Source organism: Pseudomonas sp. H2_A10, assembly GCF_054680085.1.
On sequence record NZ_CP162821.1, the window covers coordinates 855,190 to 911,026 of the forward strand.

Genomic DNA, 55,837 nt, shown 5'->3' on the forward strand with positions numbered 1-55,837 from the left:
GCGTACTCGATGGCGGTGGAAACACCCCCGTTCATCTGGCCGTAGGGCGGCACCACATTGCCGACGTTACGGGTCACGAACAGGTCGCCAGGGGAGCTTTGGGTGATCAGCTCGGGCACGATGCGCGAGTCGGCGCAGGTGATGAACATCGCCCGTGGGCTCTGCGCCGTGGCGAGTTTCTTGAAGAGTTCTTCCTGCTGAGGGAAGACGTCGTGATGGAAATGCAAAAAGCCGTCAACAATGTGTTGCAGCGCTGCATCGGCAGTTTCCGCCACCTGAGGGGCTGAAGCCGACGCAGCCAACGGCTGTTTATCCTGGTCACTCATGATTCATCCTCTTGATTAATGCAGGGGGAGTGTTCAGGACAGTTCGACGCTCAGCCAGTGGAATAGTTGTAAAACTCCAAAGACCCGAATGCCGACTCATCAGTCACTCGCGGAACAAGGTAACCGTCGAAACTTAACTCAAACTGAATGAACCGCTCTAGATCGCGGGTTTCAGTGATATCAAAACGCGACCATCGCGACAGGAACGGTGCGTTCCCGCACAGCAGTCTACAACAATGCCATCTGCCTGCCCGGCGGGCAGAACGCCGTACAGTCCAGGTTGAAACCCTCCCGACGATTGAGCCCCAGGCGCTTGATCGCCTTGCTGAAGCGCTGCGCCAACAGATCGGCAAAGGGCCCTTCGCCACGCATGCGCACGCCGAAGCGGCTGTCGTATACCTCGCCACCGCGTACCTGCCGCACCAGGCTCATCACATGGGCCGCACGCTGCGGATAATGCGCCGCCAGCCACTCCTCGAACAGCGGCGCCACCTCCAGCGGCAGGCGCAGCATCATGTAGGCCGCGCTTTGCGCACCGGCGGCATGGGCTTCAGTCAGCAGGCTTTCCAGCTCGCTGTCGTTGATCATCGGAATCATCGGAGAGCACAGCACACCCACCGGGATACCCGCCTCGCGCATTACCCGGATCGCGCGCAACCTTGCCTTTGGCGCCGCCGTACGCGGCTCCAGGATGCGCTTGAGCTCATCATCCAGGCTGGTAAGGCTGATCATCACCGCCACCAGCCGTTGCCGCGCCAGCTCAGTGAGCAGGTCGAGGTCGCGCAGGATCAGCGAGCCCTTGGTGATGATGGTCACCGGGTGCCGGTAACGCAGCAGCACTTCGAGGGTTTGCCGGGTGATCCTGTATTCACGCTCGATAGGCTGGTACGGATCGGTGTTGGAACCCAGGTTGATCGGCGCGCATACGTAGCCCGGCTTGGACAGCTGCTGTTCCAGCACATCGGCGGCGTTGCTCTTGGCGATCAGTTTGGTTTCGAAATCCAGCCCTGGCGACATGTCCCAATAGGCATGGCTGGGCCGTGCATAACAGTAGATACAGCCATGCTCGCAACCGCGATAAGGGTTGATCGAACGGTCGAACGGCAAATCCGGCGAGTTGTTGCGGGTGATGATGGTCTTGGCCGTTTCGATGCGCACTTCGGTGCCCTGGGTGGGTGGCACTTCCTGGTACCAGCCGTCGTCCTCGGCCACGCTGACCGTGGGCGCAAAGCGATTGTGCAGGTTAGTGGCGGTGCCCCGGCCACGGGGCGGCAGCGGAGTAGACATAAAGCGCCTCGATACTGTTTTTATATACAGTATCGAGGCGCACGATTTCTGACCAGTGCCGTTTGGCGGTCAGTGCTTTTGTGTGACCTGGCCCAGGTCATCGCCCGAGGTAGTCTGCATGTCGTGCTTGCGCAGGTCGGCCACCTCGCTTGCGCTGACCGGCGCGCCTTTATTGCCCCAACTGCCACGGATAAAACTGACTACATCCGCTACTTCCTGGTCCGACAGACGCCAGGCGAACGCCGGCATGGTGAACGTGGACGGCGCCGTGTGGGTGGCAGGCAAGGTGCCGCCGTTCAACACGATGTTGATCAACGAGGTCGCATCCGCCGTCTGCAACACCGGGTTGCCCGCCAGCGCCGGGAATACGCGGGTGTAGCCATGGCCATCGGTGCGATGGCAAGCCGCGCAGTTGTCGATATACACCGACGCGCCCGGCTTGCTGTCGTCGCCCTTCCACAGGGCCTCGGCCACCTGTTTGTCGTACTGATGCGGTTGATCGTCGGGATCCACTGCCGGCAGGCTCTTGAGGTAACGGGCGACAGCGGTCAGGTCTTCTTCCGACATGTATTGCAAGCTGTGGACAACCACGTCACTCATGCCGCCAAACACCGCGCTGCGATCACTGCGACCGGTCTTGAGAAATTGCACCAACTGGTCTTCGTTCCAGCTGCCGAGGCCGTCCTTATGGTCGCCACGCAGGTTTTTGGCGATCCAGCCTTCCAGCGGCGCGCTGCCGGACAAGAATGCACTGCCGTCCGTGGCGCTCAGAGCTTTTTCCTGCATGGTCAGGGCGCGCGGTGTGTGGCACGCGCCGCAATGGCCCAGGCCTTCCACGAGGTAAGCGCCACGACTGATCACCGGGTCGACGTCCGCCGCCGCCGGTTTTTCCGCTACCTCAGGCGCAAACATCCAGCGCCACGCCGCCAATGGCCAACGCATGCTCAGGGGCCAAGGGATGTCACTGCTCTTGTTCTCCTGCGCAACCGGTTCCACGCCCTTCATGAAGTACGCATACAACGCCTGCATATCGCTGTCGCTGACACGCGCGTAAGACGGGTAGGGCATCGCCGGGTAAAGCGTACTACCGCTCTTGGCGACGCCATGGCGCACGGCCTTATCGAAGTCTTCGAAGCTGTAGTCGCCCAGGCCGCTCCTGTCCGGGGTGATGTTGGTGGAATAGATCACGCCGATCGGGGTTTCCATCGGCAGGCCACCGGCAAAGGGCTTGCCGCCCTTGGCGGTGTGGCAAGCCACGCAGTCACCCGCGCGGGCCAGGTATTCGCCCTGCTTGATCAGGTCGGCCTCGGCCGCGCTTACCGAACAGCTGCTGAACAGTGCCAAAGAGGCGATAACGAATGCTTTCATGGTCATCGCTCCTTATGCCTGAACCAGTGGGCCGGGGTTCTTCAGGTACTGCTCGCGAATCGCCCGCGCCGACCAGTAGGTCAGCGCCGCCACCAGGCCAGTAGGGTTATAGCCAAGGCCCTGTGGGAAAGCGGACGCACCTGGGACAAACACGTTGTGTACATCCCAGCTCTGCAGGTAGCGGTTCAACGCGCTGGTCTTCGGGTCGGTGCCCATGATCGCTCCGCCGTTGAGGTGGGTGGTCTGGTACGACGCGGTGTTGAAGTGCTCACCGACCTTTTTGCCGATCACGGCGATGGCCTTGGGGTTCATCGCTTGCGCAACCTTGCCCATCTTCTCGACCATGAAGCGGTTCATCTTGATGTCGTTTTCTTGCCAGTCGAACGTCATCCGCAACAACGGCAGGCCGTAGGCATCGCGGTAGACCGGGTCCAGATCCAGGTAATTACCCCGGTAGGATTGATGCGCACCGTGGGCATCCATCGACACCTGATGGGTGTAGTAATCGGCGGTGGCGCGCTTCCACGCACTGCCCCAGGCTGGGGTGCCCGGCGGGTTTGACGTACCGGCGATCGGTCGGCTGCCGGCCTGGTTGACCCACATCGGCGAGCCGCCCACGAAGCCATGGGGCCCGTGGTCGAAGTTATCCGCGTTGAAGTCATCGATGGCCACGCCATTGCCGCCGGCACCGATGAAATTGTTGGTGTGGGTGTCCTTGTCGAAGAACGCCTTGATGGTCGCCATATTCTGGTAAGCGAAGTTCCTACCCACCACGCCCTCATTGGTGATCGGGTCGTACGGCTTGCCGATGCCCGACAGCAGCATGAGGCGCACATTGTGGAACTGGAACGCGCCGAGGATCACCAAGTCAGCCGGTTGCTCGACTTCACGGCCCTGGGCGTCTACATAGGTCACGCCGGTGGCTTTTTTGCCGGTGCTGTCGAGGTTGACCTTGAGCACGTGGCTATTGGGCCGCAGTTCAAAATTGGGCACCTGGCGCAACGCCGGCAAAATGTTCACGTTCGGCGACGCCTTGGAATACATGTAGCACACGTAGCCACTGCAAAAACCGCAGAAGTTGCACGGCCCCATCTGCGCGCCGTAGGGGTTGGTGTACGGCCCTGAAGTATTGGCGGACGGCAGGTTGTAGGGTTTGTAGCCAACCTCGGCCGCCGCTTTCTGAAACAGCTGCGCGGAGACGGTGTTTTTCTGCGATGCCAGTGGAAACGGGTTGGAACGGTCCGGCGCGTAGGGGTTGCCGCCACGGCCTTCACCCACCAGTTGCCCTTTCACCGTCCAGGCCTGGCCGGAGGTGCCGAAGACCTTTTCTGCATAGTCGAAGAACGGCTCCAGCTCCTCATAACTGACACCGAAATCCTGGATGGTCATGTCCTTGGGAATAAAATTTTTCCCGTAGCGCTCTTCGTAATGGCTGCGCATGCGCAGCTCCATCGGATCGACACGAAAATGCACCCCGGACCAATGCAGGCCCGCGCCACCGACGCCATTGCCCGGTAAAAACGCGCCAAGCTGACGATTGGGCAGGGCAACGTCATTCACGCTATGGCGAATAGTCACGGTCTCTTTGGAAATGTCCTGGAAGAGTTTCTTGCGCACGCTGTAGGTCAATTCGTCGATGACCTGCGGGTAGTTGCCGTCAGGGTAGGTGTCCTGCATCGGCCCGCGCTCCAGCGCCAGCACGTTGAGGCCTGCTTCTGTCAGTTCCTTGGCCATGATCGCGCCGGTCCAGCCAAAACCGACGATCACCGCGTCTACTTTTTTCATGATGGTCGCCACGTTTATGCCCTCTCGCCGCGCATGGAAACGGCCGGGAAAGGGTATTGCTCGTTGCGCTCTACCCAATCCATAAAGTCGGCGCGGGCGCCGGGGAAGCCGATCATGGTCCAGCCGACCATGCCCTTGTTGCCACCGTGGATCGGGTCGCAAAAGAACCCTTCCTTGGTGTTTTGCAGCAACAGGTTGAAGAACATTTTCGGCGGCACCGCGTCAAAATGCGCGGTCAGTTCGTTGCCGCCCGCCTCCAGGCGACGCAACATATCGTCTCGGGTAGCGCTGTCTTGCTCAGCGAAAGCTTTACCGTTGAACGCTTTGGACCAAGCATCCGTAGCGGCAATGCCCAGGCGGTAGATCTCTTTGGGTACCAATTTGCTCTGCCAGCCCATCTCCGGCGCCGCGTCGGCGTTGAACGGGCCTTGCATGAACCACAACGCACCACTGGCATACGGCGTGTTCATCTGGCGGTCGATGTACTCCGGCGCGCCCGCTTCCAGCGCACCAGGGCCTTGGGCATCGGCCGGGATCAGGCGCTCGACGGCGGCGTTGATAAACGCCCATTCCTCGGCCGTGAAATAGGTCGGTTCGTAGGCCTTGTCACTCGCAGCAGGCTGGGCTGGCGCGGCCTGCGCAGGTTCAGGTGCCGCCATCAGCATGGAGCCGCCAAGGCCAGTGCTGGCAACCGTGACCACCGGGATCAAGGTCAAGGATTTGCGCAAAAAGTCACGCCGGGGGTTGTCTTGATCTTGATCAGACATGGGGGCACCTCATCATGGGGTCACGGGTTTATTCGGCCGTTTCTGGAGAACGGCTCGTCTATTTTTGGCAATCAATGGTTACAAAGGATAGCAGGCTAAGCATTGGGAAATGGTTTCAACGCGCAAAAAAGTGGGAGGGGGCTTGCTCCCGATGGCGGTGAGTCAGCCTATACCGAGGCTGGCTGACCTTGCGCCATCGGGGGCAAGCCCCCTCCCACATTGGCCTGCGTAAGGCCTTTAGTCTTTTTTAAGCTTCGGGTTCGGGAAGAATTGCACCGCCTGAACCTTAGGGTCGGCCGGCGCTTTCAGTGCCGAGGTATTGACCCGCGTACCCAGCTCCTTGGGCACCGACAACCCTTGGTCATTCAAGGTATCGGTATACCCGCAGGCCACACACTCGCGGTGCGGCACGCTGTCTTCGGTCCACATCTTCAGCTTGTCCGGTTCGCTGCACGCCGGGCATACCGCCCCGGCGATAAATTGCTTCTTGGTGATCACAGGCCCTTCGCTCATGCTGCCGCGTCCTCACTCAGGCCGCTATGGCGCAAGAGTGCGTCAATCGACGGCTCGCGTCCGCGGAAGTCGACGAACAGCACCATCGGCGCCTGGGAACCGCCGCGCGCCAGGATCGCTTCGCGAAAGGCGCGACCGGTGTCTGCATTGAGCACGCCGTCTTCCTCGAATTTGGAAAAGGCATCCGCCGAGAGTACTTCGGCCCACTTGTAGCTGTAGTACCCCGCCGCGTAACCACCGGCAAAGATGTGCGCAAAGCTGTTGGGGAAACGGTTGTAGGCCGGCGGACGCATCACCGACACCTCGTCACGCACGCCTTCGAGCACCTGCGCCACACTGCGGCCATCGCCATGGGTGGCGTGCATTTCAAAGTCGAACAGCGAAAACTCCAGCTGGCGCACCATCATCAGGCCGGACTGGAAATTCTTCGCCGCGAGCATTTTTTGCAGCAGGTCCTGAGGCAGAGGCTCACCGGTTTCATAGTGGCCGGAGATCAACGCCAGACCTTCCGGCTCCCAGCACCAGTTCTCCATGAACTGGCTCGGCAACTCCACCGCATCCCACGCCACGCCGTTGATGCCGGACACGCCGGCGTGTTCGACGCGGGTCAGCAGGTGATGCAGGCCGTGGCCGAATTCGTGGAACAGGGTGGTGACTTCGTCGTGGGTCAGCAGGGCAGGTTTGCCGCTGTCGGCCGGCGTGAAGTTGCACACCAGGTTGGCCACCGGGCTTTGCAGCACGCCGTCGACGGTGCGGCGACGGTCACGGGCGCCGTCCATCCAGGCGCCACCGCGCTTGTTGGCGCGGGCGTACAGATCGAAGAAGAAGCGCCCGACGTGCTCGCCATTTTCCTTGATTTCAAACAGACGAACATCCGGGTGCCAGGTGTCGAAGCCTTTTTGCTCGGCGATCTCGATGCCGTACAGGCGCTGCACAATGGCAAACAGGCCGCCCAGCACCTTGTCGATCGGGAAGTAGGCGCGCAACGCTTCCTGGGACACGCTGTAGCGCTGCTCACGCAGTTTTTCACCGTAAAAACCGCTGTCCCAGCTTTGCAGGTCGGCACAGCCTTGTTCAGCGGCGTAAGCCTTGAGCTGTTGCAGATCCTGAGCGGCAAACGGCTTGCTGCGCTTGGCCAGGTCACGTAGGAAACTCAGCACCTGATCGCTGGATTCGGCCATCTTGGTGGCCAGGCTCAGCTCGGCGAAGGAAGCGAAACCGAGCAGTTGGGCCAATTCCTGACGCAGGTCGAGGATCTGCTCCATCACAGGGCCGTTATCGTTCTGACCGGCATTCGGGCCTTGGTCCGACGCACGAGTGCAGTAGGCGGCGTAGATTTCTTCACGCAGGGCGCGGTCCTGGGCGTAGGTCATCACCGCGTAGTAGCTGGGGAATTCCAGGGTGATCAGCCAGCCATCGAGGCCCTTGGCCTGTGCAGCGGCGGCCATTTGCGCCTTGGCCGAGTCGGTCAGGCCGGCGAGGGTGGCTTCATCGGTGACGTGCTTGGTCCAGGCTTGGGTGGCGTCCAACAGTTGGTTGGAAAACTTGCTGCCCAGCTCGGAGAGTTTGCTCTGCACTTCGGCGTAGCGCTTTTGCTGCTCCGGCGGCAGGTCGATACCCGACAAGCGGAAATCACGCAGGGAGTGCTCAAGGATGGTTTTTTGCGCCACATCGAAACCGGCGGCTTCAGGGCTGTTGGCCAGGGCTTCGAAGGCCTGGAACAACTGGCGGTTCTGGCCCATCTCGGTGGAGTAGGCGCTCAATGCAGGCAGACACGCCTCGTAGGCTTCACGCAGTTCGGCACTGTTGCACACGGCGTTGAGGTGGCTGACCGGGCTCCAGGCGGCGCCCAGGCGGTCATTGAGTTCGTCCATGGCCAGCACCAGGTCGGCCCAGGTAGGATTTTTACCCTGGCGTTGCAGGATGCCTTCGATGGCCACGCGGTTTTCGGCGAGGATCTGTTCGATGGCCGGTTGGACGTGCTCGGCACGGATCGCCGAGAAGGGCGGCAGGTCGTAGGACTGCAGAAGAGGGTTGTTCGCGCTCACGGTTGGCACCTTGGCTGAAGAAACAGGTAAGACAAAGATGGGGCCATCTTAATTACAATCAACGCCCACCGCAGCTATCAGCAGAAGAGAGAGAGCCTATCGTGACCCTTCGCACCTATCAGAACCACACGCCAACCCTGGGCGCCGGGGCGTTTGTCGATGCTTCGGCGGTGGTGATCGGCGATGTCGAAATCGGCACCGACAGCTCCGTTTGGCCATTGACCGTGATTCGCGGCGACATGCACCGCATCCGCATCGGTGAGCGCACCAGCGTCCAGGACGGCTGCGTGCTGCACATTACTCACGCCGGGCCGTTCAATCCTGATGGTTTCCCCCTGCTGATCGGCGACGACGTGACCATCGCCCACAAGGTCATGCTGCATGGCTGCACCGTGGGCAACCGCATCCTGATCGGCATGGGCAGCATCGTGATGGACGGCGCGGTGGTGCAAGACGACGTGATCATTGGCGCCGGCAGCCTGGTGCCACCGGGCAAGAAACTCGACAGCGGCTTTTTGTATGTGGGCAGCCCGGTTAAACAAGTCCGCGCGCTGACTGACAAAGAGCGCGCCTTTTTCACCTACAGCGCCGCGAACTATGTGAAGCTCAAAGACCTGCACCTGGCCCAGGGGTTCGACCAATGAGCCTGCCTTACCAAACCGTCCTGTTCGACCTGGACGGCACCCTCACCGATCCTCGCGAGGGCATCACCCGCTCGATCCAGTACGCCCTCGGCAAACTGGGCATCGATGAACCGGACCTGGGCAAGCTCGAACACTTCATCGGCCCGCCGTTGCTGCAGGCCTTCATGCAGTTCTACGGCTTCGATGAAACCAAGGCCTGGGAAGCGGTGAATTTCTACCGCGAGCGCTTCAAGGTCACCGGGCTGTATGAAAACCGCGTGTTCGATGGCGTGCTGCCGCTGCTGGAAGAACTCAACGGCCAGGGCCGCCACTTGTACGTGGCGACCTCCAAGCCGTGGGAGTTTGCCCGCGAGATCGCCAGGCATTTCGACTTTGCCAGGCACTTCAAGGTGATTTACGGCAGCGAGTTGGATGGCACGCGCACCAACAAGGTCGAGCTGATTGCGCATTTGATCAGCGAAGAAGGCCTGGACCCCACCACCACCTTGATGATCGGTGATCGCAAGCATGACCTGATCGGTGCGCGCAGCAATGGGCTCGATTGCGCGGCGGTGGGGTATGGGTTTGGCAGCTATGAGGAATTGAATGCTGAGGCGCCGACGTGGCATTTTGAGACGTTGGCTGAGATGCATCAGGCTTTTTTGCGGCGGCCTTGAGGTCCTCATCGGGGGCAAGCCCCCGATGAGGACCTATAAATCAATACCTTCCAACTGTTTCAACGCCGCTTTGCGCTGCGCGATCGGCAATCCGCCCAGCTTCTCAACCGCGGCATAGAACTTCACCCAATCCCCTCCTTCGCACCTGAACAACGCCGCAAACGCCGGCACCCACTGGTCATAGAGCCCGAACGGCAACAACCGCGCGTTGTTCATCGGCTGGTTGATCCAGGCGTCATAACGTTTATCGCCACCCCATTGGCTATCGCGCACTTGGCGATAGTCACTGCGCAACCGCTCAAATTCGGCGGCCTTGGCCTGGCGCATCACACCCGCTGCCAAGGGCTGGGCGTAGAGTTTTTCCAGGCGTTTGCGAGTGTCGAGGATCAGCTGGATAAACTGGTCGCGCTGTTTCAACATCGTGTCGCTTTGAGGCGCCAAACCACGGGCGGCGCGCCATTGGCGAGTGCCTTCCTGCTCGACGAAAGTGGCGAATGACTCGTTGAACTCCGTGTCGTCCTTCACGTAGAAGCGCTGGTGGGCCAACTCATGAAAGATCAGTGTGGCCAGGCGTTCATCGCCCCAATTCATCATCGAGCTCATGATCGGGTCGTTGAACCAACCTAACGTGGAATAGGCCTCGACACCGCCAATTGATACATCCATGCCCTGCTGGCGCAATAACGCCGCCTCGCCCCGTGCCGCGCCCTGGTTGTAGTAGCCGCGATAGGCCACGCATCCGGCGATGGGGAAGCAATGGTTCTCGGCAGACAGGGAAAATTCCTGCGTGGCGAAGACATTCCACACCACGTAGGGCCGACCAATATCGGCATACAGCCGGTAACTCTGGTTGTCGGGCAGGTGCAGATGTTCGCTGGCGAAGGTACGTGCTTTCTGGGATTGAGCGAGATGATCACGCAACGGCTGCGCGCGCGAGGGGTCGGCGATCACCTTCGTAACCGGCTCCCGCGCCCGCAAAAGCTGCCATTGGCCGCCCGCCAGTTGGCCGTAGTAACTGACGCTGGAGCAACCGCTGAGCAGCACAACCATCGACCCTGCAAGAAAACGCCTGACCATGCCCTGACGGCTCCTAGGTAATAGGTTCGTGGTTATACTCACAAAAATACTCTTCCTATCGCCGAGTGCCTGTCATGCGCCAGCTCTTGCTTTGCCTCGCCGCCCTGCTCATCAGCGCCTGTACGTCCACCTCTGTGCCGCCCGCTGACCCGCAACAGGCCTGGGTCGATTTCATCACGCCGACACCGGGCGCCAAGATGGTGATGGCGCAGCGTCTGGATGGCAAAAATCTCGATGATGGGCGTTATTTCCAAATGCCGCCCGGGGCCCACGAACTGATGGTGCGCTTTGACTTTGAGGTGCCCACTGGCGGAGGCCTTGGCGGTCTTAGCTCGCTCCAATACCGTACCTGCTTCATGACCTTGCAATACGACCACTTCCAGGCCGGCCGGCGCTATGTGCTGGAGGGCCGCTCGCTGGCGTTCACGCCCAATATCCGGCTGTATGGCTCAGCCCGTCAGTTGTTGGCCGAAGAACGCAGCGTGAACTGCCTCTGATCAGTCGTTGTTTTTTTGGTAGATGATGCGCTTGGTGCCGTTTTCACACGAGCCGACGATCATGGCGCTGTCGTGGTTCTTGGCTTCTTCGGCGGTGATGATTTCCAGGGTGTAGGACGGAATCGCCTTGGCCTGGATCTTCACTTCAATCTCTTTCCTGAGTTCTTCACAGTCTTTTGGAGCGGCCACGGCCGAAGTGGCCAACACAGCGCAGATGATAGCCAAGGTAAAACGTTTCATGTGTGAAGCTCCCTGAATGCACTGCGCACGGGTGTGCGCCTAGGCTGCATATGGCTATTCGACCACAGTTTGGAAACGCGAGTTCTGATTTAACGCAGCATTAAAATGCGGGAGGGGGCTTGCTCCCTCCCACATTAAAGCGTGTCAGTTAACCAGCGTGCCATCCAGGGTGATGGTCGCATTCAGCACCTTGGATACCGGGCACCCTTCCTTGGCCTTTTTGCTCAGTTCATCGAACTGCGCCTGGCTGGCGCCGGGGATCTTGGCCTTGAGAATCAAATGCACGGCGGTAATCGCGAAGCCGCCATCCACTTGGTCCAGCGTTACTTCAGCCTGGGTGTCGATGCTGTCAGCTTTAAGCCCTGCATCACCCAGAATCATGGAAAAAGCCATGGAGAAGCAGCCCGCGTGGGCCGCACCGATCAATTCTTCAGGGTTGGTGCCCTTGCCACCTTCAAAACGCGCCTTGAACCCGTAAGGCGCTTCGCGCAGTACGCCGGTTTCGGTGGAGATGGAACCCAGGCCAGTCTTCAGGTCGCCTTCCCAGTGCGCAGATGCTTTTTTAACGATGCTCATAGCGGTCTCCTCGAACGGTGGTTTTGCGTCAGTAGAGTTCTGAGGATAGAAGCGCTTGCAAAGTTCACCCTGTAGGAGAGACCTAGCAATTCAGTAGGAAATTTTCCTGCCGGCTATTGAATCTCGGGTATATGCCCTCATTGCATAGAACATGCACATGCAGCGGCAGGTCTTGGTTCGTCTTAAAAGCCTGCGCGCCCCCTTGGAGAAGCAGGCTTATGAAATCGCTGTCCGACGTGAAGTTCTCGACCCTCGACCTGGTGCCCGTGCGGGCCAACGGCAGTCCGGCGCAATCGTTGCGCAATTCTCTGGACCTGGCCCAGCATGTGGAAAAGTTCGGCTACAACCGTTTCTGGGTAGCCGAGCACCACAACATGGATGGCATCGCCAGCTCGGCCACCTCGGTGTTGCTGGGCTATCTGGCCGGCGGCACATCCACGATTCGCGTCGGCTCGGGCGGTGTGATGTTGCCCAACCATGCGCCGTTGGTCATCGCCGAGCAGTTTGGCACCCTGGAAAGCCTGTACCCCGGACGCATCGACCTGGGCCTGGGCCGCGCCCCCGGTTCCGACCAGATGACCGCGCGCGCGCTGCGCCGCGAGCGCTCCGGCAGCGCCGATGATTTCCCCGAAGATGTCGCCGAGCTAATGGCTTACCTGGGCCCGCGCACACCGGACCAACGCGTGATCGCCGTGCCCGGCACCGGCACCAATGTGCCGGTGTGGCTGCTGGGCTCCAGCCTGTTCAGTGCGCAGCTGGCCGGCGAGCGCGGTTTGCCCTACGCCTTTGCCTCGCATTTCGCACCGCGCTTGATGCATGAGGCGATTCGCGTGTATCGCAACCACTTCAAGCCTTCGGCCGTGCTGGATAAACCCTACGTGATGCTCGGTATTCCGCTGGTGGCCGCCGACACCGACGAGCAGGCCGACTACCTGGCTACATCGGTGTACCAGCGCATCCTCGCGCTGATGCGCGGCCAAAGCCTGGTGCAGCGCCCGCCGGTCAACACCATGGACGGCTTATGGTTGCCTCATGAAAAGGACGCGGTCGGTAGCTTCCTCGGCCTGGCGATGGTCGGCAGCCCGGCAAAGATCCGCGCCAAACTGGAGGTGCTGATCGAACAAACCGGCGCCGATGAGCTGATTTTTACCTGCGACCTGTATGAACACGCCGACCGGATTCATTCCTACGAACTGCTGGCGCAGTTGATGAAGGGCTGAACCCCAGGCGAAAAAAATCGACGCACCTGTGGGCAAGTGCGTCGATTTTATGTCTGCATCACGGATCAACCGCGCTTGTAGACGATTTCCTTGGTGCCGCCTTCGCAGGTACCGACCACTTTTGCGTCGGCAGCAGCGCCTTTGTCCACGGCTTCCAGCGAATACCCCGAAACGCCCTTGGCGTCGAGTTTCGCTGCAATCTCGCTTTTCAGCTCTTCACAAGGCTTGCCCGCCGCCAGGGCCGTGCCCGCAACGCTCAACAAACCTACCGCTAGCAGAAACTTTTTCATCCGTTACTTTCCTTGCGCTGATAGAAAACAACATGCCGACACACTGAGTGTCGGCGCCCCATCGTTGTAGCGCAGGTTATGGCAATCGGCCAGCCAGCAAGTTCAACTCAGCGGATCAACTGCTGGCAATTCGGAATCCCACCTTGAGCGTGACTTGGTAGTGGGCGACCTTACCGTTTTCGATATGGCCACGGGTTTCGGTCACTTCGAACCATTCCAGATGCTTGAGGCTCTTGTTGGCCTCGGCAATCGCATTGTTGATCGCATCTTCGATGCTGGTGGTCGAGGAACCGACCAATTCGACTTTCTTGTAGGTGTGATGATCAGACATAGCGTTTCTCCTGAGGGTCGTCAATAAAGCCTAGCAGTCAAAGCTCATACTGCCTCTGGCGACCGTTCCTACGTGAAAGTTCAGATTTACTGCACTTTCTGAGACCGCTGGAGTCGGTATCTACACACGCCACTCAATCACTTCAGGAGATCCACATGGCCAATACTTCTTTACGCAAAGCATCGCTGGAAAGCATGGAAGCCGAGATTTCGAGCCTGCTCAAGTCCCTTGAGAGCCTCAAGGACGATGCGTCCGATGAGTCGCGCAAGACCCTGAAGGCCTTGAAAAGCAACGCCGAGAATGCCCTCAAGCACTCGCGCCACCTGATCAGCGACGCCTACGAAGAAAGCAAAGTCAAAATCCGCGAAACCGGCGTTGCCACTCGCGACTACGCCCAGGAGCACCCATGGACTACAGCCGGTGTCGCTGTTGGCGCGCTGGGCCTGCTGGCGGCTTACCTGCTGTGCAAACGCGGTGACTAAGTCGGTTGGCGCATCAACTCAGCCTTGAGCCACTGCGCCAACTGCCGAGCGCGCCCGTCCGCGGCGCGCTTGGGCAGCCACAGCGCCAGGTGCGCCGGGGTTTCACTGAAACCCCACGGCGCCACCAGGCGACCCGCACGCAGGTCCTCTGCCACCAGCGGCTGCGGTGCAATTGCTACGCCCAAGCCCGCGACGGCTGCCTCCAGCAAATAATACAAATGCTCAAAACCCTGGCCGTGTTTCAACGCATCGGGCGCCATATCGTGTTGCCGCGCCCAAATAGGCCAGGCCTGCGGGCGCGAGGTGGTGTGCAACAACGCTTCGCCGCACAAGGCTGATGCCGGCGCCCGGCGCAGGCGCTCATAACCGGCAAAACGCGGGCTCATCACCGGGCCGATACGCTCGCTGGCCAGTTCATACACGTGCATATCCGTCGGCCAGGGCGGCTCGGCGAAGACCAGCAAAGCGTCCAGCCCAGGGCGGCGCGGGTCCAGGTCGCCATCGCCCGCCGACAGGTGCAGGCGCAAGTCAGGCAGGTCGGCGTTCAAGCGGCCCAAGCGCGGGATCAGCCAGCGCGCCAGCAAACTGCCCGAGCAACCCAGCACAAACGGCGCATCCGCGCTGCGTTGGGTGAGTTCAACGCACACGTCCCTTAAACGCTCAAACGCTTCGAAGCTGGCATCACGCAGCCGAGCGCCGGCATCTGTGAGTTTAATGCCTCGCCCATCCTTGCTGAACAGACTGACACCCAGGTGTTCTTCCAGCACTTTAAGCTGGCGGCTCACTGCCCCGTGGGTCACGTGCAGTTGCTCGGCAGCCTGGCTGACGCTGTTGAGCCGCGCGGTGGCTTCAAACGCACGCAGGGCATTAAGGGGGGAAGGTCGCGGCTCATCTGTGAGTTTTCCTGACGGGTTGCGGCGATCTTATCGGTTTTCACCCTTGCGCGTCAGGGGTAGAGTGGCCCTCATTGTTTCCTACACCCCTTCTTCCCTGGAGCGTCCCATGAATCAGTCCCAGACCGATCTACGCAACGGCCCCGACGCCAACGGCCTGTTTGGCGCGTTTGGCGGCCGTTATGTCGCTGAAACCCTGATGCCGTTGATCCTCGACCTGGCCCGCGAATACGAAGCGGCCAAGATCGATCCGGCGTTCAACGAGGAGCTGGCCTACTTCCAGCGCGACTACGTAGGTCGCCCGAGCCCGCTGTACTTCGCCGAGCGCCTGACCGAGTTCTGTGGTGGCGCCAAAATCTACCTCAAGCGCGAAGAGCTCAACCACACCGGCGCGCACAAGATCAACAACTGCATCGGCCAGATCCTGCTGGCGCGGCGCATGGGCAAAAAACGCATCATCGCCGAGACCGGCGCCGGCATGCACGGCGTAGCCACCGCCACCGTGGCGGCGCGCTTTGGCCTGCAATGCGTGATCTACATGGGCACCACCGACATTGAGCGCCAACAGGCCAACGTATTCCGCATGAAGCTGCTGGGCGCCGAAGTGATCCCCGTGGTCGCCGGCACCGGCACCCTCAAGGACGCAATGAACGAAGCCCTGCGTGACTGGGTGACCAACGTCGACAGCACGTTCTACCTGATCGGCACCGTGGCCGGCCCGCACCCGTACCCGGCGATGGTGCGCGACTTCCAGGCGGTGATCGGCAAAGAAACCCGTACTCAGTTGCAAGCCCAGGAAGGCCGCCTGCCGGACAGCCTGGTGGCGTGCATCGGTGGCGGTTCCAACGCCATGGGCCTGTTCCACCCGTTCCTGGACGACACCAGCGTAGAGATCATCGGCGTTGAAGCCGCCGGCCACGGCATCGAAACCGGCAAGCACGCCGCCAGCCTCAACGGCGGCGTACCGGGCGTGCTGCACGGCAACCGCACCTTCCTGCTGCAAGACGACGATGGCCAGATCATCGACGCCCACTCGATTTCCGCCGGCCTCGATTACCCAGGTATCGGCCCGGAACACGCCTGGTTGCATGATATCGGCCGCGTCCAATACACCTCGGTGACCGATGACGAAGCCCTGGAAGCCTTCCATAAATGCTGCCGCCTGGAAGGGATTATTCCTGCACTGGAAAGCGCCCATGCCCTGGCCGAAGTGTTCAAACGCGCACCCAACCTGCCCAAGGATCACCTGATGGTGGTCAACCTGTCCGGCCGTGGCGACAAAGATATGCAGACCGTGATGCACCACATGGAACAGTCCAAGCAGGAGAAACACTGATGAGCCGCCTGCAAACGCGCTTTGCCCAGCTTAAAGAACAAAACCGCGCCGCCCTGGTGACCTTCGTTACCGCCGGCGACCCGGGGTACGACGCCTCCCTGGCGATCCTCAAGGGTTTGCCGGCCGCCGGCGCCGACGTGATCGAGTTGGGCATGCCCTTCACCGACCCGATGGCCGACGGCCCAGCCATCCAGCTCGCCAACATCCGCGCGCTGGAAGCCAAGCAAAACCTGGCGAAAACCCTGCAGATGGTCCGCGAGTTCCGCAAAGACAACAACGACACCCCGCTGGTGTTGATGGGCTACTTCAACCCGATCCACAAATACGGCGTACCGGCGTTTATCGCTGACGCCAAAGCGGCCGGCGTCGACGGCCTGATCGTGGTCGACATGCCGCCCGAGCACAACGGCGAGCTGTGCGACCCGGCCCAGGCCGCCGGCATCGACTTTATCCGCCTGACCACCCCGACCACCGACGACGTGCGTCTGCCGACCGTCCTCAACGGCAGCTCCGGCTTTGTGTACTACGTGTCGGTCGCCGGTGTGACCGGCGCCGGTGCCGCCACCCTGGAACACGTCGAAGAAGCCGTGACCCGCCTGCGCCGCCATACCGACCTGCCGATCAGCATCGGCTTTGGTATCCGCACGCTGGAACAAGCGGCGGCCATCGCGCGCCTGGCCGACGGCGTGGTGGTGGGCTCGGCGCTGATCGATCACATCGCCAACGCCGGCAACGAACAGCAGGCGATTGATGGCGTGTTGAGCCATTGCGCGGCGCTGGCCGAAGGCGTGCGCAACGCACGCAAGTAAGGCTTGCCGTGGCGAGGGAGCCTGCTCCCTCGCCGCCGTTTATTGGTCCAGCTTGATCCGCTCGACCTTGCCCACCAGCAATATGTAGGACAGCGCCCCCAACAACGCCAGCACGGCGATGTAGGTGATCGCCGGCGCAAACGAATCGCCGCTGGCCAGAAAGCCGATCACGATCGGCGTGGCAATCGCCGACAGGTTGCCGATGAAATTAAACACGCCGCCGGTCAGGCCCAGCAACCGTGCCGGTGCCAGGGTCGATACCAGCGACCAGGTAATCGACGCCAGCCCGTTCCCGAAGAACGCCACCGCCAGGAACGCAATCACCCACGCCGTCGAGTCCACGTAGTTGGCGCCGATGATCGCCGTGGAAATCAACAGCCCGCCAATGATCGGCAACTTGCGCGCAAAGCCCACCGAGGCGCCCCGGCGAATCAGCCAGTCGGAAAAAACCCCGGAACACAGCACACCGACAAACGCCGCCAGGAACGGCAACGACGCCAGCAGGCCGGACTTGATGAAGTCCATGCCGCGATACTTCACCAGGTAGGTCGGAAACCACGTCAGGAAAAACCACAGCGTGGAGTTCAGGCAGAACTGCCCAAGGTAGATACCCCAGAGTTTGCGCTTGCTCAGCACGATACCCAGGTCCACCCAACTGAACGGCGCCTTGGCGGTTTGCGCCTGCATGTCCACCAGGCCGCCGCCGTCGCGGATCAACTGGATTTCAGCCTGGTTGGCGCCTTTAAAGTCCTTCGGCTCGCGGTACACCGCGTACCAGATCACCGCCCACAGGATGCCGACGCCGCCGGTGGTAACAAACACCATGTGCCAGCCGAACTCATGTTGCAGCCACGCCAGCACCGGCGTGAGAAACGCCAGCCCGACGAATTGCCCCGAGGTGTAAAAGCCAATCGCCGTCGCACGCTCGCGCTCGGGAAACCAGGTAGTGACCACGCGGCTGTTGATCGGGTAGGCCGGCGCCTCCAACGCACCGACGGCCATGCGCAGCACGAACAGCGCGATGAAACTGGCGGCAAAGCCCAGCATCACGGTGGCGATGGACCACAGCAGCAGGGCGGCGGTGTAGAGAATACGCGGCGGCACCCGGTCGACCAGCCAGCCGCCGGGGATCTGCATGGCAGCGTAGGTCCAGCCGAATGCCGAGAAAATCAGGCCGACATGCACCGGGTCGATGCCCAACTCGCTGGTGAGCGCCGGGGCGGCAATCGACAGGTTGCTGCGGTCGAGGTAGTTGATGACCACGGTGATGAACAGCAGCACCATGATGAAGAAGCGCTTTCGGCTAGGCGTGACTAAAGAAGCCTGTCCGGTGAGGGATTCAGGGTGCATGGGAAGTGCCTCTTTTTATGTTTATTGAGGACGGACTTACTGATGAAACCGAATCAAAATGTGGAAGAGAGCAAGCCCCCTGCCACATGTTTAACCGTGTTCCTTCAGGAGGGAATCACCACTCGGCAAAGCTGCCGTCGGCATGGCGCCAGATCGGGTTGCGCCAGCGGTGGCCGATGGCGGCGCGCTCGATCACGTATTCCTCGTTGATCTCGATGCCCAGGCCCGGCCCGTTGGGGATCTTCACAAAGCCCTGGTCGTAGTCGAACACACCGGGGTCACGTACGTAGTCGAGCAGGTCGTTGCTCTCGTTGTAGTGAATGCCCAGGCTTTGCTCCTGGATAAACGCGTTGTAGCAAACCGCATCCAGTTGCAGGCAAGCGGCCAAGGCAATCGGGCCCAGTGGGCAGTGCAGGGCCAGGGCCACATCGTAGGCTTCGGCCATGTTGGCGATCTTGCGGGTTTCGGTGATGCCGCCGGCGTGGGAAGCATCCGGCTGGATGATGTCAACATAGCCTTCGCTGAGCACACGCTTGAAGTCCCAACGCGAGAACAGGCGCTCGCCCAGGGCGATCGGAGTACTGGTCAGCGGCGCCAGTTCCTTGAGGGCTTCGTAGTTTTCGCTGAGCACGGGCTCTTCGATAAACATCAGCTTGTACGGGTCCAGCTCCTTCATCAGCACCTTGGCCATGGGCTTGTGCACGCGGCCATGGAAGTCGACGCCGATGCCGACGTTAGGGCCGACCGCATCACGCACGGCCGCCACGTTGGCCAGGGCCAGGTCGACTTTTTCGAAGCTGTCGACGAACTGCAATTCTTCGGTGCCGTTCATTTTCACGGCGGTAAAGCCACGGGCCACCGCCTCTTTGGCCGCGCGGGCGGTGTCGGCCGGGCGGTCGCCACCGATCCACGAATACACGCGGATCTTGTCGCGTACCTGGCCACCGAGCAGGTCGCTGACGGAAACGCCGAGGGCCTTGCCCTTGATGTCCCACAGCGCCTGGTCGATACCGGCCAGCGCGCTCATGTGCACGGCGCCGCCGCGGTAGAAACCGCCCCGGTAGAGCACGGTCCAGATGTCTTCGATATTGCGTGGGTCTTTGCCGATCAGGTAGTCGGACAGTTCCTCAACGGCAGCGGCCACGGTGTGAGCGCGGCCTTCGACCACGGGCTCACCCCAACCGGTCACGCCCTGGTCGGTTTCGACCTTGAGGAAGCACCAGCGCGGCGGGACGATAAAGGTCGTCAGTTTGGTGATTTTCATCTGTTATCTCTCTTATCGATGCGGCGCCTGTGGGCGCGGAATTTAATCTCGGCTCAGGGCTTTCCAGGCGGCGACGTACGCCTGGGCGCGGCTCGCGACCTGATCCACGGTCATGCCCGGCTTGAACAACCCGGACCCCAGCCCGAACCCTTTGGCGCCAGCGTCGGTGAACACCTGCATGTTGTCCGGGTTAATGCCGCCCACCGGGAGCAGCAACGTGCCCTGCGGCAGTACCGCCAGCCACGCCTTGATCACCGCCGGGCCCATTTGCTCGGCCGGGAACAGCTTCAACACATCGGCCCCTTCGGCCAATGCGGCGAAGGCTTCGGTGGGCGTGGCCACACCCGGCGACAGGTACAGGCCCGCCGCCTTGGCCGCGCGCAGTACCTTGGCATCGCTGTGGGGCATGACGATCACCTGGCCGCCAGCGGCTTTCACCTGCTCAACCTGTTCAGGCGTCAACACCGTACCGGCCCCGATCAGGCAATCGGCGGGCAGGCTGTCACGCAGGGTGCGGATGCTGGTGTAAGGGTCCGGCGAATTGAGCGGGACTTCGATCACGCGAAAACCGGCGTCGTACAGCACCTGGCCGACAGCCTTGGCTTCGTCCGGGCGTACACCGCGCAGGATCGCGATCAAACCGTTTTGTGCGAGTGCTTGCTTGAGCATGTCAGGCCTCCGATACAGGTTGAATGAGCCCGGCCGCCACGGCCAGTTGCCACAGGCCGCGCTCGGTGGCTTCCTGCGCCAGGCTGACAGGGGCGAAGCCGCACAGGGCGAGCGCGCGTTGATAGCGGGCGCAGAGGGGGGCGGCGCCGACCAGGATGATCGGCATGTGTTTTGCGCGGCCCGGCAGGCCCGCGAGTTCGTGGCCGATCAACAGGCCGGACAGGTAATCGGGCTGCTGTTCCGGCGAGAGGGCGGCGGTCAGGCCGAGGGTGCGCGCACTGAACAGCGTCGACAGCACACCCCGCGCGCCCTCGTCGGACAGCGCCACCTGCACGCCCCGGTCAAAGGCCGCGGCCTGGAATGTCTCGGAAGGCTTTTGGGTACGGCCCAGCAGGCTGTGCTTGCTCAACACCGCGAACACTTCGCCGGTCATAAAGGTGTCGAAGTGGGTGATGCGGCCGCCCACCACCTCGACCCACTTGGAATGGCTGCCCGGCAGGCCAATCAACACTTCGGCCCCCAGCCCCTGCAACACACCCAACACCTGGGTTTCTTCGCCGCGCATCACATTGGGCAAGCCGACCTGCTCGATCACACCGGGCACAATATGCACCTCGACACCGCGCAGGCTGCGCACGTTGTGCAGTGCCTGGCCCAGGCTTGCGACATCGACTGGGGTAGTGCGATACGCCGCCTCGCTCCAGCCCTGGGCACTGCCAACCATGCCGCAGGCGATCACCGGCAAGCCAGGTTCAGCGTCGAGCCAATCCCCGCAGGCCGCATCAAAGGCCAATTCGAAGCCATCGCTGCACAGCACGCCGGCGATCTTCCGGGCTTCTGTGGGCAGATGCATGATGCCTGACGCCAGTGAGCGTTGTTCCAGCACCACGCCTGCGGGGCCGAGTTTGTAAGCACGAAGGGAGCTGGTTCCCCAATCGAGCGCGATCAATTGCGCCTGCATCGCTTCACCTGAAATGAGTGGGTGCTGAAAAAAGCAGATGGGCGAATATAAACCTAAGCCTGGCGACATCTCAATATATAAATATCAATCCCATATATTGGGATGCGACCGCAGAAATCCCGCTCTCCTTCACAGAAATTGAGGGGGTTGCACATCGAGAAGAGGGTTAAAAAACAGACAGATCCAGCGTACGCATCGCGCCCAGCCAGATGGCGTGATCGGTGTGGTCCTTGAGCTCATCGCCGGTTTCAGGGTGCAGGAACACCACCAGCCCATCGCGATGCAGCGCCAGCCACGGCAGCACCACGCCGATGTATTCGGCGTCGAACGCCAGCTGGCAGCTCCAGTCCGGGTGCGGGCCGACGGGGCGCTCATGCACGCGCCCCATGCGCAACGGGAACAGTGTTGCGGCGTCTTCACACAGGCTGCGCGCCTGATCGATCGTATTGGCATCGAAGTAGATGTGGGCGTGATAGCCCTTGATACGTTGCATGAGGAACTCCGGATCCACTGTGCGCCAGATGCTAGACCGCAATCGACGGCAGGGCCAGCCCGGTCAATGACTGCGCGCTGCTGGCCTGCTCCGCCACCAGCCAATCGACAAAACGCTCAACCAACTGCCCGCGACGTTTGCGCTGGGGCTGCACCACGTAATAGCCGAAACGCGAGATGACCGTGTTGCTGATCGGTCGGCAGAGCCAGTTCTGCTCCAGCAGGTTATCCACCAAATGCCGCCAGCCGATGGCCACGCCCTGGCCGGCAATCGCCGCCTGGATCAGCAAGGTGTAGTTATCGAAGCGCAGTTGGCCAGGCGTGGGGGCGGCGGTGATACCCAGTTCGCGGAATACGCCGCTCCAATCGAACCATTGGCTGTTGTTTTCCTGGCGCAGGTGCAGCAAAGGAACATCGTGCAAATTGTGCAAGGTCAGCGGTGTGGCCTGGTCCTTGAGCCACTGCGGGCTGCACACCGGGAATACTTCTTCGTTGAACAGCCACAGGCTGTCGCCCTGTTTGAAACGGCCATCGCCAAACAGCACCGCTACGTCGATATCGCTGCGCAAGGTGGCATGGTTGCGCTCGCTGGTGACCAGGCTCACATCCACGTGCGGGTTGGCCTGGTGGAAGCGATGCAGGCGCGGCATCAGCCAATAGGCGGCGAAGGCAAAGTCGGTGGCCACTTGCAGCACTTCGTGCTGGTCCTGCTGAGTGATCGCGCTGAGACCTTGGTTGATGGTTTGCAAACCGCCTTGCACATGCTCGAACAGCAAGGCGCCGGCGTCGGTCAGCTCAATGCCGCGGTAGATGCGATCAAACAGGCGAATCGCCAGTTGTTCCTCGAGGCGCTTGATCTGTTGGCTGATCGCCGGCTGGGTGGTGCCCAGCTCCATGGCCGCCGCTGTAAAGCTGCGATGACGGGCTGCGGCTTCAAACGCGCGCAGCAGGTCGAGGGACACATCGCCAAGGGCTTCATACATAAGCTGTGCTTATCCTAGACATTGCTTTTCATGGGCTTTACCCCATTTTCCATGGGCTGCATGCTCACTGGCATAAACACCGCCTATGGAATGCCAAGCCCCCATGAAGCGCAAGAACATTCTTTTCATCATGGCCGATCAAATGGCCGCGCCGCTGCTTCCGTTCTACGGTTCTTCGCCCATCAAGCTGCCGAATCTGAGCCGCCTCGCCGAGCAGGGCGTTGTGTTCGACGCCGCCTATTGCAACAGCCCGTTGTGCGCGCCGTCGCGCTTCACGCTGGTCAGCGGGCAATTACCGAGCAAGATCGGCGCCTATGACAACGCGGCGGATTTTCCCGCCGATGTGCCCACCTATGCGCACTATCTGCGACGCCTCGGCTACCGCACCGCGCTGTCGGGCAAGATGCATTTTTGCGGCCCCGACCAGTTGCACGGTTATGAAGAGCGCCTGACCAGTGACATCTACCCCGCCGACTATGGTTGGGCGGTGAATTGGGATGAGCCGCACGTACGCCCCAGCTGGTACCACAACATGTCCTCGGTGCTGCAAGCCGGGCCATGCCTGCGCACCAACCAGCTGGACTTCGACGAAGAGGTGGTGTTCAAGGCGCAGCAGTACCTGTTCGACCATATTCGCGAGGACGGCGACCAACCGTTCTGCCTGACCGTGTCGATGACCCATCCCCACGACCCGTACACCATTCCCAAGCCGTTCTGGGACCTGTACGACGAGAGCGACATCCCTTTGCCTGCAACCCCGGCACAGTGTGATCTCGACCCCCATTCCCAGCGCCTGCTCAAGGTCTACGACCTGTGGGACAAGCCGCTGCCTGTGGATAAGATCCGCGATGCACGCCGCGCCTACTTCGGTGCCTGCAGCTACATCGACAGCAACGTCGGCAGGCTGTTGCAGACCCTGGAAGACACCGGCCTTGCCGACGACACCATCATTGTGTTCTCCGGCGACCATGGCGACATGCTCGGCGAGCGTGGCCTCTGGTACAAAATGCACTGGTTTGAAATGGCCGCCCGCGTGCCGCTGCTGGTCAGTGCGCCGGGGCAGTTTGCGGCGGGGCGCGTATCAAAAGCCGTGTCCACCGCCGACCTGTTGCCCACGCTGGTGGAGCTGGCCGGCGGCGAGTTGGACCCACGCCTGCCGCTGGACGGGCGCTCGCTGGTGGCGCATTTGCAAGGGCAGGGCGGGCACGACGAAGTGTTCGGCGAATACATGGCCGAAGGCACTATCAGCCCGCTGATGATGATTCGCCGGGGCGCCTACAAATTCATCTACAGCGAAGACGACCCGTGTCTACTGTTCGACGTACACAACGACCCAGGGGAGCAGGAAGAGCTCAGCCAGTCGCCACAGCATCGGGCGCTGTTTGCAGCCTTCCTGAACGAGGCGCGGGCCAAATGGGACATCCCGGCGATCCATCAGCAGGTACTCGCCAGCCAACGCCGCCGTCGCCTGGTATTCGAGGCGCTGACCCTGGGCAAGCTGAAGAGCTGGGACCACCAGCCGCTGGTGGACGCCAGTCAGCAATACATGCGCAACCATATCGACCTCGACGACCTGGAGCGCAAGGCACGTTATCCACAACCCTGCCAAAACCAATAAATACAGAGGGAAGGCCATGCAAAAGTTAACGGTAGTGCTGGGCATTCTGGCGTTAAGCAGCGCCAACGTGTACGCGGACGCCAGCTGCGAAACAGTGAAAATGGCCGATCCCGGCTGGAGCGACATCGCCGCGACCAACGCCATCACCGGTTTTCTGCTGACGGGCATGGGCTACAAGGCCAAGGTCGACACCCTGGCGGTGCCGATTACCTTCGGCGGGCTCAAGGACGGCCAGGTGGATGTGTTCCTCGGCAATTGGATGCCGGCGCAGCAGGGGTTCTACGACAAGTTCGTGGCCAATGGCGATGTCGTGCAATTGGCCAAGAACCTCGACGGCACCGAGTTCACCCTCGCCGTGCCGGACTACGTGTGGGACGCCGGTGTGCATGAGTTTGCCGACCTGAACAAATTCGCCGACAAGTTCGACAAGAGGATCTACGGCATTGGCTCCGGCGCGCCGGCGAACATCTCGTTGCAGGAGATCATCAAGAAGAACGACTTTGACCTGGGCCAGTGGAAGCTGATCGAGTCCAGCGAACAGGCGATGCTCGCCGAAGTGTCCCGGGCAGTGAAGAAACAGCGCTTTGTCACCTTCCTCGGCTGGACGCCGCACCCGATGAACGTGCAGTTGAAAATGCACTACCTCAAGGGCGGCGAGAAATATTTTGGCGCTACCGGTAGCGTGTACACCCTGACCCGCAAAGGGTACGCCCAGGCCTGCCCGAACGTAGGAAAACTGCTGACCAACCTGAGTTTCACCCAGGAGATGGAGAACAGCATCATGGCGCAGGTGGCCAACAATAAGCTCAGCAATGCCGAGGCGGCGAAGGCGTGGATCAAGGCCAACCCGGCGGTGCTGGACAAATGGCTGGAGGGCGTAAAAACCGTGGATGGCCAGGATGCGCTGGCGGCGGTCAAAGCCAAGCTCTAAGGCCTGACACTGTCCCAATGTGGGAGGGAGCAAGCCCCCTCCCACAGGGATTGGCGTGTACTGATACCCTTGAGTCAAACCTTTTCAGCCGAGTTATAAATGCCCCGGCCCTACCGCCACACACTCTTTCCTTTCCTGAGTTGGCTGCCGCGCCAAACCCGCGCCAGCGTCGGCCGGGACGCGATGGTCGGCCTCAGCGGCGCCGTGCTCGCGTTGCCGCAGTCGATTGCCTACGCATTGATCGCCGGCCTCCCACCGGAATATGGCCTGTACGCCGCCATCATCCCGGTGCTGATCGCGTGTCTGTGGGGTTCGTCCTGGCACCTGATCTGCGGCCCCACGGCGGCGATTTCCATCGTGCTCTACGCCAGCGTCAGCCCGCTGGCCGTCCCTGGGTCACAGGACTACATCACGCTCATCCTGTTGCTTACCTTCCTCGCAGGCGTTTTCCAGTGGTTGCTGGGCATGCTGCGCTTCGGTGCGCTGGTGAACTTCGTCTCCCATTCGGTGGTGTTGGGGTTCACCCTCGGCGCCGCCGTGGTGATCGCCCTTGGGCAGTTGCCCAACCTGCTGGGCCTGGTTTTGCCGAGCCAGGCCACGGCGATCAACAGCCTGCTGGCGCTGATCGACCATAGCGGCGAGTGGGACCACGCCTCACTGGCCCTGGGCCTGGGCACGTTGCTGGTGGGTGCATTGCTTAAGTCTCTGGTGCCACGCTGGCCGACGTTATTGATTGCCCTGGCATTGAGCAGCCTGGCCGCATGGCTGTGGCCGGCGGTATTCGGGCACGTGGCGCGGGTCAGTTCGTTTATCGGCAAACTGCCGCCGTTCAGCCCGTTGCCAATGGACCTGGACATGATCCTGCGCCTTCTACCCAGTGCCGTGGCGGTGGGCATGCTGGGGCTGGTGACCAGCCTGTCGATTGCGCGCTCGCTGTCGGCCCGTTCACAGCAATTGCTCGACGCCAATCAAGAAGTACGTGCGCAGGGTTTATCCAACATCGTCGGCGGATTTTTCTCCGGTTACGTGTCGGCTGGTTCCTTTACCCGCTCAGGCCTGAGCTATGAAGCCGGGGCCTGTTCGCCGTTGGCCGGGGTGTTTTCGGCGTTGTGGGTGGCGCTGTTTGCAGTGTTTGGCGCGGCGTTGATCGCGCATATCCCGATTCCGAGCATGGCGGCGAGCATCCTGTTGATTTGCTGGGGCCTGGTGGACCATCGCGGCATCCGCGCGCTGTTCCGGGTCAGCCGCGCCGAGTTTGTGGTGATGAGCCTCACCTGTGTCGCCACCTTGCTGCTGGAACTGCAAACAGCGATCTATGCCGGCGTGTTGGCCTCGCTGTTTTTTTACCTCAAGCGCACCTCGCAGCCGCGGGTTCAACAATGGCGAGATGTAGACGAAGACGTGCTGCGGGTCGGCGGTTCGATCTTTTTTGGTGCCAGCCACTATCTGCAGGTGCGCCTGCAAAGCCTGCAGGGCGAAAGGGTGGTGATCGAGGCGCAGCAGATCAACTTTATCGACTATTCCGGGGTGGAAATGCTGCACCAGGAGGCACGGCGGTTGCGCGGTCTTGGACGCAGTTTGACATTGCGCCGAGCCAGGCCGCAGGTGGTGGATGAGTTGAAGAAGCTGGAGGGGGCCGATAAGTGCCCCATCCATTTTGAAGACTGAACGCGGTTAAAAAATGTGGGGCTTGCTCCCGATATAGGTGGACCAGTCTAAATCTCTTTGACTGACACACCGCTCCCACATGATGACTGTGCCCACTCTGGATAGGCGTTAGGCCAACTGGCGGCGCATCTGCGCCAATACAGGCGCCGAATCCGGGCGCACACCGCGCCACAGGAAGAAAGCTTCAGCCGCCTGTTCCACCAGCATGCCCAGGCCGTCCATCGCCACCGCTGCCCCCTGCTTGCTGGCCCAGCGGCAAAACGCAGTCGGCTCCTTGGCGTACATCATGTCGTAGCAGAACGTCTTGCCCGGTTCGATCAGGCTGCCGGCAATCGGCGGTACATCGCCTGACAGGCTGGCGGACGTGGCGTTGATGATCACGTCCACCGGCTCACGCAGCCAGTCGAAACCGCTGGCGGACACAGGGCCAAGGTCATCGAACAATTCGGCGAGTCTCTCGGCCTTTTCCACGGTGCGGTTGGCGATGATCAACGAAGAAGGCCGCTCGGCCAGCAACGGCTCCAGCGCCCCGCGTACCGCGCCACCGGCGCCCAGCAACAGGATGCGTTTGCCTTGCAGACTCAACCCGGCGTTTACCGTCAGGTCACGCACCAGGCCCGCGCCGTCGGTGTTATCGCCCAACAAGGTGCCGTCGGCCAACTTGCTCAAGGTATTTACCGCGCCAGCGCGTTGAGCGCGTTCGGTGAGGCTGTCGGCCAGCCGGTAGGCGTCTTCCTTGAACGGTACGGTGACGTTGGCGCCACGGCCTTGCACAAAGAACTCACGAGCGCAGCCGGTGAAATCCTCCAGCGGCGCGAGCAAGGTGCTGTAGTCCAGTTGTTCGCCGGTCTGCTCGGCGAACAGGCGGTGTATCAGCGGCGACTTGCTGTGACCGATGGGGTTGCCGAAGACGACATATTTATCCATCAGACGGCCGCCTTGGGCGCGGCAAGGCCGAGCCAGTCGCGGTCTTGCAGGAAGTAATCGGTGAGGCGTGCTTCTTCGCTGCCGGCTTCGGCCTTCCAGTCGTAGCTCCAGCGCACTTGCGGCGGCAGCGACATAAGGATCGACTCGGTACGCCCGCCCGATTGCAGGCCGAACAGGGTGCCCCGGTCGTAGACCAGGTTGAATTCAACATAGCGGCCACGGCGAAATTCCTGGAATTCGCGTTGCTGCGCGGTATAGGCCATGGCTTTGCGGCGCTGCACGATCGGCAGGTAAGCGTCGATGTAAGCGTCGCCGATGGCGCGGATGAAGGCGAAGCAGGTGTCGAACCCCCACTCGTTCAAATCATCGAAGAACAGGCCGCCGATGCCACGTGGCTCGTTGCGGTGCTTGATATGGAAATACGTGTCGCACCACGCCTTGTAGCGCGCGTACACGTCCGGGCCGAACGGCGCACAGGCCTGCTCGGCTACGCGGTGCCAGTGGATGCAATCTTCTTCGTTGCCGTAGTAGGGCGTGAGGTCGAAGCCGCCACCGAACCACCATACCGGCTCTTCGCCTTCTTTTTCGGCGATGAAAAAGCGTACGTTGGCGTGGGAAGTCGGTACATGGGGGTTGTGCGGGTGGATCACCAGGGACACGCCAAGGGCTTCAAAGCCGCGACCCGCCAGTTCAGGACGATGCGCGCTGGCGGAGGGTGGGAGGCCGCTACCAAAGACGTGGGAAAAGTTAACGCCGCCTTTTTCGATCACCGTGCCGTCTGCGATCACACGGGTGCGACCGCCGCCGCCGGCAGGCCGGGTCCAGGCGTCTTCGATAAAGCGAGTATCCGTCTCGAAGGTTTCCAGGGCGCTGCAAATGCGGTCTTGCAGGTCGAGCAGGTAGGCTTTGACAGCCTCGGTGCGAGTAGTCATGACATCACCTTGAATCGGGCAGCGCTACGCGAGGCCAGGGGCCTCGGCGGCAAATGGGCGCACAGGATAGCACTGCACCCAGGTTCACCGCAGTTGACGAGGATCAAGCTTAGGAGTCCGATAGGGGGCTACGCGAATTCGACCCAAGGAGAAGGAAGATGGCCAAACGTATCCAGTTCAGTGCCCATGGTGGCCCCGACGTACTTGAATATGTGGACTACACGCCGGCAGAGCCTGGCCCGCAACAGGTTCGAGTGCGTAACGAGGCGATTGGCCTGAACTTCATCGACACCTATTTTCGCAGTGGGCTGTACGCACCGCCGGCCTTGCCATCGGGCCTGGGGGCGGAAGGCGCCGGCGTGGTGGATGCCATCGGCAGCGAAGTCAGCCAATTCAAGGTCGGCGACCGCGTGGCCTACGGCAGCGGCCCACTGGGTGCCTACAGCCAATTCCACGTGCTGCCCGCCGCCAACCTGGTGCACCTGCCGGACGACATCAGCTTCGAACAAGCCGCCGGTGCCATGCTCAAGGGCCTCACCGTGCAATACCTGCTGCGCCAGACGTATGAACTGAAGGGTGGCGAAACCATCCTGTTCCATGCCGCAGCGGGTGGCGTGGGTTCCCTGGCCTGCCAATGGGCCAAGGCCCTGGGCGTGAAGTTGATCGGCACCGTCAGCTCGGCGGAAAAAGCCGCCGTGGCCAAATCCCTCGGCGCATGGGAAACCATCGACTACAGCAAGGAAAACGTCGCACAGCGCGTGCTGGAATTGACTGACGGCAAAAAGGTACCGGTGGTGTACGACGGCGTCGGCAAGGACACCTGGCTGACCTCCCTCGACAGCGTCGCGCCACGTGGGCTGGTAGTGAGCTTCGGCAATGCGTCAGGCGCCGTAGATGGGGTGAACCTGGGAATTCTGTCGGCAAAAGGCTCGCTGTACGTCACCCGGCCCACGCTGGCGACGTACGCCAACAATGCGGAAAACCTGCAGATGATGGCGGACGATCTGTTTTCGATGATCAAAAGCGGCAAGGTGCGCATTGATATCAACCAGCGGTATCCGCTGGCAGACGCGGCGAAGGCGCAGACGGAGTTGTCGGCGCGGCGTACCACGGGCTCGACGATTTTGCTGCCTTGACTGCCCGTTGTGGCGAGGGGGCAAGCGCCCTCGCCACAAAAGCACTACGACGGACGCACCACATCGCCCGTCACCAGGTCACGGATCAGGCTGGGGTTCTTGCGCCCGCCCAAGGCGCCACCCAAGACCACGTCCACCTGGCCGCGGAAATACTGCTCCACGCGAATCCGCGTGCGGGCAGCCGGGCGGCCCTGAGGGTTGGCCGAGGTGGAAATCAACGGCCCCACCAGTGAACACAAATCCCGCACCAATGGGTGATCGCTGACCCGCAGCGCCACCGTGTCATGCACGCCGGTCACCCATTCCGGCAACAAATCCTGATGAGGCACCAGCCAGGTATTCGGCCCCGGCCAGGTGCTCGCCATGCGTTCGATCCACGCATCGGGGAAGTCTTCAAACAGAAAATCGAACTGGCGAATATTGTCGGCAACCAGGATCAGGCCCTTGTCCACCGAGCGATTTTTGATCGCCAGCAGCCGGTCCACCGCTTCTTCGTTCCAAGGGTCGCAGCCCAGGCCCCAGACCGCCTCGGTTGGATAGGCAATCACCGCGCCTGCGCGAATTTCTCGTGCGGCTTCTTGCACACGCCACCTGTTGACCATGGTTTAACTCTCCAGACTAAGCTCTGGGCAGTTTACCGATCTTCATTACAAAACCCAGTTCCAATAAAACGAGTCGCTACAAAAGCTGACAGCGCGCAACCCAGCGCCCGCTTTCGCAGATCACCTGGCCTTCCAGCTCCAACTCCGTGAGGTTCGCCAACACCTGAGACAACGGCCGCCCGCTGGCAATCGCCAAGGCTTCACTGGTGTGGGGGGCGGCGTGCAGCAGCGCCACCAGCGGGTGCGTCACCGGCAACGGGGCCGGACGCGACAAGGCCTGCCAGCCGCGTAAACCTTCGAGAATGTGCTCGATGGTCTCCACCAGCGTCGCGCCCTCGCGGATCAACTGGTGACAGCCCTTGGCACCGGGATGATGAATCGAACCTGGGATCGCATACACCTCACGCCCCTGCTCGGCGGCCAGTTTTGCGGTGATCAACGAGCCGCTGGCCATGCTGGCTTCCACCACCAATACGCCCAGGGACAGGCCACTGATGATCCGATTACGCCGGGGAAAGTTACTGGCCTGGGGCGGGGCGTCCAACGGGAACTCGGAAACCACCGCGCTGCCTTGGGCAATCATCGCGGCAGCAAGCCGTCGGTGGCGCTGTGGATAAAAATTTTCCAGCCCCGTGCCCAGTACGCCGATTGTGTGGCCTCCCACATCCAACGCCGCTTGATGCGCCGCGCCATCAATGCCCAGGGCCAAGCCGCTGGTGATGACAAAACCGGCACTCGCCAGGCTGCGGGAAAACGCCGCGGCGGTGTCCATGCCGGGGCGCGAGGCACGGCGACTGCCGACCATCGCCAGTTGCGGTTTTTCCAGGATTGCGGGGTCGCCGGCGACGAACAACAGCGGCGGTGCATCGTCGATCTGCGCCAGCAGCGCGGGGTACTCAGGTTGGTCCCACATCAACAAATGCTGGGCCGGGCGCGCCAGCCAAGCCAATGCCTCGCTGGCACCGTCGCGTATTTCAGGGCTGCGCCGAGCTTCGGCGCTGAGGGTTGGCAAGCCCAGCGCACGCCAGGCACTGGCGGGGGCACTGATGGCTTTTGAAGCGCTGCCGAACGCTTCGATCAATAAGCGAAAACGCTTGGGCCCCAGTTCCGGGAGCCTGTGCAGGCGTAGCCGTGCTTCCAGTTCTGACGGGGAAATTGGGTGGCTGTTTGTCGGATACATCGGATCATCCTTGACCGGAACAAGCTGTGGATAACTCTGTTGGTAACTTATTTAGCAGGCTATTTATTGCGATTGACGAACCGTCTCGAAACGGTCCAACACCGCCAGCGGATGCGATGCGCTGAGCACCAGGCCGTAGCTGAGCTTTTCAAACGTGCGGAACACCAGCAGAGTGCCGGCGCGCTCGTCGGGCAGTGTTACGGGCGCATTCGTGAGCGTGTCGCGCACGGTGGCGCCGGTCTTGATAACGGTCAGCAGCTGGCCTTCGACCAGACCGTCGCGCCGGCCTTTGTTCAGGGTGATGGCGTCGAGCACGCCGATTTGGGTAACGCCTTTGGGAATGTCGATAATCTGCCCCTGGACGAAGGGCGCAGGCTTGAGCGCTTGCACATGTGCCAACTCAATGGGCGCCAGGGCATGGAGCAGACGGTCGCCGGGGCGTATCTCCCGGGTGGCCCGCTGCACGGCCAGGGTGCTCAGATCGCCGGCATTCACAAAGCGTGCGCTGCCGATATCGTCGACGTTGAGGCCCAGCAGCTCCTGGGTCTCCGGGTCGGTATAAACCCTGCCTCGGCGAAAGATCCCATAGCTGGGCTGAGTCGGGTCCAGGTTGCCCCTGGCGTACACACGCTCATCATTGGCGCCCAACACATGACCGGCGCCCGCCGCGACGATGTAGGGCGCGCGGTCCAGGTCCTGCGGTGTATCGAGAATGCGGTTATGCAGTAAAAAGCGCTGGATGGCCTGTTGCGTCGGTTGATCCAGACGCTGGCCGGGCGGCGGCAGCAGGGCCATTGCGAACGGCGCCCACAGCAGCAAGACGAGTAGCGATTTCCTCATGGGGTGAATCTCCTTTATTATGTGCGTTCGCGTGAAATGCCAGAGCCTTCGCGGCTTTGGGGCGTTTCACACCGGCCATGTGGGTCCATCCCACCGCCGATTTGCCTCTACCTCACATGTGCAGCAATTACGCTTATGGCTATTTTGAACATCCTCGAATTCCCCGACTCGCGCCTGCGCACGATCGCCAAACCGGTGGCCGTAGTGGACGACAAGGTTCGTCAGTTGGTCGATGACATGTTTGAAACAATGTATGAAGCGCCGGGCATCGGCCTCGCCGCCACCCAGGTCAACGTGCATTTGCGCGTCGTGGTCATGGACCTGTCCGAGGATCGCAGCGAACCGAGGGTATACATCAACCCCGAGTTCGAACCACTGACCGAAGAGATGGGCGAGTACCAGGAAGGTTGCCTTTCGGTGCCGGAGTTCTACGAGAATGTGGAGCGCCCGTTGCGCGTGAAGATCAAGGCGCTGGACCGCGACGGCAAGCCGTTCGAGCTGATTGCCGAAGGCCTGCTGGCGGTGTGCATCCAGCACGAATGCGACCACCTCAACGGCAAGCTGTTTGTGGATTACCTGTCCACACTCAAGCGCGACCGGATCAAGAAGAAGCTGGAAAAAAAGCATCGCCAGCAAGCTTGATGCCCTCCTTCCAAAGGCTTGCTGCGGCAAGCCTTTTTCTTTTGTGACTGCTTTTAACCGAGACCTCCCATGACCGAGCCACTGCGCATTGTTTTTGCCGGTACACCCGAATTTGCCGCCGAACACCTCAAGGCGCTGCTTGCCAGCCCTTATGACATCGTCGCGGTGTACACCCAGCCGGATCGCCCGGCCGGTCGCGGGCAAAAACTGATGCCGAGCCCGGTCAAGCAACTGGCGCTTGAACACAACATTGCTGTGCTGCAGCCACCGACCTTACGCAACGCCGAGGCCCAGGCCGAGCTGGCCGCGCTCAAGCCCGACCTGCTGGTGGTGGTGGCCTACGGTTTGATCCTGCCGCAGGTGGTGCTGGACATCCCGCGCCTGGGTTGCATCAACAGCCATGCCTCGCTGCTGCCACGCTGGCGCGGTGCGGCGCCGATCCAGCGCGCGGTGGAGGCGGGTGACAGCGAAAGCGGTGTGACCGTGATGCGCATGGAGGCGGGCTTGGACACTGGCCCGATGCTACTCAAAGTCGCCACGGCGATCACCGCCGAAGACACCGGCGGCGGCCTGCATGACCGCCTGGCTGAAATGGGCCCACCTGCCGTGATCCAGGCCATCGCCGGTCTCGCTGCCGGCACCCTGGAAGGCGAAGTGCAGGATGACAGCCTGGCCACCTACGCCCACAAATTGAACAAAGACGAAGCACGCCTCGACTGGAGCCGCCCGGCGGTGGAGCTGGAGCGTTTGGTGCGCGCGTTCAACCCGTGGCCGATCTGCCATAGCACCCTGAACGGCGAAGCCCTGAAAGTACTGACCGCGACCCTGGCCGACGGCAAAGGCGCCCCCGGCGAGATCATTGGCGCCAGCAAGGACGGCCTGTTGGTCGCCTGCGGTGAACAGGCACTGTGCCTGACGCGCCTGCAATTGCCCGGTGGCAAGGCGCTGAATTTCAGCGATTTGTTCAACAGCCGTCGTGAGAAATTTGCCCTTGGCACCGTACTCGGGGTGGCTGCGCAATGAACCCACGTCTGGCTGCCGCCAAGGCTCTCGCCGCTGTACTCAATGGCAAAGCTTCGCTGAACAGTTCGCTGCCCACGCAGTTGGACAAGGTTGAAGACCGTGATCGCGGCTTCACCCAGGACCTGGCCTTTGGTACCGCCCGTTGGCAGCCGCGCTTGTCGGCGCTGGCGGCCAAGCTGCTGCAAAAGCCGTTCAAGGCGGCGGACGCCGATGTGGAAGCGTTGCTGCTGGTGGGTCTGTATCAGTTGCTCTACACCCGCGTGCCGGCTCACGCCGCCATCGGCGAAACCGTCGGTTGCGCCGACAAGCTGAAAAAGCCCTGGGCCAAGGCCCTGCTCAACGCCGTGCTGCGCCGCGCCCAGCGCGAAAGCGAAGCACTGCTGGCCGAGCTGGAGCATGACCCGGTGGTGCGCACCGCCCACCCGCGCTGGCTGCAAAAATCTCTCAAGGCATTCTGGCCTGAGCAGTGGGAAGCGATTTGTGCGGCCAACAATGCGCACCCGCCAATGATTCTGCGGGTCAACCGTCGCCATCACAGCCGCGATGCGTACCTGCAATTGCTGACCGCGGCCGGTATCAACGCCACGCCTTGCGTGTTCAGCACCGACGGCATCGTGCTCGAAGCCGCCGCTGATGTACGCAGCCTGCCGGGCTTTGCCGAAGGCTGGATCAGTGTGCAGGACGAAGCCGCGCAGCTCGCCGCCGACCTGCTCGATCTCGCCCCAGGTCAGCGGGTACTCGATGCCTGCTGCGCCCCGGGCGGTAAGACGTGTCACATCCTGGAGGTCGAAAAAGGCCTGGCCGGCGTAGTCGCCGTCGATCTGGAAGCCAAACGCCTGGTGCGTGTGCGAGAAAACCTCGCACGCCTGGGCCTGGATGCCGAACTAATTGCCGCCGATGGCCGCGACACGGCCACCTGGTGGGACGGCAAACCCTTCCAGCGCATCCTGCTCGACGCACCGTGCTCCGCCACCGGTGTGATCCGCCGCCACCCGGACATCAAACTCACGCGCCAGCCCGACGACATCGCCGCCCTGGCCGTGCTGCAAGGTGAACTGCTCGACGCGCTGTGGCCGACCCTGGAAGTCGGCGGCATTCTGCTTTACGCCACCTGCTCGACCTTGCCCACCGAAAACACCGAGGTGATCGAAGCCTTCCTCGCCCGCACCAGCGGCGCGCGGGAACTGGACCTCGCCACGGCCGCCGGCATCAAGCAGCCCCACGGCCGCCAGTTGCTGGCGCAGGAAGGCGGGCATGATGGCTTCTACTACGCCAAACTGATCAAGATCGCCGCCGCGCGCGGCTGAATGGTTTTAAGGGAGTGACCGGATGAAAATCATCATCCTTGGAGCAGGGCAGGTTGGCGGCACACTGGCTGAACATTTGGCCAGCGAGGCCAATGACATTACCGTGGTCGACACCGACAGCGAGCGCCTGCGAGACCTCGGTGACCGCCTGGATATCCGCACCGTGCAGGGCCGCGCATCGTTCCCGACGGTGCTGCGCCAGGCTGGTGCCGACGACGCCGACATGCTGGTCGCCGTGACCAACAGCGACGAAACCAATATGGTCGCCTGCCAGGTCGCCCACACCCTGTTCCACACCCCCACCAAGATTGCCCGGGTACGCGAAGCGGCCTACCTGACCCGCGCCGACCTGTTCGACAACGACGCGATTCCGGTGGACGTGCTGATCAGCCCGGAACAAGTGGTGACTCACTACATCAAGCGCCTGATCGAAATCCCCGGCGCCTTGCAGGTGATCGACTTCGCCGGCGGCAAGGCGCAACTGGTGGCGGTGAAGGCCTATTACGGCGGCCCATTGGTGGGCCAGCAACTGCGCCAGCTGCGCGAACACATGCCAAATGTGGAAACCCGCGTCGCGGCAATTTTCCGACGTGACCGGCCGATCCTGCCCCAGGGCGATACCGTGATCGAGGCTGACGACGAAGTATTTTTCATCGCCGCCAAGGCGAATATTCGTGCGGTGATGAGCGAAATGCGCCGCCTCGACGAGAACTACAAACGCATCGTTATCGCCGGTGGCGGGCAGATCGGCGAGCGCCTGGCCGAGGCGATCGAAAGCCGCTACCAGGTGAAGATCATCGAGATGAGCCCTGCGCGCTGCCGGCATTTGTCCGACACCCTCGACAGCACCGTCGTATTGCAGGGCAGTGCCTCGGACCGCGACCTGCTGATGGAAGAAAACATCGCCGACGCCGATATCTTCCTGGCCCTGACCAACGATGACGAAGCCAACATCATGTCGTCATTGCTGGCCAAGCGGATGGGGGCGAAGAAGGTGATGACCATCATCAACAACCCGGCGTACGTCGACTTGATCCAGGGTGGCGACATCGACATCGCCATCAGCCCCCAACTGGCGACTATCGGCACCTTGCTCGCCCACGTACGCCGTGGCGATATCGTCAGCGTGCACTCCCTGCGCCGGGGCGCGGCGGAAGCCATCGAGGCGATCGCCCATGGTGATTCAAAGTCGAGCAAGGTGATCGGCAAGGCCATCCGTGACATTGGCCTGCCACCGGGCACGACCATCGGCGCGATCATTCGTGATGAAGAAGTGATCATTGCCCACGACGATACCGTGATCGCTACCGGTGACCACGTGATCCTTTTCCTTGTGGATAAGAAACATATCCGCGATGTGGAGAAACTGTTCCACGTGGGGTTGAGCTTTTTCTGATCAAACGGAGTGACCGACATGCTCGAATCCCTGGAAAAAATGCTCGCCAAGGGTGTGGATAACTCGCTGCTGCGCTTTGGGCTGGGCAAGGGTTATCTGGACCTGAAGGACAACGCCAAGGCGGCGGCGCATCTAAGCAAATGCGTCGAGTTTGATCCGAAGTATTCGGCGGCGTGGAAGTTGTTGGGCAAGGCGCAGTTGGGGCAGGGTGATAACGCCGCAGCGCGACAGGCGTGGGAGAAGGGTATCGAAGCGGCCCAGGCCCATGGCGACAAACAAGCCGAAAAAGAAATGACGGTGTTCCTGAAGAAACTCGACCGCCAGGCCTAAGCAGATCGAAAAATGTGGGAGGGGGCTTGCCCCCTTGTGTCTTGATACGGGATTAAGCTGAGAGTGAGAGGGTGAGTGGCAAGCTGAATGCCCGAAGTGCTTAAAGCACGTGTGGGAGCCCATGCTGCCACTCACTTCTCCGCTCTGGACATGAGCCCGAACAGTTGAACGAGCCCACCTCGAACAGTTACAAGCGTGGGCCAAGCCAGAGCGCTCTCACTTTTAGTGTAAGAGGGTTTGGCTATGTTTTCCTATCCAGCAGGCATTGATGTTTCCAAGGACAGCCTTGAAGCTCGAGTTCATCAGGTTGACGTTGGGGTAAATTGCGCTAACGCCGAAGAAGATTTCCCTGGGTTGATTGGGTGGCTATTGCTTCACCAGGTCGGACGCGTGGTGTTGGAGGCTACTGGCGGTTATGAGCGCAAAGTCATGAAGGCGCTTCAGGCTGCGGGCCTTAATGTCATCTGCGTCAATCCCCGTCGGGCCAAGAGTTTTTCCAGGGCGATGGGGCAACACGCTAAAACCGACCCGATAGACGCAAAGTCTCTTGCGCAGTTCGCAGCGGTTCTCGACTCACCAAGCAGCCGAATCACCAGCCCGGAACATGACGAGTTGCGCGCGTTAGTCCAGCAGCGAGAGAACTTTGTTCAGCAGAGGGACGATGACAGAAGGCGCCTGAAAACAGCCTCCTGCGACGTAGTAAAACCGGCGTTGCAGAGCCATATCGACTACTTGAGCAAGGCTGTGAACGCGATAGAGCAGCTGATTCGCGAAACCGCCAACAGGCTAGACCGCGAAAAAGTCGAACGCCTGTGCTCAGTTAAGGGCATCGGGCTCATTACGGCGGCTAGCCTAATGGCATATCTGCCGGAGCTGGGCGAGATTGGCAGGCGTCCGATCACGGCGCTAGCGGGCCTCGCTCCGTATAACAACGACAGTGGGAAACACCAAGGTGCGCGTCACATTAGCGGCGGGAGGTTTTCCGTGCGTCGCTCGCTCTACATGGCCTGCTGGGTTGTCATCCGGGAACAGCCTGAATTCCAGGCCCGCTATAAAGCACTGCGCGACAAAGGCAAACGCGCAAAAGTTGCGCTAATTGCATGCATGCGTGTTTTGTTAGTCAGGCTGAACGCGATGCTGCGTTATAGAGCCGAATGGAAAGAACACGCTGCCTGAATCTGCAGCGATGTGTGGTTGAAGGTCACACGGCTTGAAGCTGTGGGAGCTTGGCTGTCTTAAAAAGCGATGCCAAAGTTAGGGTCATCAAGACAGTTGCTCCCACATTTGGTTTTGTATTGGCTTTGGGTCAGCAGTGGGTCAGTACCACCGCGCTTCACCCGGCGGGCGTTTCTTGAAGCGTTTCATGCTCCACATGTACTGGCTCGGGTAGGCGCCGACATAACGCTCCACCACCTTGCTCATCGCCGCGCAGGACGTGGCGGTGTCGGTGCTGTACATGTCTTGCGGTGCCGCCTCCAGGATCACTTTGTAGCCGGAACCGTCGGGCAGGCGCAGCGCGTGCAGGAATACGCCTACGGCCTTGTGGCCAGCGAGCATGTTCGGCACGAACTTGCTGGTGAGCGCCTGGGTGGCAAAGAACGGCACGAAGATCCCGGCGGATTCGGCCGGTTCAGGATCCGCTGGAATGCCCACCTGGCCGCCTTTGCGCACTTCCTTGATGACACTGAGGATGCCTTCCTTGGTCGACGCGGCCACGCGGTTACCCAGTTGCACGCGTTGCTTGCGCAGCAATTCATCCACCGCCTTGAGCTTGGGCGGGCGGTAGAAAATGATCGGTTTGCACTGGCTGCAATAGAAGTGGTTCAACACCTCCCAGTTGCCCAGGTGGCTGGTGATGCCGACCACGCCCTTGCCCGAGGCCAGGGCTTCGTGCAGCACCTCCAGGCCTTCAACTTCGCGCACCAGGTCGATGGAACGCTGGGCCGGCCAGATCCAGGCGCAGGCGCTTTCGGTCAGGGACTTGCCGATGTCCATCAGGCTGCGGCCCACCAGACGTTCGCGCTCGGCCGAGTCCATGTTCGGGAAGCATTTGGAAAGGTTGATCCGCACGGTGTCGCGGGAGCGGTTGGGGGTTTTCCACATGACCCAGCCGATGGCCGTGCCGACGGCTTGGACGGCCCGCCAGGGCAGCAGCGCAAACAACCGCAGAGCGCCTACCAGCAAGGCGCCTTTTAACTTTTCCACAGGTCACTCCTGATCGTGTGTGGTGCGCAAAACGCGCATTCTAACCGGCGTTGGCCAAGTCCGCGTAACGGTCGCAGTCCTGAGTGTGGTCCATGACCATGCCCGAAGCCTGCATGAACGCGTAGCAGATGGTGGGCCCAACGAAGGTGAAGCCGGCTTTTTTCAGCGCTTTGCTCATCGCTTCAGCCTCTGGCGTAATCGCCGGGACTTCGCTGCGGTCCTTGAAGTGGTTGACCTTGGGCACCCCGCCGACGAACGACCAGAGCAAGCCCACCGGATCTTCCAACGCCAGCCAGGCGGCGGCGTTGCGGCGGGTGGCGTTGAGCTTGAGACGGTTACGCACGATGCCCGGATCGAGCATCAGAGCTTCGATCTCGGCATCGCTCAAGCGCGCCAGGCGGTGCGCATCGAACCCGAACAAGACCTTTCGATAATGCTCGCGTTTGCGTAAAACGGTGATCCAGGACAGGCCCGCCTGGAACCCTTCGAGTAAAAGCAACTCGAACAAACCCTGCGCATCGCGCAGCGGCGTTCCCCACTCTTGATCGTGATAAGCCATGTACAGCGGATCTTCAGAACACCAAAAGCAGCGTGGCATAAGGCTCCAGGGAGTGGTGGCGGGGCCGAATCGGGTATACTCCCGCTCTTTAAATCGCAGCCCAAGTAACAGGTGAATTTCGTGAGCCAGCCTACGCCAGCCGTGCGTACCTTCCAAGACTTGATCCTCGCCCTCCAGCAATACTGGGCCGAGCAAGGTTGTGTGGTACTTCAGCCCTACGATATGGAAGTAGGCGCCGGCACTTTCCACACCGCTACCTTCCTGCGGGCCATCGGCCCGGAAACCTGGAACGCCGCTTATGTGCAACCCAGTCGCCGCCCGACTGACGGCCGCTACGGCGAAAACCCGAACCGTCTGCAGCACTACTACCAGTTCCAGGTAGTACTGAAGCCGAACCCGGACAACTTCCAGGAACTGTACCTGGGCTCGTTGAAACATGTCGGCCTGGACCCACTGGTCCACGACATCCGTTTCGTCGAAGACAACTGGGAATCGCCAACCCTGGGCGCCTGGGGCCTGGGCTGGGAGGTCTGGCTCAATGGCATGGAAGTGACGCAATTCACTTACTTCCAGCAAGCGGGCGGCATCGAGTGCTACCCGGTGACCGGCGAAATCACCTACGGCCTGGAGCGCCTGGCCATGTACCTGCAAGGCGTGGACTCGGTCTACGACCTGGTGTGGGCTGACGGCCCGTTCGGCAAAGTGACCTACGGCGACGTGTTCCACCAGAACGAAGTGGAGCAATCGACCTATAACTTCGAACACGCCAACGTCGACAAGCTGTTCGAACTGTTCGATTTCTATGAAAGCGAAGCCAAGCGCCTGATCGAACTCGACCAGCCGCTGCCGTTGCCGAGCTATGAAATGGTGTTGAAGGCGTCCCATACCTTCAACCTGCTGGATGCTCGCCGTGCCATCTCGGTGACCGCGCGCCAGCAATACATCCTGCGCGTACGCACCCTGGCACGTTCCGTCGCCCAAGCCTACCTGCTGGCTCGCGCCAAGCTGGGCTTCCCGATGGCCACCCCGGACCTGCGTGATGAAGTGTTGGCTAAGCTGGAGGCTGCACAATGAGTGCTCAAGATTTCCTGGTTGAACTGGGCACTGAAGAGCTGCCACCCAAGGCGCTCAATACCTTGGCCGAGGCATTCCTGGCCGGTATCGAAAAAGGCCTGCACACCGCCGGCCTGAAATTTGAAGCCAAGAAGGTCTACGCCGCGCCGCGCCGCCTGGCGGTATTGCTGACCGCGCTGGAAACCCAGCAGCCGGACCGCAGCATCAACCTCGACGGCCCACCGCGCCAGGCCGCGTTCGACGCCGATGGCAACCCAACCCAGGCCGCCCTTGGTTTTGCCAAGAAGTGTGGCGTGGAGCTGAGCGAGATCGACCAAAGCGGTCCGAAACTGCGCTTCAGCCAGGTCATCACCGGCAAGCCCACCGCCAGCCTGTTGCCGACTATCGTCGAAGATTCCCTGAATGACCTGCCTATCCCCAAGCGCATGCGCTGGGGTGCCCGCAAGGAAGAGTTCGTACGCCCAACCCAGTGGCTGGTGATGCTGCTCGGTGACCAGGTCATCGATTGCACCATCCTCACCCAGAAGGCTGGCCGTGACTCCCGTGGTCACCGCTTCCATCATCCGCAAAGCGTGCGTATTACCTCGCCGGCCAACTACCTCAGCGATTTGCGTGCAGCCTATGTGCTGGCGGACGCCAACGAGCGTCGCGAGCTGATCAGCAAGCGCACCGAAGAGCTGGCCCGTCTGCAGGAAGGCACCGCCATCGTGCCGCCAAGCCTGCTTGACGAAGTGACCGCGCTGGTCGAGTGGCCGGTGCCACTGGTGTGCTCGTTCGAAGAGCGTTTCCTCGACGTGCCGCAGGAAGCCCTGATCACCACCATGCAGGACAACCAGAAGTACTTCTGCCTGTTGGACGTGGACGGCAAGTTGCTGCCGCGCTTTATCACCGTGGCCAACATCGAGAGCAAGGACCCGCAGCAGATCATCGCCGGTAACGAGAAAGTCGTTCGCCCGCGCCTGACCGACGCCGAGTTTTTCTTCAAGCAAGACAAGAAGCAGAAGCTCGAAGACTTCAACCTGCGCCTGCAAAACGTGGTGTTCCAGGAAAAACTCGGCAGCGTCTACGACAAGGCCGTACGTGTTTCCAAGCTGGCGGCCTACATTGCCCCGCGCATTGGTGGTGACGCAGCCTGGGCCGCGCGTGCGGGCTTGCTGTCCAAGTGCGACCTGGCCACCGAGATGGTTGGCGAATTCCCTGAGATGCAAGGCGTTGCCGGCTACTACTACGCCCTCAACGACGGCGAGGCGGATGATGTCGCCCTGGCGCTTAACGAGCAGTACATGCCGCGCGGTGCCGGCGCCGAACTGCCGACCACCCTCACCGGTGCGGCCGTGGCCATCGCCGACAAACTGGACACCCTGGTCGGCATCTTCGGTATCGGCATGCTGCCTACCGGCAGCAAAGACCCCTATGCCCTGCGTCGCGCGGCCTTGGGCGTGCTGCGTATCCTGATCGACAAAAAACTCGACCTCGACCTGACCCAGGCCGTGGTGTTCGCCGTCGGCCAGTTCGGCGCCAAGGTCAAGCAAGCCGGCCTGGCTGAGCAAGTGCTGGAGTTTGTGTTCGACCGCCTGCGTGCGCGTTATGAAGACGAAGGCGTGGACGTTTCCGTCTACCTGTCGGTACGTGCCCTCCAACCGGCTTCGGCGCTGGATTTCGATCAGCGTGTGCAAGCCGTGCAAGCGTTCCGCAAACTGCCGGAAGCCGATGCGCTGGCCGCCGTGAACAAACGTGTGTCGAACCTGCTGAGCAAGGCCGAAGGCCTGGGCAATGCCGACGTAGACCCAGGCCTGTTTGCCGATGCCAAGGAGTTCTCGCTGAACTCGGCCATCGCCAAGGCAGAAAACGCAGTGAAGCCGCTGATTGCCGAACGCAACTACGCCGAAGCCCTGGCGCGCCTGGCCACCTTGCGTGAGCCGGTGGATGCGTTCTTTGAAGCGGTGATGATCAATGCCGAAGATGCCGGCGTGCGGAAAAACCGCTACGCCATGCTGGCGCGTCTGCGTGGCTTGTTCGTCAACATCGCTGACATCTCGACGCTGAGCTGACCCATGTTGAAACTGCTGATTCTCGATCGGGACGGGGTGATCAATTACGACTCCGACGCTTACATCAAGTCGGTGGCGGAGTGGATTCCACTGCCCGGCTCGATCGAGGCCATCGCGCAGTTGAGCAAGGCCGGCTGGACCGTGGCCATCGCCACCAACCAGTCCGGCATTGCCCGTGGCTACTACGACATTGCCACCCTGGACGCCATGCACGCGCGCTTGCGCACGTTAGTGGCGGAGCAGGGCGGTGAGGTGGGGCTGGTGGTTTACTGCCCCCACGGGCCGGATGAGGGCTGCGATTGCCGCAAGCCCAAACCGGGCATGTTGAAAACCATTGCAGAACATTACAACGTGCCGCTAGCTGGGATATGGTTCGTCGGGGACAGCCTCGGTGACCTGGAGGCGGCCAACGCCGTCGACTCTCAACCCGTTTTGGTAAAAACCGGAAAAGGCGAGAAGACCCAGGCGAAAAACCTGCCGGTAGGCACATTGATTTTTGACGATCTTGCGGCAGTTGCCGCAGAACTTATCAACAACTAGCTGCCCTCGACTTCCTGATCAAGGATTGTTCGGGAGTGCGCTTTTCAACAGGCGGGCCGTGTCCCGCAACGGTAAATGCCGCCATGTCGATCTTGCAGGCCATCAGAACCTTTTTCTTTTACCTGCTGCTGGGCACCAGTTCGCTTCTCTGGTGCACCCTGAGCTTTTTTATTGCGCCGTTTTTGCCGTTCAAGGCGCGCTATCGCTTTATCAACGTTTATTGGTGCCGCTGCGCGTTGTGGCTGACCAAGGTGTTCCTGAACATTCGTTTCGAGATCAAGGGCGCTGAAAACGTCCCGGACCAGCCCTGCGTGATTCTGTCGAACCACCAGAGCACCTGGGAAACATTCTTTCTCTCGGCGTACTTCTCGCCCCTGAGCCAGGTGCTCAAGCGCGAGCTGCTGTATGTGCCGTTCTTCGGCTGGGCCATGGCCATGTTGCGTCCTATCGCCATCGACCGGGACAACCCCAAGGCGGCGCTCAAGCATGTGGCCAAGAAGGGTGACGAGCTGCTCAAGGATGGCGTGTGGGTACTGATCTTCCCGGAAGGTACACGGGTGCCCTTTGGTACCGTGGGCAAATTCTCCCGCGGCGGTACGGCGTTGGCGGTTAACGCTCACCTGCCGGTGTTACCGATTGCGCATAACGCCGGCAAATTCTGGCCGAAAACCGGCTGGGCAAAACGCGAAGGCACCATCACCGTGGTGATTGGCGAACCCATGTACGCAGAAGGCGAGGGCCCACGCGCCATTGCCGCGCTGAATGAGCGTGCCCAGGCCTGGAATGAAGCGCAGCAACGGGCCATGGGTTCCCTCCCGCCGGAACCGGTGGTGGTGGATACACCGGTGGTATGAGCAACTGTGGATAACCTGTGTACGCTTTGTTGGCAAATTGGCTTTTTTTGTTCATAACGCGCTGATTTACATACATATTTCTCAAGGTCATAAAATTCCGGAAAACGTGCATAAGTTTTTTCCTCATAAAAAAACCGGTCCTTGTGACCGGTTTTTTATACACAGCCGAACAGCACGTTTCAGCAGTCATCCAGCAACGGCAACTGCAGACTGAACGTGGTGCCTTTGCCCACTGCGCTTTCACACTCCACACGCCCTCCGTGACGTTCCACGACCGCCTTGACCATGGTCAGCCCCAACCCCAGCCCTTCACTGCCCTGGGCCGAATCGAAGCGCTTGTACTGGCTGAACAACTCCGGCAAATCCTTGGCTGCTATCCCTGGCCCCTGATCGCTGATGCGGCATTCCAACCAGCCTTGCGCGCTGCCGTGCCGCAACCTCACGGTAGTACCGGATGGGGAATATTTGATGGCATTTTCCAGCACGTTGAACAACGCGCGCGTGAGTAGCGATTGGTCAGCACAGACCATCCCTTCATCAGCCTCATCCAGATCATGAACCAGATGAATGCCCTTGAGCTGGGCGATCAGCGCCACTTGGTCAAAGGCATCCATCACCAGCATGGCGAACAGCGTCGGTTGAAACTGGTAGCCATCGGCTTCGGCTTTAGCCAGTTGGACGAACGACTCAGTCAGGCTCAAGGCACGACGTACCTGCTGCTCGATCAGGGCAAATACCGGCGACTCAGCGTTGTGCACATCCAGCAGCGCAAGGATCGCCGAATGCGGCGCACGCAGGTCGTGGGAAAGAAAGCGCAACATGGTTTCGCGGTGTTGCTGCGCCTCGCGTTCCTTACTCAAGTCAGTGAGGCTCAACAGCCATCCCAGCGCTACATCACCTTCGGCAGGCAATAACGGAGCCAGCTCCATGCGCAGGCTGCGCTGGTGGATATCGCGAAACTCGACGAGCGCCAACGCCGACAGGGCAGGGCGCACGCCGTTGTGCAAGGGTGGATAACCGAGGTCAACCAACTGCTCCAGGAGGTTTTGACTGACCAGCTCATTGCCGAACACGTCGCGCGCAATACGGTTAGCCAGCAGGATATTGCCTTGGGTGTCCGCGATCAGCGTCGCGACAGGCAGGCATTCCAGCCCATCGGCCATAAAGCGTCGGGTGTCTCGCGTACGACTGACCGCTTGCTCAAGGGCAAAGATACGGTCCTGCAATACATCCCCGTTGCTCGCAGGTGCGCGGCGGCGTTCAGGCAAGACCTTGGGCTCGTCATCCAGACGCGCCAATTCCCAGCCGAAGTAGGCGAGGATTACGCTGAGACGGCGCCAATTCCAGATCAAGTAGCTGAGCAGCAAGCCGATCAAGCAGGCCGCGGGCGGCCACCAGTGGCCCAACCGCAACAGCAGGGCGGACACGACCAACGCCGCAATCATGCATCCCATGGTCATCCACAGCGCATAGCGTGCACGGTACAGCAGCAGACCCAGCAACAACGCCACCCATGACGTTGCCATCACGGCCGAGAGCCACCTAGGCAGATCCACGATGCTGCGCCCCTGCAGCAAACCATTGAGTACGTTGGCCTGGATTTCCACCCCCGCCGTAGTACCCGCCAAAGGCGAAAGCGGTGTGACAAAGCGCTCGCCCATCCCCGACGCTGTTGCACCCACCAGAATCAGGCGGTTGCGCAGTTGTTCTGGAGGGATCTCCCCGCTTAATACGCTGACATACGACACACTCGAAAAATGAGTGTCAGGGTCGATAAACGGGATTCGAACGGCATGATCGCGGTGCCAGTCCTGGCCGTTCGGCTGCTCGGACTGCCCCGGCATCTGCGACGGTTGGCCGCTCATGGCAAAGGCCAGCCACGCCAATTGAGGGGCCATGGCGTCCGGTGGACCTTCGCGCAGGTACAGGCTGCGCACCACTCCATCGCTGTCCGCCTCCACATTGATATGCCCGACCCCTTTGGCACATTTGAGCAGCGGCAGCATCTGTGCGTCGGATTGGCCGTAGCTGATGGAATCATCACGGGCCAGAGGCAACAGCACATTACCTGCGTTGCATACCGCGTCGGCCAGGCGTTTGTCACGAGTAGGGTCGCCGGGTTCGCTGAAAATCACATCGAACAAAATTGCAGCTGGCTGCGCGGCGCTCAGGCGGTCAATCAGGTCGGCATGCAGGCTACGGGGCCAGGGCCATTGGCCGAGCTTTTTCAAGCTGGAGTCGTCGATGGTCACCAGCAAGATGCGCGGGTCCATCGGCAGTGGGGCCACACGGCGAAGACTGTTGTATAGCGGGTTGTTCAGGGCAAGGCCGGGGCTCATCGAGAGATAGGCAGTGATCGGCAGCAGCAGCAAACCTATCCACAACCACTCACGTACCAGGCCCCGGAACAAACGCTGGGCGTGGGTAGGTTGACGTTTTTCGGCTTTGCCCCAAAGCATCATCGGTCAGTGCGCCTGTGCTGTTGGCGAATGGTAGTAAATGGCATAGACCCGTTTCCCCCTCAAGGCGGTGACCGCCGTCAGCCGACACCCCATGTCATAGAACGACGCTTTGTGCCCAAGTGAAGCTCATTTTTCAAACGATGGAAAACTATCCGGCTCGATGTTCAGAACAGCGGGAATTCCGATAGACATCCACTCACAGGGCACAGGAGTTTACGACAGCGCACGCGTCGGCTGATCCTTTTCCTTACGGTCCGGAGCCGGTATCTTTCCTTGCGAGGTATCAAGGACTTTTAATGGGTTAATCGCGTATTGATCCAGCGTACCGAGAGATCCGAGGGGTCGACGAATCCGAACACAATTCTTCAGATTCACCGACCGGCATCTATGCAGTAAGCGCCTTCAATCGAAATAGGCCAATGACTGCCGACTCTTCAAAAAGAAAGGACCCTCCCATGCGTGTCGCAATACTGGATGACGAACCCGCGGAATTGCGTCGGGTGGAACAGACACTGCGACAAATCCCCAGCACCGCCGAACAGCCTTGGTCCCTGCATTGCTTCGAACGCGGTGAAGACCTGTTGCGCCAATTACGTCGTGAAACCTTCGACCTGCTGATACTCGATTGGCAACTACCTGATATCACCGGCATTGCACTGCTGCGCTGGACCCGTGAACACATGGAATCGCCACCGGCGGTGATCATGCTGACCAGCCGCGATGCCGAGAGCGATATCGTCACCGCACTGAACAGCGGCGCCGACGATTACGTCAGCAAGCCTTTTCGCCCGAATGAACTGAAGGCCCGGGTCACCGCTGTTCTGCGTCGGCACGGCCTGCAGAAATCAGCAACCCATGAGGTGCAGAGCTTCAACGACTTGACCTTCGACGACGCGGAATTGACCGTCACACGTGCTGGTAAACCCATCAACCTTACTGAGCGCGAGTACCGCCTTGCCAGCTGCCTGTTTGCCAACCTGGCTCGGCCGCTGTCCCGCGAATATCTGTACGAGCGGTTCTGGACGCACGAAGAAATGGTGTCGTCCAGGCCGTTGGACACCCACATCTATCGCTTGCGCAACAAGCTTGGCCTCACCGCAGATAGAGGTTGGCAGTTGTTGACGATCTATGGGTACGGGTACCGATTGGAGAGCGTCGCGACGGGAACCAATGGCTAAAAACGGGCAGATGTTCCACGTGGAGCATTCTAATAACCCGCGTTTTTTATGTAATAAAAAAGGCCAACGCTAAGCGTTGGCCTTTTTGTTGTGGCAGGTTGCGACTGATCAGAAGTCCAGGTTAGAAACCGCCAGGGCATTGCTTTCAATGAAGTCACGGCGAGGCTCGACCGCATCACCCATCAGGGTGTTGAAGATCTGGTCTGCGCCAATGGCATCCTCGATAGTCACGCGAAGCATGCGACGCTGCGCGGGATCCATGGTGGTTTCCCACAATTGATCCGGGTTCATTTCACCCAGCCCTTTGTATCGTTGAATGGTATGGCGCTTGGTGCTTTCAGCCATCAGCCAGTCGAGGGCTTCCTTGAATTCCTTGACCTGCTTCTTGCGCTCGCCCCGTTGAATATAAGCGCCGTCGTCCAGCAAGGTGCTCAGTTGGGCGCCCAGGGTTACGACGGTCTTGTAGTCATTACTGCCGAAGAAGTCGCGGTTGAAGGTGACGTAGTTCGACAGGCCGTGGGAGATCAGTTCGACCTCTGGCAGCCACACGTTACGTTCACGGTCTTCACGCAAGCTGGCTTTGTAAACCAGGCCGGATTTTTCGACGGTGCGCAGGCGTACTTCGTACTGGGCCAGCCAATCCTGCATCGCAGCGTGATCGCCCAGTTGCTCCAGGCTTACGGCCGGCAGGTAGATGAAGTGCTCTGTCAGCTCCTGTGGGTATAGACGCGACAGACGCTTGAGGGTCTTCATCACCATGCGGAAATCGTTGACCAGACGCTCCAGCGACTCACCGGAAATGCCGGGGGCTTCATCGTTCAAGTGCAGGCTGGCATCTTCCAGGGCCGACTGCGTCATGTACTCTTCCATGGCGTCGTCGTCTTTGATGTATTGCTCTTGCTTGCCCTTTTTCACTTTGTACAACGGCGGCTGAGCGATGTAGATGTAGCCACGCTCGATCAGCTCCGGCAACTGACGGAAGAAAAAGGTCAGCAGCAGGGTACGGATGTGCGAACCGTCGACGTCAGCATCGGTCATGATGATGATGTTGTGATAGCGCAGCTTATCGATGTTGTACTCATCACGGCCGATACCGCAGCCCAACGCCGTGATCAAGGTGCCGACTTCCTGGGACGAAATCATCTTGTCGAAGCGTGCCTTCTCGACGTTGAGAATCTTACCCTTCAACGGCAGGATAGCCTGGGTGCGACGGTTACGACCTTGCTTGGCGGAACCGCCAGCAGAGTCACCTTCCACCAGGTACAGTTCGGAGAGGGCAGGGTCCTTCTCCTGGCAGTCGGCCAGTTTGCCCGGCAGGTCAGCGATATCCAAAGCGCCTTTACGTCGGGTCATCTCACGAGCTTTACGCGCCGCTTCACGGGCGCGCGCCGCGTCGATCATCTTGCCGACAACCAGCTTGGCTTCGTTCGGGTTCTCCAGCAGGAAGTCGGAGAAGTACTTGCCCATCTCCTGTTCCACTGCGGTCTTCACTTCGGAGGACACCAGCTTGTCTTTGGTCTGGGAACTGAACTTAGGATCCGGCACTTTCACCGAGATAATCGCGGTGAGGCCTTCGCGAGCATCGTCACCGGTGGTCGCGACTTTGTGCTTCTTGGCCAAGCCTTCAGCTTCGATATAGGTGTTCAGGTTACGCGTCAGTGCGGAACGGAAACCCACCAGGTGAGTACCGCCGTCACGCTGAGGAATGTTGTTGGTGAAGCACAACAGGTTCTCGTTGAAGCTGTCGTTCCACTGCAGGGCGATTTCGACGCCGATGCCGTCTTCACGCTGGATGTTGAAGTGGAACACCTGGTTGACCGCTGTCTTGTTGGTGTTCAGGTATTCAACGAACGCACGCAGGCCACCTTCGTACTTGAACAGTTCCTCCTTGCCGCTGCGCTCGTCCTTGAGGACGATACCCACACCGGAGTTGAGGAACGACAGTTCACGAATGCGCTTGGCCAGGATGTCCCAGCTGAAGTGAATATTCTTGAAGGTTTCAGCCGAGGGCTTGAAGTGGATCTGGGTACCGGTGGTTTCACTGTCACCGACGATCTTCATCGGTTCTTGTGGAACACCGTGAACATAGGTCTGTTCCCAGATTTTGCCGCTACGGCGCACGGTCAGGATCAGCTCTTCCGACAGTGCGTTCACCACCGACACACCCACGCCGTGCAAACCGCCGGAGACTTTATAGGAGTTGTCGTCGAACTTACCGCCGGCGTGGAGCACGGTCATGATGACCTCTGCCGCCGAAACGCCTTCCTCTTTATGCACATCTACCGGGATGCCGCGACCGTTGTCACGAACAGTAATGGATTCGTCCGGGTGGATGATGATGCTGATGTCGTCGCAGTGACCGGCCAGAGCTTCGTCGATGGAGTTGTCGACCACCTCGAACACCATGTGGTGCAGACCGCTACCGTCATCAGTGTCGCCAATGTACATACCGGGACGTTTGCGTACGGCATCCAAACCTTTCAGCACTTTAATGCTGGTCGAGTCGTACGTGTTTTCTTCGCTCATGCCTTCACTCCCGATGGTCGTGGGTCTGGGTGATACGGCCTTGTTCCACGTGGAACAAAGCGACTGGCGTTTCCGTCTGCCAGCCTTCCCTCAATAATTCGTGGTCTACACAGGTGATAAACACCTGGCAGCGTAAGTCTTCCAACAAGCGGCATAACGCGCGGCGGTGTTGCTCGTCGAGTTCGGACGGCAAGTCATCCACCAGATAAATACACTGACCGCGTCGGGCCAGACTCACCAAGTGGCCCTGGGCAATACGCAATGCGCACACCACCAACTTTTGCTGGCCACGGGACAAGATATCCGCGGCGTTATGAGCGCCTAACCTAAGACGCAAATCGGCACGTTGGGGGCCGGCCTGGGTATGCCCAATTTGCTGATCCCGTTGCAAGGAAGTGGCGAGCACTGCACTCAGTTCACGCTCTTTGTCCCAACCACGGTAGTAGCTCAGCGTAAGGCCCTCGAGATCCAGCAACTCACTCAAGGTCTGTTCAAAGACTGGTTTCAAGGCTTTGATGTAGGCGCGGCGGTATTCATCTATTTCGTCGCTGGCCAGGCACAGCTCTCGGTCCCAGGCCGCCTGCGAAGCGGCGTCAAGTGTACCATGCCGCAGCCACGAGTTCCGCTGCCGAAGGGCCTTCTGCAGGCGCTGCCAGGTAGCCATGAAACGTGGTTCCACGTGGAACACACCCCAATCGAGGAATTGCCTGCGGATTTTCGGCGCACCTTCCAACAGACGAAAGCTGTCAGGGTTGATCAGTTGCAGCGGCAGGATTTCTGCCAGTTGCGCAGCACTACGAGCATTTTGCCCATCGATGCGAATTTGGAACTCTCCGCCACGGTCACGGGATATCCCCAAGCTGCTGTGCCCACCCTCAGCCAGCTCAACTTGACCAAATACCGTGCACGCCAATTGCTCGTACTGGATAACCGGTAACAGCCGTGCACTGCGAAAGGAACGAGCGAGCCCCAGCAAATGGATGGCTTCCAGCACGCTGGTTTTGCCACTGCCATTGGCGCCGTGAAGGATATTGATGCGGGGGGAGGGGGAGAAGGTCACCGGGTGCAGATTGCGCACCGCGGTGACCGAGACGCGACTGAGGGACATCTAGCTTCTGCTGAGCATGATTACAGGCGCATCGGCATAACAACGTAAGCCGAGTCGTCGTTATCGGATTCCTGTACCAAGGCACTGCTGTTGGAGTCCGACAGAATCAGGCGAACCTGCTCGGTGGTCATGACTCCCAGTACGTCCAGCAAGTAGCTCACATTGAAGCCGATTTCCAGCGAGCCGCCGTTGTAGTCGACGCCCACTTCTTCTTCCGCCTCTTCCTGCTCCGGGTTATTGGCCTGGATTTTAAGCTGACCGTTGGCCAGTTGCAGACGAATGCCACGGTACTTTTCGTTGGAAAGGATCGCCGTACGGCTGAACGCTTCGCGCAAGGCCTGACGATCACCGATCACCAGTTTGTCACCGCCTTTAGGCAACACGCGTTCGTAATCCGGGAACTTGCCGTCAACCAGCTTGGACGTAAAGGTGAACTCGCCAGTGGTGGCGCGAATGTGATGCTGACCCAGCACGATGCTGACGTTGCCGTCGGGCTCGGTCAGCAGGCGCGCCAATTCGAGGATACCCTTGCGCGGCACGATCACCTGGTGGCGATCCGGCTGGCCAATATCGGCACGCATCGAGCACATCGCCAGACGGTGACCGTCGGTTGCAACGGCGCGGATAACGCCTTCGGAGACTTCCAGCAGCATACCGTTGAGGTAGTAACGTACGTCCTGTTGAGCCATGGCGAAACTGGTGCGCTCGATCAAACGGCGCAGCTTGCTTTGCTCCAGGCTGCAGGTCAGCGATCCCGGGCCTTCTTCGACGGTTGGGAAATCATTGGCCGGCAAAGTCGACAGGGTGAACCGACTGCGCCCGGCCTTGACCACCAACTTCTGCTCATCAACCTTGATGTCGATCAGCGCATCGTTCGGCAGGCTTTTGCAGATATCCATCAGCTTGCGCGCCGGCACGGTGATCTCGCCAGGTTCGGCGGGCTCTTCCAGCTGTACACGGCCAACCAGCTCGACTTCAAGGTCGGTACCGGTCAAGGACAATTGCTGGCCTTCTACAACCAGCAATACGTTGGAAAGCACCGGCAAGGTCTGTCGGCGCTCGACGACGCCTGCGACCAGTTGCAGGGGTTTCAACAGGGCTTCGCGTTGAATGGTGAAATGCATGGTCTAGTCCCTTGCCTTAATAAGCTGCGCTGGTGTCATCACGTAGTCAGTGTACGCAGCAGGTTCTTGTAGTCCTCGCGAATATCCGCGTCGGATTCCTTAAGTTCGTTGATCTTGCGGCAGGCGTGCAAGACCGTGGTGTGGTCGCGACCGCCAAACACATCACCGATTTCCGGCAGGCTGTGGTTGGTCAGCTCCTTGGAAAGGGCCATGGCCACCTGCCGTGGACGTGCTACCGAGCGCGAACGGCGCTTGGACAACAGGTCGGAAATCTTGATCTTGTAGTACTCGGCCACGGTGCGCTGGATGTTATCCACACTCACCAGCTTGTCTTGCAGTGCCAGCAGGTCCTTGAGGGACTCACGAATCAACTCGATGGTGATGTCGCGGCCCATGAAGTGCGAGTGTGCGATGACCCGCTTGAGCGCGCCCTCCAGCTCACGCACGTTGGAGCGAATGCGTTGGGCGATGAAGAAGGCGGCGTCGTGCGGCAGATCGACCTTGGCCTGGTCGGCCTTTTTCATCAGGATCGCAACTCGGGTTTCCAACTCCGGCGGCTCTACGGCAACGGTGAGTCCCCAGCCGAAACGAGATTTCAAGCGTTCTTCCAGGCCTTCGATTTCCTTCGGATAACGGTCGCTCGTCAAGATGACCTGCTGGCCACCTTCGAGCAGGGCGTTGAAGGTGTGGAAAAACTCTTCCTGGGAACGTTCCTTGCGGGCGAAGAATTGAATGTCATCGATGAGCAAGGCATCCACGGAGCGGTAGAACCGCTTGAACTCGTTGATTGCATTGAGCTGCAAGGCTTTGACCATGTCAGCCACGAAGCGCTCCGAGTGCAGGTACACGACCTTGGCATTCGGGTTCTTCTTTAACAGGTGGTTACCCACAGCGTGCATCAAGTGGGTCTTACCCAAACCGACCCCCCCGTAAAGGAAGAGCGGGTTGTAACCATGTTTGGGGTTATCCGCGACTTGCCAGGCAGCGGCGCGAGCCAACTGGTTGGACTTACCTTCGACAAAGTTCTCGAAGGTAAAGGTGCGGTTCAGGTAGCTGGTGTGCTTAAGCGCGCCTTCTACCTGCACGGTGCGCTGTTCGGCGCGTACCGGGGCTTGCTGAGAGCTGGCACCGGCCATCGGATCAAAGCTGTCGCGGGACGGCTCTTCGTGCTCAGGCGCGCTCTTTTGTGTCGACGATGTAGACGCTGTGGGCGCGGTAACCGGCGTGTTGCTGACCGGTGCCGAAACCGCCTGGGCCTGAGACGCGGCGGCAGCCAACGGAGCATTCGGCGCAGCACGCGGTGCCGAGCTACGTTTGCTGCCTATTAATAAGGAGAGCACGGGCGCGAGGCCGTTGCCGTGTTCATCGAGCAATTCGAGAACGCGGCTCAGGTACTTCTCGTTGACCCAGTCGAGAACAAAACGATTGGGTGCGTAGACACGCAACTCGTCGCCTTCGGCTTCGACCTGTAGCGGACGGATCCAGGTGTTGAATTGCTGGGCAGGCAGTTCATCGCGCAAAAGCTCCACGCACTGCTGCCAAAGTTCCACTGACACGGATATCCCCTAAGTTGAAAGCCGGTGAGGCAAAAACAGCCGCCATTGTAGCGGCCAGCCGTCCACTTATCCACATGTAGGTTGCTCACAGACCGGCCAAAATCAACGCCTTATGCCTAAAAAAGGCGACCAATGGTCTGTGCATAAGCTCTGTGGATAAGCGCCCCTGAGCTCGTTGTACAAGTGGGGTCGAAAGTCTGTGGGTAACTGGCCTGTGGATAAAACCCTATTCCACACACAGCTTATCCGACAGCGCAGCACAGGCAGAGCACCGTTTCTCCCCCGTGTTGTCATTCTCTGTACAGCAGGTGGAATAAGGCCTAAAGGCAGTTATCCACAGGCGATGGCCTCTCTAGCTTTTATAAGCTTTACAAAAAAGCTTTAAATACCTTCCTTCTTTATTTTTATATCTATGGCTCTGCACTCCAAAGGCGAGCGCATGGAAAAGGCCGCTTTGGCCCTTAGCGATCTAATTGAAGGAAAAGCTGGTTGGAAATTGACCTAGAGGCTTGCTTTCTCTAGAATCGCCGGTCTCTTAAAACGGGGGCCATTCCGGCCCGTTGTGGACGAACCAGGTAACAACGCCATGAAACGTACTTTCCAACCAAGCACCATCAAACGCGCCCGTACTCACGGCTTCCGTGCTCGCATGGCTACCAAGAACGGCCGTGCTGTACTGTCGCGTCGCCGCGCCAAAGGTCGTGCGCGTCTGGCAGTTTGATAATCCGGTACTGGTGGTGAGTCAGGACTTCAGTCGGGAAAAGCGTCTGCTAACCCCCCGGCATTTCAAGGCAGTCTTTGACTCCCCCACCGGCAAGGTTCCGGGGAAAAATCTCCTGCTCCTTGCGCGTAACAACGATCTTGATCACCCCCGTCTCGGGTTAGTGATCGGCAAGAAGAGCGTAAAGCTCTCCGTTGAGCGCAATCGCCTCAAGCGTCTGATGCGCGAATCGTTTCGCCTCCACCAGGACACTCTGGTTGGTTGGGATATTGTTATCGTCGCGCGCAAAGGCTTGGGTGATGTAGAAAACCCCGAATTGATTCAGCATTTCGGCAAGCTCTGGAAACGTTTGGCGCGTACCCACAAGCCAGCACCAGCAGTCAGCACCGAAACTGTAGGGGTAGACAGCCTTGATGCGTAAACTGGCAATCGTTCCGATCCAGTTTTATCGCTATGCCATTAGTCCCCTGATGGCCAGCCACT

At 60.4% G+C, this 55,837-nt stretch carries 55 protein-coding genes and 1 pseudogene (2 of these 56 running past the window's edge); 25 read left to right on the forward strand and 31 right to left on the reverse strand.

The features are described from left to right. The 7 genes from AB4O23_RS03815 to prlC form a co-directional block, all read right to left on the reverse strand. Positions 1–326: the beginning of a carbonic anhydrase gene (locus AB4O23_RS03815; RefSeq protein ID WP_017528724.1), read on the reverse strand. The gene continues 406 nt to the left of window position 1, outside the view; only the first 326 of its 732 coding nucleotides appear in the window; its start codon is at positions 324–326; its stop codon lies beyond the left edge, outside the window. A gap of 228 nt (positions 327–554) precedes the next feature. Beyond that, positions 555–1,613: a PA0069 family radical SAM protein gene (locus tag AB4O23_RS03820; protein ID WP_017528723.1), complete on the reverse strand. Its 1,059-nt coding sequence runs from the start codon at positions 1,611–1,613 to the stop codon at positions 555–557. Positions 1,614–1,682: 69 nt separating this feature from the next. Beyond that, on the reverse strand, positions 1,683–2,981 hold the full coding sequence (locus AB4O23_RS03825; RefSeq protein WP_460062279.1) for a c-type cytochrome: 1,299 nt from the start codon (positions 2,979–2,981) through the stop codon (positions 1,683–1,685). Between the two features lie 12 nt (positions 2,982–2,993). Further along, on the reverse strand, positions 2,994–4,778 hold the full coding sequence (locus tag AB4O23_RS03830) for a GMC family oxidoreductase (RefSeq protein WP_017528721.1): 1,785 nt from the start codon (positions 4,776–4,778) through the stop codon (positions 2,994–2,996). A 2-nt stretch (positions 4,779–4,780) separates the two neighbouring features. Then, positions 4,781–5,533, reverse strand: a complete 753-nt coding sequence (locus AB4O23_RS03835) for a gluconate 2-dehydrogenase subunit 3 family protein (RefSeq protein WP_017528720.1) — start codon at positions 5,531–5,533, stop codon at positions 4,781–4,783. Positions 5,534–5,770: 237 nt separating this feature from the next. Continuing rightward, complete coding sequence (locus AB4O23_RS03840; protein WP_017528719.1) at positions 5,771–6,046, reverse strand: YheV family putative zinc ribbon protein; 276 nt, start codon at positions 6,044–6,046, stop codon at positions 5,771–5,773. Next, on the reverse strand, positions 6,043–8,094 hold the full coding sequence (prlC, locus tag AB4O23_RS03845) for an oligopeptidase A (protein WP_460062283.1): 2,052 nt from the start codon (positions 8,092–8,094) through the stop codon (positions 6,043–6,045). Before prlC ends, AB4O23_RS03840 begins: the two co-directional genes overlap by 4 nt. 101 nt (positions 8,095–8,195) lie before the next feature. Here prlC and AB4O23_RS03850 point away from each other — a divergent pair, with 101 nt between their 5' ends. Together AB4O23_RS03850 and AB4O23_RS03855 are read left to right on the forward strand one after the other, a co-directional pair. Continuing rightward, positions 8,196–8,738 carry a gamma carbonic anhydrase family protein gene (locus AB4O23_RS03850; RefSeq protein ID WP_017528717.1) on the forward strand — a complete coding sequence of 181 codons (543 nt, stop codon included), beginning with the start codon at positions 8,196–8,198 and terminating at the stop codon, positions 8,736–8,738. Next, positions 8,735–9,394 (forward strand): HAD family hydrolase, encoded by a 660-nt coding sequence (locus tag AB4O23_RS03855; protein WP_017528716.1) that lies wholly within the window; start codon positions 8,735–8,737, stop codon positions 9,392–9,394. Before AB4O23_RS03850 ends, AB4O23_RS03855 begins: the two co-directional genes overlap by 4 nt. A gap of 33 nt (positions 9,395–9,427) precedes the next feature. Here the strand turns inward: AB4O23_RS03855 and AB4O23_RS03860 are convergent, their stop codons facing one another. Next, positions 9,428–10,471 (reverse strand): aminopeptidase, encoded by a 1,044-nt coding sequence (locus AB4O23_RS03860; protein WP_460062286.1) that lies wholly within the window; start codon positions 10,469–10,471, stop codon positions 9,428–9,430. Between the two features lie 74 nt (positions 10,472–10,545). On the opposite strand from AB4O23_RS03860, the gene AB4O23_RS03865 reads away from it, so the two are divergent. Further along, the gene (locus tag AB4O23_RS03865) at positions 10,546–10,968 is read left to right on the forward strand and encodes a PA0061/PA0062 family lipoprotein (protein ID WP_116078023.1); all 423 of its coding nucleotides are present in this window, start codon (positions 10,546–10,548) and stop codon (positions 10,966–10,968) included. On the opposite strand, the gene AB4O23_RS03870 is transcribed toward AB4O23_RS03865, so the two are convergent. Both AB4O23_RS03870 and AB4O23_RS03875 read right to left on the reverse strand, forming a co-directional pair. Further along, positions 10,969–11,208, reverse strand: a complete 240-nt coding sequence (locus AB4O23_RS03870) for a DUF1161 domain-containing protein (RefSeq protein WP_017528713.1) — start codon at positions 11,206–11,208, stop codon at positions 10,969–10,971. A gap of 144 nt (positions 11,209–11,352) precedes the next feature. After that, entirely contained in the window at positions 11,353–11,784 is a 432-nt protein-coding gene (locus AB4O23_RS03875; protein WP_003170750.1) for an OsmC family protein, read from the reverse strand. A gap of 218 nt (positions 11,785–12,002) precedes the next feature. Here AB4O23_RS03875 and AB4O23_RS03880 point away from each other — a divergent pair, with 218 nt between their 5' ends. Then, positions 12,003–13,004, forward strand: coding sequence for an LLM class flavin-dependent oxidoreductase (locus tag AB4O23_RS03880; RefSeq protein WP_017528712.1), 1,002 nt, complete (start codon positions 12,003–12,005; stop codon positions 13,002–13,004). A 65-nt stretch (positions 13,005–13,069) separates the two neighbouring features. On the opposite strand, the gene AB4O23_RS03885 is transcribed toward AB4O23_RS03880, so the two are convergent. Beyond that, positions 13,070–13,294 (reverse strand): DUF1161 domain-containing protein, encoded by a 225-nt coding sequence (locus tag AB4O23_RS03885; protein WP_017528711.1) that lies wholly within the window; start codon positions 13,292–13,294, stop codon positions 13,070–13,072. 115 nt (positions 13,295–13,409) lie between these two features. Beyond that, on the reverse strand, positions 13,410–13,625 hold the full coding sequence (locus AB4O23_RS03890) for a dodecin (RefSeq protein ID WP_003170747.1): 216 nt from the start codon (positions 13,623–13,625) through the stop codon (positions 13,410–13,412). 155 nt (positions 13,626–13,780) lie between these two features. Between AB4O23_RS03890 and AB4O23_RS03895 the strand changes: the two genes are divergently transcribed. Beyond that, positions 13,781–14,107 carry an ElaB/YgaM/YqjD family protein gene (locus AB4O23_RS03895; RefSeq protein WP_003170746.1) on the forward strand — a complete coding sequence of 109 codons (327 nt, stop codon included), beginning with the start codon at positions 13,781–13,783 and terminating at the stop codon, positions 14,105–14,107. On the opposite strand, the pseudogene AB4O23_RS03900 reads toward AB4O23_RS03895, so the two are convergent. After that, a pseudogene (locus tag AB4O23_RS03900) lies at positions 14,104–14,999 on the reverse strand (LysR family transcriptional regulator). The gene AB4O23_RS03895 and the pseudogene AB4O23_RS03900 overlap by 4 nt on opposite strands. A gap of 110 nt (positions 15,000–15,109) precedes the next feature. On the opposite strand from AB4O23_RS03900, the gene trpB reads away from it, so the two are divergent. Both trpB and trpA read left to right on the forward strand, forming a co-directional pair. Further along, positions 15,110–16,336: a tryptophan synthase subunit beta gene (gene trpB / locus AB4O23_RS03905; RefSeq protein WP_068937957.1), complete on the forward strand. Its 1,227-nt coding sequence runs from the start codon at positions 15,110–15,112 to the stop codon at positions 16,334–16,336. After that, complete coding sequence (gene trpA, locus AB4O23_RS03910; RefSeq protein ID WP_460062296.1) at positions 16,336–17,145, forward strand: tryptophan synthase subunit alpha; 810 nt, start codon at positions 16,336–16,338, stop codon at positions 17,143–17,145. Before trpB ends, trpA begins: the two co-directional genes overlap by 1 nt. Before the next feature lie 39 nt (positions 17,146–17,184). Here the strand turns inward: trpA and AB4O23_RS03915 are convergent, their stop codons facing one another. The 6 genes from AB4O23_RS03915 to AB4O23_RS03940 form a co-directional block, all read right to left on the reverse strand. Next, on the reverse strand, positions 17,185–18,495 hold the full coding sequence (locus AB4O23_RS03915) for an MFS transporter (protein ID WP_116078025.1): 1,311 nt from the start codon (positions 18,493–18,495) through the stop codon (positions 17,185–17,187). A gap of 115 nt (positions 18,496–18,610) precedes the next feature. After that, complete coding sequence (dgoD, locus tag AB4O23_RS03920; RefSeq protein WP_003170741.1) at positions 18,611–19,759, reverse strand: galactonate dehydratase; 1,149 nt, start codon at positions 19,757–19,759, stop codon at positions 18,611–18,613. Positions 19,760–19,801: 42 nt separating this feature from the next. Then, positions 19,802–20,428 carry a 2-dehydro-3-deoxy-6-phosphogalactonate aldolase gene (locus tag AB4O23_RS03925; RefSeq protein WP_017528706.1) on the reverse strand — a complete coding sequence of 209 codons (627 nt, stop codon included), beginning with the start codon at positions 20,426–20,428 and terminating at the stop codon, positions 19,802–19,804. 1 nt (position 20,429) lies between these two features. After that, the gene (locus tag AB4O23_RS03930) at positions 20,430–21,389 is read right to left on the reverse strand and encodes a 2-dehydro-3-deoxygalactonokinase (protein ID WP_065879204.1); all 960 of its coding nucleotides are present in this window, start codon (positions 21,387–21,389) and stop codon (positions 20,430–20,432) included. A gap of 166 nt (positions 21,390–21,555) precedes the next feature. Further along, positions 21,556–21,882, reverse strand: a complete 327-nt coding sequence (locus AB4O23_RS03935) for a DOPA 4,5-dioxygenase family protein (RefSeq protein WP_017528704.1) — start codon at positions 21,880–21,882, stop codon at positions 21,556–21,558. A 31-nt stretch (positions 21,883–21,913) separates the two neighbouring features. Then, entirely contained in the window at positions 21,914–22,864 is a 951-nt protein-coding gene (locus AB4O23_RS03940) for a choline sulfate utilization transcriptional regulator (RefSeq protein ID WP_065879205.1), read from the reverse strand. A gap of 103 nt (positions 22,865–22,967) precedes the next feature. Between AB4O23_RS03940 and betC the strand changes: the two genes are divergently transcribed. The 3 genes from betC to AB4O23_RS03955 all read left to right on the forward strand — a co-directional run bounded on the left by betC (position 22,968) and on the right by AB4O23_RS03955 (position 27,081). Beyond that, on the forward strand, positions 22,968–24,482 hold the full coding sequence (gene betC / locus AB4O23_RS03945) for a choline-sulfatase (protein WP_068937958.1): 1,515 nt from the start codon (positions 22,968–22,970) through the stop codon (positions 24,480–24,482). Between the two features lie 16 nt (positions 24,483–24,498). Next, on the forward strand, positions 24,499–25,413 hold the full coding sequence (gene choX, locus AB4O23_RS03950) for a choline ABC transporter substrate-binding protein (RefSeq protein ID WP_065879207.1): 915 nt from the start codon (positions 24,499–24,501) through the stop codon (positions 25,411–25,413). Between the two features lie 99 nt (positions 25,414–25,512). Then, positions 25,513–27,081, forward strand: a complete 1,569-nt coding sequence (locus AB4O23_RS03955; protein ID WP_460062304.1) for a SulP family inorganic anion transporter — start codon at positions 25,513–25,515, stop codon at positions 27,079–27,081. 108 nt (positions 27,082–27,189) lie between these two features. On the opposite strand, the gene aroE is transcribed toward AB4O23_RS03955, so the two are convergent. Both aroE and hemF read right to left on the reverse strand, forming a co-directional pair. Next, positions 27,190–28,008 carry a shikimate dehydrogenase gene (aroE, locus tag AB4O23_RS03960; RefSeq protein WP_065879209.1) on the reverse strand — a complete coding sequence of 273 codons (819 nt, stop codon included), beginning with the start codon at positions 28,006–28,008 and terminating at the stop codon, positions 27,190–27,192. Further along, a complete protein-coding gene (hemF, locus tag AB4O23_RS03965) occupies positions 28,008–28,940 on the reverse strand; it encodes an oxygen-dependent coproporphyrinogen oxidase (protein WP_017528698.1) in 933 nt (310 codons plus the stop codon). The genes aroE and hemF overlap by 1 nt, the downstream gene beginning before the upstream one ends. Before the next feature lie 158 nt (positions 28,941–29,098). Here hemF and AB4O23_RS03970 point away from each other — a divergent pair, with 158 nt between their 5' ends. Further along, entirely contained in the window at positions 29,099–30,076 is a 978-nt protein-coding gene (locus tag AB4O23_RS03970) for a quinone oxidoreductase family protein (RefSeq protein WP_065879210.1), read from the forward strand. Between the two features lie 44 nt (positions 30,077–30,120). Here AB4O23_RS03970 and AB4O23_RS03975 read toward each other — a convergent pair whose 3' ends face one another. The 3 genes from AB4O23_RS03975 to AB4O23_RS03985 all read right to left on the reverse strand — a co-directional run bounded on the left by AB4O23_RS03975 (position 30,121) and on the right by AB4O23_RS03985 (position 32,698). Then, on the reverse strand, positions 30,121–30,678 hold the full coding sequence (locus AB4O23_RS03975) for an L-threonylcarbamoyladenylate synthase type 1 TsaC (RefSeq protein WP_017528696.1): 558 nt from the start codon (positions 30,676–30,678) through the stop codon (positions 30,121–30,123). 76 nt (positions 30,679–30,754) lie between these two features. Next, positions 30,755–31,858, reverse strand: a complete 1,104-nt coding sequence (gene dprA, locus AB4O23_RS03980; protein WP_017528695.1) for a DNA-processing protein DprA — start codon at positions 31,856–31,858, stop codon at positions 30,755–30,757. Between the two features lie 63 nt (positions 31,859–31,921). Next, positions 31,922–32,698: a hypothetical protein gene (locus AB4O23_RS03985; protein ID WP_017528694.1), complete on the reverse strand. Its 777-nt coding sequence runs from the start codon at positions 32,696–32,698 to the stop codon at positions 31,922–31,924. Between the two features lie 135 nt (positions 32,699–32,833). Here AB4O23_RS03985 and def point away from each other — a divergent pair, with 135 nt between their 5' ends. From def to AB4O23_RS04015, 6 genes are all read left to right on the forward strand, one after another. Beyond that, the gene (def, locus tag AB4O23_RS03990) at positions 32,834–33,340 is read left to right on the forward strand and encodes a peptide deformylase (RefSeq protein WP_003187273.1); all 507 of its coding nucleotides are present in this window, start codon (positions 32,834–32,836) and stop codon (positions 33,338–33,340) included. Between the two features lie 69 nt (positions 33,341–33,409). After that, on the forward strand, positions 33,410–34,363 hold the full coding sequence (fmt, locus tag AB4O23_RS03995) for a methionyl-tRNA formyltransferase (protein ID WP_460062311.1): 954 nt from the start codon (positions 33,410–33,412) through the stop codon (positions 34,361–34,363). Then, on the forward strand, positions 34,360–35,670 hold the full coding sequence (gene rsmB / locus AB4O23_RS04000; RefSeq protein ID WP_116078035.1) for a 16S rRNA (cytosine(967)-C(5))-methyltransferase RsmB: 1,311 nt from the start codon (positions 34,360–34,362) through the stop codon (positions 35,668–35,670). Before fmt ends, rsmB begins: the two co-directional genes overlap by 4 nt. A 22-nt stretch (positions 35,671–35,692) precedes the next feature. Beyond that, on the forward strand, positions 35,693–37,066 hold the full coding sequence (trkA, locus tag AB4O23_RS04005; protein WP_460070091.1) for a Trk system potassium transporter TrkA: 1,374 nt from the start codon (positions 35,693–35,695) through the stop codon (positions 37,064–37,066). Positions 37,067–37,084: 18 nt separating this feature from the next. Continuing rightward, on the forward strand, positions 37,085–37,396 hold the full coding sequence (locus AB4O23_RS04010) for a tetratricopeptide repeat protein (protein WP_017528690.1): 312 nt from the start codon (positions 37,085–37,087) through the stop codon (positions 37,394–37,396). Between the two features lie 243 nt (positions 37,397–37,639). Further along, positions 37,640–38,572, forward strand: coding sequence for an IS110 family transposase (locus tag AB4O23_RS04015; protein ID WP_068931592.1), 933 nt, complete (start codon positions 37,640–37,642; stop codon positions 38,570–38,572). Between the two features lie 141 nt (positions 38,573–38,713). Here the strand turns inward: AB4O23_RS04015 and AB4O23_RS04020 are convergent, their stop codons facing one another. After that, positions 38,714–39,601 carry a lysophospholipid acyltransferase gene (locus AB4O23_RS04020; protein ID WP_017528689.1) on the reverse strand — a complete coding sequence of 296 codons (888 nt, stop codon included), beginning with the start codon at positions 39,599–39,601 and terminating at the stop codon, positions 38,714–38,716. A gap of 40 nt (positions 39,602–39,641) precedes the next feature. Further along, positions 39,642–40,199, reverse strand: a complete 558-nt coding sequence (locus tag AB4O23_RS04025; protein WP_017528688.1) for a DNA-3-methyladenine glycosylase I — start codon at positions 40,197–40,199, stop codon at positions 39,642–39,644. Between the two features lie 81 nt (positions 40,200–40,280). On the opposite strand from AB4O23_RS04025, the gene glyQ reads away from it, so the two are divergent. The 4 genes from glyQ to AB4O23_RS04045 all read left to right on the forward strand — a co-directional run bounded on the left by glyQ (position 40,281) and on the right by AB4O23_RS04045 (position 44,679). Then, a complete protein-coding gene (gene glyQ, locus AB4O23_RS04030) occupies positions 40,281–41,234 on the forward strand; it encodes a glycine--tRNA ligase subunit alpha (protein WP_003187265.1) in 954 nt (317 codons plus the stop codon). Beyond that, positions 41,231–43,285, forward strand: a complete 2,055-nt coding sequence (glyS, locus tag AB4O23_RS04035; RefSeq protein ID WP_460062319.1) for a glycine--tRNA ligase subunit beta — start codon at positions 41,231–41,233, stop codon at positions 43,283–43,285. Before glyQ ends, glyS begins: the two co-directional genes overlap by 4 nt. A 3-nt stretch (positions 43,286–43,288) precedes the next feature. Next, on the forward strand, positions 43,289–43,825 hold the full coding sequence (gene gmhB, locus AB4O23_RS04040; protein ID WP_017528686.1) for a D-glycero-beta-D-manno-heptose 1,7-bisphosphate 7-phosphatase: 537 nt from the start codon (positions 43,289–43,291) through the stop codon (positions 43,823–43,825). A gap of 83 nt (positions 43,826–43,908) precedes the next feature. Next, positions 43,909–44,679 (forward strand): lysophospholipid acyltransferase family protein, encoded by a 771-nt coding sequence (locus tag AB4O23_RS04045; RefSeq protein WP_017528685.1) that lies wholly within the window; start codon positions 43,909–43,911, stop codon positions 44,677–44,679. Between the two features lie 179 nt (positions 44,680–44,858). On the opposite strand, the gene AB4O23_RS04050 is transcribed toward AB4O23_RS04045, so the two are convergent. After that, a complete protein-coding gene (locus AB4O23_RS04050) occupies positions 44,859–47,141 on the reverse strand; it encodes a CHASE2 domain-containing protein (RefSeq protein ID WP_017528684.1) in 2,283 nt (760 codons plus the stop codon). A 455-nt stretch (positions 47,142–47,596) separates the two neighbouring features. Between AB4O23_RS04050 and AB4O23_RS04055 the strand changes: the two genes are divergently transcribed. Next, positions 47,597–48,319, forward strand: a complete 723-nt coding sequence (locus AB4O23_RS04055) for a response regulator transcription factor (protein WP_017528683.1) — start codon at positions 47,597–47,599, stop codon at positions 48,317–48,319. Between the two features lie 108 nt (positions 48,320–48,427). Here AB4O23_RS04055 and gyrB read toward each other — a convergent pair whose 3' ends face one another. From gyrB to dnaA, 4 genes are read right to left on the reverse strand one after another with little or no spacing between them, the layout of a single operon-like run. After that, positions 48,428–50,845 carry a DNA topoisomerase (ATP-hydrolyzing) subunit B gene (gene gyrB / locus AB4O23_RS04060; protein WP_460105728.1) on the reverse strand — a complete coding sequence of 806 codons (2,418 nt, stop codon included), beginning with the start codon at positions 50,843–50,845 and terminating at the stop codon, positions 48,428–48,430. A gap of 4 nt (positions 50,846–50,849) precedes the next feature. After that, a complete protein-coding gene (gene recF, locus AB4O23_RS04065; RefSeq protein ID WP_017528681.1) occupies positions 50,850–51,953 on the reverse strand; it encodes a DNA replication/repair protein RecF in 1,104 nt (367 codons plus the stop codon). A 20-nt stretch (positions 51,954–51,973) separates the two neighbouring features. Next, complete coding sequence (dnaN, locus tag AB4O23_RS04070) at positions 51,974–53,077, reverse strand: DNA polymerase III subunit beta (protein ID WP_034139939.1); 1,104 nt, start codon at positions 53,075–53,077, stop codon at positions 51,974–51,976. 38 nt (positions 53,078–53,115) lie between these two features. Then, positions 53,116–54,633, reverse strand: coding sequence for a chromosomal replication initiator protein DnaA (gene dnaA, locus AB4O23_RS04075; RefSeq protein WP_065879215.1), 1,518 nt, complete (start codon positions 54,631–54,633; stop codon positions 53,116–53,118). A 586-nt stretch (positions 54,634–55,219) separates the two neighbouring features. On the opposite strand from dnaA, the gene rpmH reads away from it, so the two are divergent. The 3 genes in view from rpmH to yidD are tightly spaced (at most 13 nt apart) and all read left to right on the forward strand, a layout consistent with a single transcriptional unit that may run on beyond the window. Then, positions 55,220–55,354, forward strand: coding sequence for a 50S ribosomal protein L34 (gene rpmH / locus AB4O23_RS04080; RefSeq protein ID WP_003213577.1), 135 nt, complete (start codon positions 55,220–55,222; stop codon positions 55,352–55,354). A gap of 13 nt (positions 55,355–55,367) precedes the next feature. Continuing rightward, the gene (gene rnpA, locus AB4O23_RS04085; protein WP_020302575.1) at positions 55,368–55,775 is read left to right on the forward strand and encodes a ribonuclease P protein component; all 408 of its coding nucleotides are present in this window, start codon (positions 55,368–55,370) and stop codon (positions 55,773–55,775) included. Continuing rightward, on the forward strand, positions 55,768–55,837 hold the 5' portion of the coding sequence (gene yidD, locus AB4O23_RS04090) for a membrane protein insertion efficiency factor YidD (protein WP_019816912.1). Its footprint extends 176 nt past the window's final position; only the first 70 of its 246 coding nucleotides appear in the window; the start codon lies at positions 55,768–55,770; the stop codon falls past the right edge of the window. Before rnpA ends, yidD begins: the two co-directional genes overlap by 8 nt.

What these genes read in the sequence shown, in the direction of transcription:
- dnaN (WP_034139939.1), bottom strand. Translation starts at nt 53,077, where the DNA reads ATGCATTTCACCATTCAACGCGAAGCCCTGTTGAAACCCCTGCAACTG.
- AB4O23_RS03975 (WP_017528696.1), bottom strand. Translation starts at nt 30,678, where the DNA reads ATGGTCAACAGGTGGCGTGTGCAAGAAGCCGCACGAGAAATTCGCGCA.
- AB4O23_RS03935 (WP_017528704.1), bottom strand. Translation starts at nt 21,882, where the DNA reads ATGCAACGTATCAAGGGCTATCACGCCCACATCTACTTCGATGCCAAT.
- AB4O23_RS03825 (WP_460062279.1), bottom strand. Translation starts at nt 2,981, where the DNA reads ATGAAAGCATTCGTTATCGCCTCTTTGGCACTGTTCAGCAGCTGTTCG.
- AB4O23_RS04025 (WP_017528688.1), bottom strand. Translation starts at nt 40,199, where the DNA reads ATGCCACGCTGCTTTTGGTGTTCTGAAGATCCGCTGTACATGGCTTAT.
- AB4O23_RS03855 (WP_017528716.1), top strand. Translation starts at nt 8,735, where the DNA reads ATGAGCCTGCCTTACCAAACCGTCCTGTTCGACCTGGACGGCACCCTC.
- gyrB (WP_460105728.1), bottom strand. Translation starts at nt 50,845, where the DNA reads ATGAGCGAAGAAAACACGTACGACTCGACCAGCATTAAAGTGCTGAAA.
- AB4O23_RS03955 (WP_460062304.1), top strand. Translation starts at nt 25,513, where the DNA reads ATGCCCCGGCCCTACCGCCACACACTCTTTCCTTTCCTGAGTTGGCTG.
- dgoD (WP_003170741.1), bottom strand. Translation starts at nt 19,759, where the DNA reads ATGAAAATCACCAAACTGACGACCTTTATCGTCCCGCCGCGCTGGTGC.
- rsmB (WP_116078035.1), top strand. Translation starts at nt 34,360, where the DNA reads ATGAACCCACGTCTGGCTGCCGCCAAGGCTCTCGCCGCTGTACTCAAT.
- trpA (WP_460062296.1), top strand. Translation starts at nt 16,336, where the DNA reads ATGAGCCGCCTGCAAACGCGCTTTGCCCAGCTTAAAGAACAAAACCGC.
- AB4O23_RS03885 (WP_017528711.1), bottom strand. Translation starts at nt 13,294, where the DNA reads ATGAAAAAGTTTCTGCTAGCGGTAGGTTTGTTGAGCGTTGCGGGCACG.
- AB4O23_RS03860 (WP_460062286.1), bottom strand. Translation starts at nt 10,471, where the DNA reads ATGGTCAGGCGTTTTCTTGCAGGGTCGATGGTTGTGCTGCTCAGCGGT.
- AB4O23_RS03835 (WP_017528720.1), bottom strand. Translation starts at nt 5,533, where the DNA reads ATGTCTGATCAAGATCAAGACAACCCCCGGCGTGACTTTTTGCGCAAA.
- betC (WP_068937958.1), top strand. Translation starts at nt 22,968, where the DNA reads ATGAAGCGCAAGAACATTCTTTTCATCATGGCCGATCAAATGGCCGCG.
- gmhB (WP_017528686.1), top strand. Translation starts at nt 43,289, where the DNA reads ATGTTGAAACTGCTGATTCTCGATCGGGACGGGGTGATCAATTACGAC.
- AB4O23_RS03890 (WP_003170747.1), bottom strand. Translation starts at nt 13,625, where the DNA reads ATGTCTGATCATCACACCTACAAGAAAGTCGAATTGGTCGGTTCCTCG.
- AB4O23_RS03925 (WP_017528706.1), bottom strand. Translation starts at nt 20,428, where the DNA reads ATGCTCAAGCAAGCACTCGCACAAAACGGTTTGATCGCGATCCTGCGC.
- AB4O23_RS04015 (WP_068931592.1), top strand. Translation starts at nt 37,640, where the DNA reads ATGTTTTCCTATCCAGCAGGCATTGATGTTTCCAAGGACAGCCTTGAA.
- AB4O23_RS03940 (WP_065879205.1), bottom strand. Translation starts at nt 22,864, where the DNA reads ATGTATGAAGCCCTTGGCGATGTGTCCCTCGACCTGCTGCGCGCGTTT.
- dprA (WP_017528695.1), bottom strand. Translation starts at nt 31,858, where the DNA reads ATGTATCCGACAAACAGCCACCCAATTTCCCCGTCAGAACTGGAAGCA.
- aroE (WP_065879209.1), bottom strand. Translation starts at nt 28,008, where the DNA reads ATGGATAAATATGTCGTCTTCGGCAACCCCATCGGTCACAGCAAGTCG.
- rpmH (WP_003213577.1), top strand. Translation starts at nt 55,220, where the DNA reads ATGAAACGTACTTTCCAACCAAGCACCATCAAACGCGCCCGTACTCAC.
- AB4O23_RS03875 (WP_003170750.1), bottom strand. Translation starts at nt 11,784, where the DNA reads ATGAGCATCGTTAAAAAAGCATCTGCGCACTGGGAAGGCGACCTGAAG.
- AB4O23_RS03840 (WP_017528719.1), bottom strand. Translation starts at nt 6,046, where the DNA reads ATGAGCGAAGGGCCTGTGATCACCAAGAAGCAATTTATCGCCGGGGCG.
- AB4O23_RS03930 (WP_065879204.1), bottom strand. Translation starts at nt 21,389, where the DNA reads ATGCAGGCGCAATTGATCGCGCTCGATTGGGGAACCAGCTCCCTTCGT.
- AB4O23_RS03865 (WP_116078023.1), top strand. Translation starts at nt 10,546, where the DNA reads ATGCGCCAGCTCTTGCTTTGCCTCGCCGCCCTGCTCATCAGCGCCTGT.
- AB4O23_RS04010 (WP_017528690.1), top strand. Translation starts at nt 37,085, where the DNA reads ATGCTCGAATCCCTGGAAAAAATGCTCGCCAAGGGTGTGGATAACTCG.
- fmt (WP_460062311.1), top strand. Translation starts at nt 33,410, where the DNA reads ATGACCGAGCCACTGCGCATTGTTTTTGCCGGTACACCCGAATTTGCC.
- AB4O23_RS03820 (WP_017528723.1), bottom strand. Translation starts at nt 1,613, where the DNA reads ATGTCTACTCCGCTGCCGCCCCGTGGCCGGGGCACCGCCACTAACCTG.
- recF (WP_017528681.1), bottom strand. Translation starts at nt 51,953, where the DNA reads ATGTCCCTCAGTCGCGTCTCGGTCACCGCGGTGCGCAATCTGCACCCG.
- AB4O23_RS03870 (WP_017528713.1), bottom strand. Translation starts at nt 11,208, where the DNA reads ATGAAACGTTTTACCTTGGCTATCATCTGCGCTGTGTTGGCCACTTCG.
- choX (WP_065879207.1), top strand. Translation starts at nt 24,499, where the DNA reads ATGCAAAAGTTAACGGTAGTGCTGGGCATTCTGGCGTTAAGCAGCGCC.
- AB4O23_RS04050 (WP_017528684.1), bottom strand. Translation starts at nt 47,141, where the DNA reads ATGATGCTTTGGGGCAAAGCCGAAAAACGTCAACCTACCCACGCCCAG.
- AB4O23_RS03915 (WP_116078025.1), bottom strand. Translation starts at nt 18,495, where the DNA reads ATGCACCCTGAATCCCTCACCGGACAGGCTTCTTTAGTCACGCCTAGC.
- AB4O23_RS03880 (WP_017528712.1), top strand. Translation starts at nt 12,003, where the DNA reads ATGAAATCGCTGTCCGACGTGAAGTTCTCGACCCTCGACCTGGTGCCC.
- AB4O23_RS03970 (WP_065879210.1), top strand. Translation starts at nt 29,099, where the DNA reads ATGGCCAAACGTATCCAGTTCAGTGCCCATGGTGGCCCCGACGTACTT.
- trkA (WP_460070091.1), top strand. Translation starts at nt 35,693, where the DNA reads ATGAAAATCATCATCCTTGGAGCAGGGCAGGTTGGCGGCACACTGGCT.
- AB4O23_RS03895 (WP_003170746.1), top strand. Translation starts at nt 13,781, where the DNA reads ATGGCCAATACTTCTTTACGCAAAGCATCGCTGGAAAGCATGGAAGCC.
- AB4O23_RS03985 (WP_017528694.1), bottom strand. Translation starts at nt 32,698, where the DNA reads ATGAGGAAATCGCTACTCGTCTTGCTGCTGTGGGCGCCGTTCGCAATG.
- AB4O23_RS04055 (WP_017528683.1), top strand. Translation starts at nt 47,597, where the DNA reads ATGCGTGTCGCAATACTGGATGACGAACCCGCGGAATTGCGTCGGGTG.
- AB4O23_RS04045 (WP_017528685.1), top strand. Translation starts at nt 43,909, where the DNA reads ATGTCGATCTTGCAGGCCATCAGAACCTTTTTCTTTTACCTGCTGCTG.
- hemF (WP_017528698.1), bottom strand. Translation starts at nt 28,940, where the DNA reads ATGACTACTCGCACCGAGGCTGTCAAAGCCTACCTGCTCGACCTGCAA.
- trpB (WP_068937957.1), top strand. Translation starts at nt 15,110, where the DNA reads ATGAATCAGTCCCAGACCGATCTACGCAACGGCCCCGACGCCAACGGC.
- glyS (WP_460062319.1), top strand. Translation starts at nt 41,231, where the DNA reads ATGAGTGCTCAAGATTTCCTGGTTGAACTGGGCACTGAAGAGCTGCCA.
- def (WP_003187273.1), top strand. Translation starts at nt 32,834, where the DNA reads ATGGCTATTTTGAACATCCTCGAATTCCCCGACTCGCGCCTGCGCACG.